The following is a 45,419-nucleotide window of genomic DNA, read 5'->3' on the forward strand; positions in this document are numbered from 1 at the left end:
GTCTTAGTAGACGGATTGGAGCCGCTTCCGCCATTCTCATCCGGTAGACCCGGCTGATCCACCGGCATAACAGTTTGATCACGGGAATGGGGATTGTTGTTGGGATGTACAACGGTTATATATGCATCTGTAGGCTGCTTTGCAATCTCCACCGTCGAATCTTTTACAAGCTTCGGAACATCGACGGAACCTTCAATTTTATAGCCCGTAAGTTCCGTAAATTCTTCGTGCGATCCGGTAAAGTTCGGGAATTTGCTCTTATCACCCGTCGTGATTGCGCCGGCGGGCCAGCTCTTTGGGTTCGCCGACGAATCAAGAAACATCAGTAGGTAAACGTAATAGTTAGCAGCCGAACTGCTGTCCCCCCGATCAACTGCACTTTCCATCTTCCGCGCGAGATTAATTACAGCATCATGATAGGACTCGTCAAACTTGAGCTTCGTAGCGTTCTTTTTTTCATACTTTTCGAACGTTTGAAGTGGGGGCTTAGCATGTGGCTCAATGCACCACGCCCAGCCGACGTCATTTTTTTCATTTGGGCCTGTCCCGGTACCTCTCCCAACTGGTGCTCCGGCCCAAACTAGCAGACCCCAGTTATAATCCGCGGCGATATGACCTTCTTTCTCGCCTGTATCGTCCCGGCTTTTTTCTTCCTTTTTATCCTCGTTACCCAGTGTTGTGTTGGGCACAAAGTCGGTAGGCTCCGCCGCGCTGGCCTTATTCAATGGCACAGTAAGCAGGGCCGCGATCACCGCAATTGTTGCGAGAATTGCAGTTAAGAGCGTCCACCCCTTTCGAGGCATGCTTCTTGATATACTCATTTTTCCTCTTAGATTGGCAAAATATATCTTCCTGATCAGCAGTAAATCTCACTGTTGACAGCCAGTTTCCATGCTGAACGCACCGCACCTGATCACGGCCCTGAAGCCAAACTATCGATCAGTCTTTTAGTACAGCTTGTACATTATCACCATTTAAGTAGCTGTGCATAGGTCATTTTTCAGCATCGACACAGCTACAGGGCATGTTGTTGACATTTTCATAGACAACCTTCAAGAGGTTGTCATGCCGCCGTCGGTCAGTTGCAAAACCTTTTGAAACGGTTTCCATTTGTACATCGGGCGTCCCCAAAAGGCCGATATCCCGCCTGTCTTGATTCCGCAGGATTTGGCTCTTGTTAGAACGGCACGACTGCCTAATGCAGCTGTATATCCGGAGCGTGTCCGTTAATGCCGGAGGGAGGGCATCACGGGTCGTGGGCGGTAATGCCATTCCAGTCCCTCCTCGCTCTTGGTTTATAACTCCAACACTGCGGGCGTCACTTAGCCCAAATTTGTGGTGTTCAGTAAGGATCCTCCCCCCTGGATCTTCGCGCCGTAGGTGTTGCAGTTGTCGTGGATAAATGGAGGGCCTGCCAGGGTCCCCACCGATGCTTCTGTCATGTTCAGCAACTTGCTCGAGACTATCCATGCTCTTCCTACCCTAGAGCTGCACTCAGTCTGAGCCACCAGAAGCGTTAACGATGGAAGCATCACCCCGTTTCTAATGCCACAACGATCCTCGTCAGGGGTAACGGTTTAGGTTTCTTCCCTATTGTTTCGCATGTGCAACATCCCAGATTTTCCCAAGCTAATGACGTGCGCTGCGTTGTGTTCCTAGGTATCGGTATTTGCTTTCAGTTCTGAAAGGTTTTGGTTTGTAGCTTTAGAACTCTGAATAAGCTTCAGCAGGGTGCAGCAGCTTAGGGACTGCGAAGCTTGGAATCTTCGGCCATTTCATCTATTCAAACGTCGCGAATTTTTCGCTAACGACGCTGTACATCGGGGCATCAACGGACCATTGGCCACAGCAGTGGCATTTCAGGTACCGGGTGTCCGTCGGTAAAAGCGGCGGTGCGGTGCTCAGCAAGCTTTCCATTGTAAGCAGTACTGACGTACTGCTTCCCGCGATCCGAATGTTGAAAAGAACCTGCGGTTTTCTTGGTCTACATAATGGCTTGGTTGAGTTGCTGTGGTGGCCAAGGTAAAGAGCATATCGGATCCCTGATAGTGCCCAGCCGGCAATCTTGCGAGGATAACAGGCGGTGTATGCGATTCCTTTCCTCATCTGTAATATGTATTGTCCACTTCCCACAAGTCTCCTGCTCCCGATACTGTGAATTCATCATTGGCAAGGCCGAGTCATATCTCCGTTTCCTCTTTATTTACTGTGTGGTGCCAGGTGGACCGCCCTCTGCCTGCGACGACCAGACACCGGTCATACACAGCGGCATAACAGAATCTGTATGAGCCGATACCAATACTTTTCACTGGCTAAGGGGATGCCGTATTGGCCGCACACCATAAACACCGGAATCTGCGTGGTTGACCAGGCGACTATGTTCCAGAGGGTTTCCTCCTACCAAGAGCGCGGAAACTATGCCCGCAGGAAAGTATTTAAGTAATTTTTCCTTTGCGGCAGGCTTTCTGTGGCTAGTGCCAGGGTGCGGTCTAGGAGTTTTCCCGGTTTCGGTGCGGCTCCGTGGCATGTGGGCTGCCTTGAAGACGCGTCTACCTCGCCACGATCCCCCACCAGGCGGATACGGTTTCCTTGCATCCTGATCACGCTTGTTGGACATAGTCGCAATGGCCCCAAGATCTTAGGGAAAACTAGGGGCGCCTCACCCTCTACAATGACACCCATGGATGAACAGGGGCGGCAGGACTTGGAACGCTACGGCTCATGGGAGCGGATGACCGGTGGGCAGTGGTTCCTGCCGAGCATGCCGGAGGCTAAGGACGAACATCAGCGCACTTTTCGCTTGGTTAAACAGCTCAATGAGTTGCAGAATACGGACCAAGAGCGCGCCAAGGGCATCCTGCGCGAGGTACTGCCGGAAGAATCTGCGGTGCCGGGCCTGCACGTTCCGTTGAATTTGGAATATGGCTGCAATCTGGTGTGCGGCGAGCGCGTCTTCATTAATTTTGGCGCTACGATCCTGGCCCAGGCCACGGTGACGCTGGGTGATGGCGTGATGATAGGCCCCAATTGCTCGCTGATTACGGTGGGGCATCCGGTAAACGATCATGAGATGCGCGCCGGTGGGTGGGAGATAGCCAAGCCCATCACCATCGGTGACAACACCTGGTTCGGTGCCAATGTCACCGTGCTGCCGGGCATCACGATTGGAAAGAACTGCGTTATAGGTGCAGGCACGCTTATTACCACCGATATTCCGGATAATTCGCTGGTCCTGGGATCCCCCGGCCGCGTGGTGCGCAAGCTGGAAAATAACGAGGACGCCTGGGAGCGCCAGGATCTCAACGGTCCTGTCGAAGGTTTTGGAGCCGCCAAGTAAATGTTTGATCTCGCTCGCATCGGCGCGGGACTGCCCGTAGCCGAGACCATCGATTCGCTGCCTAGGACCGGAAACGTTGTCATCCAGGCCCCGCCCGGCACGGGTAAGACCACGCTCGTGCCGCCGGCGTTGGCCAATCATGCGGCAGGACGCGGAAAAGTTATTGTCACCGCCCCGCGGCGTGTGGCCGTGCGTGCGGCCGCACACCGCTTGAGCACGCTCAGCGGCACCCCGGACAAGGTCGGCTTTGCCATCCGGGGCGAGTCCCGCAAGGGCAGCGAGGTCGAGTTCGTCACGCCGGGCGTGCTGCTGCGCCGCTTGCTGAAGGATCCGGAGCTCGAGGGCGTTGCCGCCGTTGCCATTGATGAGGTCCACGAGCGCCAGCTCGATACGGATCTGATGCTGGGCATGTGCCTGGAACTAGCCGAGCTACGCGAGGACTTTCGCGTCATCGCCATGTCCGCGACCGTGGATGCGCAGCGCTTTTCCCAGCTCATGGATGCGCCCGTCCACGTGACCGAGGCGGTCACCCATCCGCTCGATATCCACTACGCCCCCATGCTGGGCAGGGCGGCGGGAACGAGGGAGTTTTACGGGGACGTCGCCAAGCAGGCAGCTCGCCAGCAGGAATCCACGCTGGTCTTTGTGCCCGGCGTGCGCGAAGTCAACCTCGTGTGCGATGCCTTAGCAGGCCATAATGTATTTCCCCTGCATGGCAAGCAAACCACCGCGGAGCAAGACGCCGCGCTGTATACCGAGGAACAGCGCATCGTCGTGGCTACCTCTATCGCGGAGTCCTCGCTTACCGTGCCGGGTGTGCGCGTGGTGGTCGATGCCGGGCTCTCCCGCGTTCCCCGGCGCGACGCCCAACGCGGCATGTCCGGGCTAGTGACGGTGTCAACCTCAAAATCGAGTGCCGATCAGCGCGCTGGTCGTGCCGGCCGTGAGGCGCCCGGCACCGTAATCCGCTGCTACTCGCAGGATGATTACCAGCACTTTTCCCCGCATACCACCCCGGAGATTCTGTCCGCGGATCTGACCCAGGCCGCGTTGTTTTTGGACTGTTGGGGCGCGGGCCCGGACTTCCCGTTGCTCGATCCGCCGCCGGCCCAGGCTCTTGCGGCCGCACAGGCGACGCTTCAGCGCATTGGTGCCACGCAGGAGCTCGCCCTCCTGCCCACCGATCCGCGCCTCGGCGCTTCTTTGCTCCGCCACGGCAGCCAGGCCGCGCCCACCATTGCCTCGCTTGTCGACGCCCCCTTAACCCCCAACCTCACCCGTCACCGCCCACCTCAAAAAGAGGTCAAGCGGCTCGCCCGCCTCGTCGACGATCTCGGCCCCGCCGATCCCGGCGAGGTCGTCGCCACCGCCTTTCCCGAGCAGGTGGCCAAGCGCGTGGGCGAGGATTACTTGCTGGCCAGCGGCACCCGCGCGCGCCTGCTCGATAACTCGGGCCTGGCCGGTGCCCCGTGGCTCGCCATCGCAGAGGTCTCCCTGTCCAACGCGGGCAATGCCATCATCCGCTCGGCCGCGCGCGTCGAGGAAACCGCAGCGCTGGAGACCATCGGCGTCACAGAGGAGACCCGCGCCTTCCTGCGCGATGGCCGTGTGCGCGGCGTCAAGGTCAAGGCCGCGGGCGCCATCACGCTCTCTGAAACCCCGGTCAAGGTCACCGGCCCCGCGGCCGAGGAGACCCTTGCCGCCGGCATCCGCGAGGAAGGTTTGGGGCTTTTCACCTTCAGCGAGAAAGCCCAAAGCTTAAAAGACCGCTTGCGCCACCTGCACGCCCACTATGGCGAGCCGTGGCCCGATGTCGATTCCGCGGATCCTACCGAGTGGCTCGGCCCCGAACTCCACCGCATCGCGGAGGGAACCCCCACCGCCAAGCTCGACATGTACCCCGCGCTGCAACGCCTCCTGCCATGGCCGGAAGCCACCCATCTGGACGATCTCGCCCCCGAGCGCCTCCCGGTGCCCTCCGGCCGCGATGCCGCCATCGACTGGTCCGGCGATCGCCCCGTGGTCCACATCAAGCTGCAGGAATGCTTCGGACTAGCCGAATCCCCCGAATACTGCGGCCACCGCGTGCAATTCCACCTACTCTCCCCCGCCGGCCGCCCGCTCGCGGTAACCGATGATCTCGCCAGCTTCTGGTCCGGCCCCTATGCCGGCGTGCGCGCCGATATGCGCGGCCGCTACCCCAAGCACCCCTGGCCCGAAGACCCGTGGAATGCCGTGGCTACCGCGCGCACCAAGAACCGGATGTAGTTATCCCCACTGCTGCCAGCCCAGGTAGCAGCTCATGACCACGACCAAGGTAAGTAGCGCGTAGCGGATGAATTTGGCACCGCCACCGAGTACGGTACGTGCACCGAGGAGTGCGCCGGCGATATTGGCTACGCCGAGCACGATGCCGAGCGTCCACCACACGTGCCCGCCAATAATGAACACGACGAGCGCACCGAAGTTGGTAGCTGTATTGACTACCTTGGCCATAGCTGCAGAAGTCAGGAAGTTCTGCGCAAAAATAGAGGTAAAGGCCATGATCAAAAACATTCCGGTACCCGGACCGAAGATGCCATCATAAAAGGAAATGATGCCGGAGAGCACCAAGACCACGACGGTCCGCCAACCACCACGGGTACCGGCCGAGTCGCTACTGCCAAAGTCTGGCTTAAAGGCAACGAAGATGCCCACGGCCACCATGAGCACGATAATGATGGGGCGCATGATGTCTTTATCGAGACTCGAGGCCACGCTGGCCCCCAACCCGGAGCAGACCAGCGCGATGAGGAGGAACCGCGCCATTTCTGCCTTGTCCAGCTTCACCTTGCGGGCGAGGGTTACGGCAGCGGATCCGGTGCCGGTCACCGCGGCGAGCTTGCTAGTGCCCAAAGCTGCGGCCGGAGCAAGGCCCGGCAGGACCGCCAGCAGCATCGGGATCAGGATCAATCCGCCACCGCCGATGACCGCATCGACCCACCCCGCGGCCGCGGTACCAAAGAAGAGAATTACCCACTGCACCAGATCAATTTCCATGCCCCCGATCATAAATCTTGAATGATGTAAGGTGATAACCCGCCTATCGCCCTCTCCGTAGTAGAGCAGAAAGAGGCACTATACTTTTGGCGCAGCAGAACTAGGAGGCTCGCATGGCCGCACAGCAGGAAGGCACCGGGCTTAGTGCCCATACCGTGGCACGGTGGGCCATTGTCGTTCCGGCATCGGTCGTACTGGGCTGGCTCTTTAACATGTGGCACGTACCTGCGGCCTGGATTTTGGCAGCGATCCTCTCCTCCGGTGCCATGGCGCTTTTTACTGGGGAAGATCTGCGCGTGAACCGGAGTTTTTATAGCCTATCGCGCGGCTTTATCGGCATGATGGCTGCCATTCCGCTGACCGTGGTGCCGGTGGGTCAATTGCTGGGCTTCCTGCCTGCCGCCCTGACGATCTCCTTTGTCACACTGATGGTGGGAGTTATCGGCGGCCAACTCTTACACCGCGCGCAGCCACAGGATGTCTCCTCCGAAACCGGGATTTTATCCATGCTGCCGGGCGGTGCGTCGCTGATGCCTGCGCTTGCCGACGAACTCGGTGCCGACTTCCGCTACGTCGCCCTCACCCAATACCTGCGACTCTTAGTAGTCTCGGTATCGCTACCGGCCGTGGTCGCTCTGTTGGATACGCCCGCCGGCGAGGGAGCGGATCTTTCGGTCGATGGCGAAACCACCTGGTGGATAATTGCCCTAGTGATCGCCATTGCCTTCATCGGCGAAAAGGTAGGCTCGTTCCTCCACCTCCCCGCCGCCGCGGTGCTCGGACCCTTGCTGCTGACGGTGCTGGTCTCTTTCGTGCTGCCGGAGGGCCACACGCTCGAGCCGCTCTATGCCTTTAAGGTGATGGCGTTTTTGTCCATCGGGTGGGTCTGTGGCGGCGGGCTTTCGCTGCCCGCACTCAAGGCCTTTGCCAAGCAATTGCCCGCGACAGTGCTTTTCATCGTGGCCATCATCGGCATCTGCGCGGCCACCGCCTGGCCGCTAACCAAGTGGCTGCATATCACCTACTTCGAGGCCTACCTGGCCACCAGCCCCGGCGCGCTGGAGACCGTTCTCGCGCTCTCAGCCGAGGGCGGAGCCGGGCCCGCGGTCATCGCAGTCCAGCTCACCCGACTCATCGCGGTCCTGGTCGTAGCGGGCTACCTGCCGCAGCTGTTGCGGCTGGCGAAGCGCCTGCTGCGCCGCTAGTTGTCCAAGACGGCCTCGCGCAGGACGGACATCGGCACGGAGCCCAGGGCGAGGGCCTCGGAGTGGAACTCGCGCGCGCTCATGCCCTGCTTCTCAGCCTCGGCGCGGGTTTCCTGCCACAGGCGCTGACCCAGTGCATAGGACGGCGCCTGGCCCGGCCAACCCAGGTAGCGGTTGACCTCAAAGTTGAGGTTGGCATCATCCATGGCGGTGTTTTCGCGCATGAAGGTCTTTACGTGCGCCTTGTCCCAAACGCCGGAGGTAGAGCAATCCGGCAGCTGCTTGCCCAGGTGCAATCCGATGTCCACGACCACGCGGGCGGCGCGCAGGCGCTGCGCATCCAACATGCCCATGCGGAAGCCCGGATCATCCATGTAGCCCAGCTCGGCCATGAGCTGCTCGGCGTAGAGCGCCCAGCCCTCGCCGTGGCCGGAGTTCCACGTCACGGCGCGGCGCCACAGGTTGAGATCTTCTTGCACCAGCGCGGATCCGAGCTGCAGGTGGTGTCCCGGCACACCCTCGTGGTGGACGGTGGTCAGCTCCTGCCAAGTATGGAAGGTGTCCTGGCCCTCCGGCACGGACCACCACATGCGGCCCGGGCGGGAGAAGTCATCGCTCGGCGGGGTATAGAAGATGCCGCCGGTGCCGGCCGGATCGATGCAGCACTCGATCTCTTCTACTTCCTCCGGAATATCGAATTCCTTGCCATTGAGCTCAGCGATGACGCCATCGGCGGTGGATTGCATCCACTCCACCAGCGCATCGGTGCCGCGCAGGGTATAGCGCTCCTCGTGGTTGAGCTTGCGCATCGCCGAGCGCACCGAACAATCGGAGCCGTAGAGCTCGTGGGCGATCTTTTCCTGCTCCGCGCGCAGGCTCCGCACCTGATCCAGGCCCCACTCATAGGCCTCATCGAGGTTAACGGCATCGCCCACAAAGAGCTTGGAAAAACGCTCGTAGCGCTCGCGGCCCACGGCGTCCTTATTAGGCGCCTGGGGCTGCAGGTCATTGGAGAGCCAATCGGAGAACTCACCAAAGGCCTCCTTGGCCTGCTGCACCTCGGCGGAGTCGGCGTCGAGGCCGAGGGACTCGAGCATCGAGTCGGCGTCGGCAAGCCGCTCGCACTGCACAATGACCTCGGAGATCTGGCGGTGCGGTGCCACCATGCCGTGGGAGGCCGCTTCCTCCAAGGAGCTGCGGTATCCGGCCAGGGAGGTCTTCACCTTGGACAGGCGGGAGCGAATGGCATCGCGGTCCTCGTCCGTGTCCTGCGGCATGAGCAGCAGGGTATCGCGGATGGTCTGGACCGGGGAGGCGATGTTATTCAGGCAGCGCACATCCTCGCTGTGGTGGTGCAGATCTAGTTCAAGGCAGAGGCGATCGCGCAGGACGGCCGCGGTGACATAGTCCACGTCATCAAAGTCATCCTCATCATCGGACTCATCGGTGGTGTCATCCAGGGCATCCAAGTCCGCCACCATTTCGCGGGTGCGGTCTGCGATGGCGGTGAAGTACTCGGGGGAGAAATCCTGCAATTCGCCCTCGTAGCCGTCAATGCCCCACGCGGTGGCATCGGTGGGGGCAAGCTCGGCTAGGTCGTGAACGAAGTTATCACACGAGGCGTCCAGTAGAGAGGGCTGGCGCTTAGCGGTCTGCTCAGAACTCATAACGAGGAAGTCTATCCCTAAGTATCGCCTATAGGCCACCCGGGCGGGCTGAAGTTGCGAACTTGTTAACTAATCGTTGTCCCACTTTGTTCCGGGGTAGCTCCAGCCGCTGAATTTATCTAGGATGTCCTGCGGTTTTTCCTCCATCACCAAGGCATCGACAAAACGCGGCAAGATGAAGCCGGACTCGGCCATGGCGGCGTACATGGCGTGGAACGGGCGCCAGAAGTCCTCCGTATTAACAAGGCCTACCGGGCCGCGGATGTGGCCCAGCTGCTGCAAGGTGAGCACCTCGGTGAGCTCTTCGAGGGTGCCGACGCCGCCGGGGAGGCAAATATAGGCATCAGCAAGCTGCTCCATCCGGGTCTTGCGCTCGGCCATGGAGCCGACCACCTCGAGGGCGGTCAGGCCGGGGTGGGAAATCTCCAGATCCACCAGTGACTGCGGCATCACACCGGTGACGGTGCCGCCAGCGGCCAGGCAGGCCTGCGCCACCTCGCGCATCAAGCCGATATTGCCGCCGCCATACACCAGGTTCAGGCCGCGTCGGGCCAGCTCCGCGCCCAATTCCTGTGCCGCCTGCGTATAGGCCGGCGAGTTTCCTGTTGCTGAACCACAATAAACCGCTACTGACTGCATGCTCTCCAGCATAGATATCTGCGCGCCCACCACCACCTTTAGACCATTCGGTACATGGTGAGTTTACAGGATTAGACAAAGCAGTCTGGAATATTTATACTTCTTTTTATGATCAAACCTGGCCCAGTGTTCACGCGCCCCCGCACACCGGCCGCAAAGTGCCTTCATTTGGTGCGCCTGAACCCGATCATCACCCGGAGCGAGCTGGTGGAAGCCACCGGACTTTCCCAGCCCACCATCACGCGCGCTACTACTTCCCTACTCAACGCGGGCCTCATCCAGGAACGCACCGACCTCACCCAGTCCCGCGGGCGCGGCCGGCCCACCGTGCCGCTCGAGGCGGCCGATAATGACTGGGCACTCGGCGGCATCTCCGTGGGCACCAAGCAGACCTATATCGGCCTCTATGACACCAAAGGCCGCACCTTGAGCGAGGAAGAACTAGCTACCCCGGTGGCCGCGCTCAGCGAGGATGACTTCCTCGAGCACATCATGGCCGGCATCAACCGCATGATGACCAACCTGAACCACCGCCTGGTCTCCCTCGGCGTGACCACCTCCGGCACGGTGGATGATAACGGCCTGGTCACCGCGGAAAACCTCAATTGGCACGGCGTGGACATTGCCGAGCGCCTGCGCTTCCAGTTCGGCGTACCCGTGGTGGTCTCCTCCGCCATCCCGGCCATCCTCGGCTCCGAGACCCAGGCGGCCGAGATTGGCACCAGTGAGCGCGTCCTGGTCCTCTTCGCGGACGATTCCATCGGCTCCGCCCTCTCCGTGGAAGACGAGGTCAGCCCCATTATTCCCGTGCCCCCGACGCACTCCGAGCTGCTAGGCTATGGCGCGTCCGAGCACCTGCTGGCCACCCAGCACATCCTGGAGGCGATACGCCACGAGGGCGTGGAGGCAGCCTCGCTTGCCGACGCCGCCCAGGCAGCCAACTCCCACCCCGCCGTCCGCGCCATTTTGGACGAGCGCGTCCGCCAGTTGGGCGCCATCACCGCGGAACTGGTCAAGGCCCACTCCCCGGCCACCGTGGTTATCGCCGGCGGCGCGTTTACCGACGACCCGAAAGCCCCCAAGCAATTCGCCGCCACCGTCCGCGCCTCCGCGGGCGATGAGTTGCAGCTGCGCATGATTCCGGGCCATAAGGAGATTGTCCGCGCGGTAGCCCGCACCGTGGCCACCGACCAGCTCCTGCGCCAACCGCTGGAGCTAGGCCGCTCACTCCAGCACGCTTAGGACCTCGCGTACCGAGTCGATGCCGCGGAAGAGGTGGGCGTTGAGCCCGCAGTAGTTCGCGCCCTCCACGTAGTCGATGCGGTCATCAAAAAAGTGCGTATCCTTCGGCTGCGCGGCGAGCGCATCCACGGCCACGCGATAGGCTTCTGGGTGCGGCTTGGCCACGCCAATATCGCAGCTAAACGTCACCGCCGCGCAGTCCTCCAGCCACGGCTGCTTTTTTCGCACTTGGCCCGCCAGCGTGGTGGGGATATTGGACAAGATGCCCACGCTATAGCCTTCCCCGATAAGCCCCTTGACCAGCGCCACCATGTCCGGGTCCGCCTCCAGTAGGCCGCTGTTTTCGCACGCTACCGCCTCCGCGACGGGTACCTTCCCCAACCCGGCGCGGGCTGCTACCTCATTCCAGTAGTGACTATCGCTAAAAATGCCGGCATCGTAGTCCGGCCGATAAAACCCGTAGGCCTCCCACATCGCCCCTGGATCTGGCGGCGCAAGGAGGCGCTCCAAGGCCGCGTGGCTTTCTGGGGTTGCCGGGCGCATGAGCACGCCGTACATATCAAAGAGGAGTTTGGGCATAACGGGGCCAGTTTATGCGCGTTTCGGCGCCTGGGTCAGCACGGCTACGATTCCCACACCCGCACCAGCGACAAAAAGAGGCAGCATCGCAGGCGCCTGCTCCATGGACAAGGCGAAGATGCCGCCGATGGCACCAATGAGCAGCATACCGCCGAGGCTATAGAGCGAGCGTGTGACTACCCCACGCTTGCCGGCGACGCCATAAACCAGCAGCGCGAGCCCGGCGAATGGGCCGAGCATCAGCGCCGCGGTGGTCAAAAATACCCCCAAGGCCACGTGCGTGGACATGATTGCCGCTCCTACGATGAGAAAGAGCGCCAGAACTAACAGGCTTATGGCGCACAAAGCCTTGCGTTGCGTTGACATAGAAACAATCCTCCCACCGCACCGCAGTGCCGTGGGAGGATTGCTCTAAATCTTGATGGGTTTGTTATTCACCCACGCGGGCTTAAGCGCCGCCTTCGGTGCGACCAGCCAGGCGCTCATCGATGCGCAGTAGGCCAGAACCATCATTGCCCACCAGCTTGATCTGGTCCAGAATCTCAGAAACGGTAGCCTCTTCTTCCACCTGCTCGCTCAGGAACCAGTCAACGAGCTGGCGGGATTCCAGATCCTGTGCGTCTAGCGCCGCGCGGGCGATGGTGCGGATCTCCTCGGAAACCTTCTGCTCGTGCTCGAGGGAAGCCTGGAAGGCATCCTGCGGGTTAGCCGCCTTCACGGAGCCGACCGGAATGTCATTGAGCTCTACGCGGTATCCGCGGGAGAGCAAGTGGTCTGCAATCTTCTCGGCGTGCTCGCGCTCTTCAGCGGCCTGGCCCATGAACCAATCGCGCATGCCTGGGAAGGAGAGATTATCCATCTCGAAGGCCAGCTGGGTGTAGACCATGGAAGCGCCATACTCGCTAATAACCTGGTCATTCAACAGGGTTTGCAGCTTCTCGTCCATCGTAAAAACCTTTCTGTGTGGGGGAAATCAATAAGTGCTAAGCACCACACTACCGGAGATTCTCCCGCGATCCAGCAAGGTCTACTTAAGTAAACTTGCACGTCATTATGCTTTTTTAGATTGGATAACCTAAGTTAGCCAAGACAAAGCTAGCCCCCAAGCGCGGGCAAAGTTCCCCTAAGAACTCGAGGTCATCGCGGATACTCTGCTTTTATCCCGACGCGAGTCCGCGGCCAGTTCGGCATCTACTACTTGAGCCTTCGCACCCTAGGCTAAAAATGTGATGTTAATCACCCAAGCGGCCGCTCAGGCGATTCAGGCGCTGCGCGCTCGCCCCTTCCAGGCCACGGAACTCTACTTCGATGCCACGCTCGGCGTATTTCTTCTGCACCGCATCCAGCGTCGCCACGGTGGAGGCGTCCCATACCTCGGCCTTGCTCATATCAATCACCACGCGCTGGGTATCCAGCGTGTAATCAAAGGCATAGACCAAATCATTGGAGGAGGCGAAGAAGAGCTGGCCGCGCACCGCATACTCGGCATCGCCTACGTGCTCCACCTCCACCAGGTGGGCCACGCGGCGGGCAAAGCCGATCGAGGCTGCCACCACGCCGAGCACCACGCCCACCGCCAAGTTATGCGTGGCCAGCGTTCCTACCACCGTCACCAGCATCACGAGCGTTTCTGATAGCGGCATGAGCTTCAGAGTGCGAGGGCTAACCGAATGCCAATCCACCGTCGTTGCGGCCACGATGATCATCACCGCCACCAAGGCGGCCATCGGAATGCGACCGACGGTCTCGCCAAGAAGAAGGCAGAGGATAAGGAGGAAGAAGCCCGCGAGGAACGTCGACAAGCGCGTGCGCGCCTGGGATGCCTTCACACCGATCATGGTCTGGCCAATCATGGCGCACACGCCCATACCGCCGATGGCCGCGGCAAGGATATTGCCCACGCCCTGACCAAAGGACTCGCGCGTTTTATCGGAGTGGGTATCCGTAATATCATCCACCAGCTTGGCCGTTAGCAGCGATTCCATCAGCCCCACCAAGGCCATGCCAAAGGCATAGGGCGCAATCAGCTGCAAGGTATCCAGGTTCCACGGAATATCCGGCACGAAAAGCCCCGGCAGCGAGGTAGGCAGCTCGCCCTGGTCCGCCACATCGGGCACCTTCCACCCGGCCGCCACCGCAATAATGCTGACCACCAGAATGGTAATCAGCGGGGCGGGAATCACCGTGGTCAGCCGCGGCAGCCCCAGCATGATGGCCAGGCCAATGGCCACCAGCAGATACACCATCCACGGCACATCAATAAGGTGCGGCAGCTGCGTAGTAAACATCATGATGCCCAGCGCATTGACGAATCCCGTCATCACCGAGCGCGGGATAAAGCGCATGAGCTTGGCGACGCCCACCGCGGCCAGCACCACCTGCATAATTCCCGCCAAGAGCACCGCAGCGACCACGTAGTCATGCCCATGTTCATGCGCGAGCGGTGAGACAACGAGCGCCACCGCGCCGGCCGCCGCGGAAATCATCGCCGGCCTGCCGCCAGTAAAGGCGATGGACATGGCCATGACCACGGAAGAAAACAATCCCACCCGCGGATCCAACCCTGCGAGGATGGAAAAGCTTAAGACCTCCGGGATCAAAGCAAGCGCCACCGCCAGGCCGCCAAAAACCTCCTTGCGCAGGCGCGCAGGCGAGGAAAATGCATAGCGGAAACTGGCGATGACGCTGGTAGGAGCAGGCTGTTCTTTAATCACGCCTGCACATCCTAGTAGACTTTAGGAGCCTTCCTTAAAGGAGCCGTCCGCAGTGATGACCGGCAGCACGGACCAGGCGAAGTTGATCCACTGATCGGTCTTCTTCCACGAAAAGTCCGGTTCAAAGATGGTCTTCGGCTTGGTATAAATGACGGCCGAGCGCACCTCGTCTGCGGTTTCCTTAAGCAGATTTACCACCAGATCCAGGGTCTTTCCGGAATCCGCGACGTCATCGACGACCAATACCTTCTTGCCCTTCAGCGAATCCGTGTCCAGTTGCGGGGACAAGATGATCGGCTCCTCCAGGGTCTGTCCGATATCGGTATAGAACTCCACATTGATAGCACCCATGGCCTTGACACCGATGGCATAACCAATAGCACCGGCTGGGATCAGGCCGCCGCGGGCGACGCCCACGATGAGGTCAGGGAACCAACCAGATTCCACAATCTGTTCCGACAGGTTACGGCTCGCCTCGCCGAAGACCTCCCAGGTGAGGTTTTCCCGGTCCGGGTGGATCCAATTTTCAGTCACGATTGTGTGGCTCCTTTTGCGTCATGGGATTTCTTTGTAGTTTAACGAGCATTGCCTGCCAAAGAAAAGGCACCTACCGGAATGGAACCTCGCCCAAAGTCCGGCGCAGCTTGCGGGTGCGCAGGCGCTCCGGATTCTCGGCTAGATGCTCCATGGCGCGCACCGCGCACATCACGTGGGCTTCCTTCGAATTGGAATAGAAAGCCTGCGCCTGCGCCGGCAACTTCGGCACCGCGTGCAGCGGCAGGTCAGAGACCGACAGCAGCGTGCCATAAGGAACGCGGTAGCGGTAGCCATTGGCCGCGAGCGTGCACGATTCCATATCCACGGCCACCGCGGTGGAGGTGCGCAGCCACTCCCACAGGTCCCGGTTGGTGCGCCACTCCCAGTTGCGGTCATCGGTGGAGAGCACCGTGCCGGTGCGCATGAGCGAGTTATCGTCGCCGTATACCGCCTTCACCGCGGACTCAAGCATGCGTTGTACCTCTGGAATCGCAGGGATGGGAGAGGTCGCCGCAACCTTCTGGTCCAAGATGTGGTCATTGCGCTGATAGGCATTGCCCAGAATCAGGTCACCGATGCGCATGCGGCCATCCATGCCAGCGCAGTGCCCAATCATGATCCATGCCTCTGGGCGTAGCACCGCCAAGCAATCCGTAATGGTCTTGGCATTCGAGGGGCCTACGCCGATATTGATCATCGTGATGCCATCGCCGCCGGCAGTAATCAGGTCAAAGCGCGGCATCTGGTACCGAGAGGTCAAGGTCAGACCGTCCACATCGAGGTCCACCGCATCGTTGGGATGGATGGTCTCCCCATTGGGTAAAACCAAGGCGGTGTAGCGCGAGTCTTCCTTGGTCAGCTCGCGCAGACCGAATTTCACGAACTCCGTGGTGTGCATCGCGTAGTTAGTAAACAGAATGTATTTCTGCACCGTATCGACCTCGATGCCGGTGTAATGCTCGATGCGCGCACAAGCAATGTCGAAACGCTGGGCGCCAAAGTGGAATAGCGGCTTTTCCGCTCCGTGGAAAGCGTCCCATTCGCCATCAATGATCGCATCGTTGACCTCATCCAACGTCGGCCGCGGAATGGGCCCGCGTTCCTGCGGGGCCGTGGCCGTGTCCTTGATGTACTCCGGCGGGATGCGCTGGTCCGATTGGCCAACGAAAATATCGCACGGATAGTTGCCCGCCAGGCGGGTCAACTGCTCGTGCAGGTAATCCCGAATTATGTGTGGCTTGGAAATTACCGCCGAGTACTTGCCTGCCTCGTTGACATAGCCAAATGGCTCGTTGCGGTCGATGGGTTGCCATTTGCGGATATCCACCGTGACCTTCGGATAAACCACGTAGCGATAGTCATCTAGATTTCCTGATTCCAGTGTCTTGCGGGCAAGCTCGCAGGAATTCTCATAGAGCTCAATCAGGCGGTTTACCGCCTCATCAACGGAGTGGACATGCTGCAGGTCGGTCATAGACGTGAGTGTAGCGGGGACTTAGCAGTGCGGCAGCGGTCTGCGCAGTTCTTTATTCTTTTCCGCGGTAGCTTCAGTGATACCAATACTGACATGATTTACTGCGAGAAAATCAAAGACCTAGGATCAGTCCTTTAAGCTGCTAAGAGTGTCAAAGCAAAGGCCTCAAAGGGAATGCGACGAAGAGCTCGACTATGTCAACTCGGGCATCGTCCCATCAATCCGAAGTATTCCTAATTCACATTGTCCCCAGTATGAGAGCGAGAAGAGGCACTAGCCCCAATACTGCAGACGATTCCTACTAGGACTGCACCTAATGCTCCTAACAGGATTCCCGTGGAGGAGGGCAACAGTAATCCACCCACTGCGGAGCCGACTGCCGAGCCAAGGTAGTTCGCAGATGCATTAGCAGCAACAGCAGTCGCCCCTTCATCAGGGTTTGCACTAAGCATCGAATGCTGCTGCGGTGCCATAGACGACCACCCCAAAAGCCCCCAAGCAAAAAGACACACCACTGCCACCACGTGGCTCGAAGGGAAGAGCAGCAGTAGAGCGAAATCAGTCACGAGTAATGCAATGATAATGACCGTTAGTTTGCGTGAACTATTAACCTTGTCGAGCACCCTCCCAATCCCAAAAGCACCCGCTGCCCCGCCGATACCCCAGACCCAAATACCAGCAATGGTGTCTACCTGCACACGATCAAGCACTACAGGAATATAGGTGTACAACCCCAGCGAACCCACTCCAACAAAGAAAGTAACTAAGATCGTCAGGAAATTATCCACTCGGCCGATGACTCGGAGTCGCTGCCCCAACGAGGAAGAGGGCACAGCTGGTACCACACTCGCTTTGCGCAACGCTAGACCCGCTAACGCCACTATTCCAATGGCCGAGACCAAACCGATGGTAGCCCTCCAGCCTAGCTGTTTAGCTACCCCCAATCCCACCGGTACGCCCACGACAGTTCCCACCGCTAAGCCAGCCAGCACCATTGACAGTGCGCGCCCGCGATACTTTGCTGGGACGGACATCCCCGCTACGGCTGAGGACAACGGCGAATAAATTCCCGCTGCCGCACCTGCGATTAAGCGCGACACGAGAAAAACGCTCACTGTAGGCGAGACTGCAGTCACGACATTCGCCAAAGAAAACACAGCAACAGCTCCAAGCAGACCACTCCGCGGATCTTTGCCTGCCCTACCCGAGAACAGCGGACCAGATATTGCGTACGCGCCGGTGAAGGCGGTAACACCCAAGCCGATCACACTGCCACTTGTACCCAAGTCGTTTGCAATCTGTGATAGCAGTCCAGCGATAACATATGCGTCCAATCCGAGCGCTACACTGCCCAAAACTAACGGCCACAGCTGTTTAAGCATTCGAAATCACCATATCGAGTAAACCAGGGAACCGTTCGTCTAGATCGCCTCTGCGCAAAGAGATAACACAAGTTCGTCCCTGGCTTCTTGTCCACGTCACACCGGCTTCACGCAGCTGCCGAGTGTGGTAGGTCAGGGTAGATCGAGGCAGGTCATCAGCGAGCGTCAAACTATCGTGCTCCTGACCGTCTGCCAGGCGCCTAACCATCTCTAACCGGATGGGATCACTTACCGCAGCCAGAACACGGACGAATTCAAGGTCCTCGGTGGCCGGATGCTCATACTTTCGTGGGCTCATCACAACTCCAATCGTGCAAGAATTCCTGAACGATTGACCACAGTAAGCTACCCGAGAGATTCGTGCAAGATTTCTTGCACGAATTCAGGTGCGCAGATAAAGCCCCACCCAGACAGCGATAAATGAACACCGGAGTCTTGAGGAGCTCTATTTTTAGATACCAAGCTTTCAACCCCAGACGTCTCTAATTCATAACCTTCAACGTTGGCACAATAAATCGAGCCAAGTTTATGAAAGTAGAGAGCCCTATTCCTTCTTCTAACGGTACGTACAACGTAGCTTGATTTAATAGACCCTTCTACCCAAAAATATGCTCGAAAGTTCTTTGGTCAGGAAAGCATGACAGACACCGTCACCTCTTCAGGGAAAAGCAACTAATCTGCAGCACCAGAAATGATTTAGAGAACGAACAATCGCTGGTGACCAGTTGAAATGTTTAGTTCTCACGCACTTGCAGTTGGTTAAATGCGCAGGGCACACCGAAGCCCTCGACGCATAAGCGTTATGGATACCAACTCGCACCCCTCCACTGCACAGAATTGCCACTGCAAGAGTAGTTCCCTGCAGAAAATGGCGTCAGCTACTCCTAGACCCCAGGGGAGGTAATGAAGCGGTATCCCAACCCGGGTTCAGTAAGCAGATATTGGGGATCAGAGGGATCGGTTTCCAGTTTGCGGCGCAATTGCGAGGTATAGATGCGCAGGTAGTGGCTTTGCCCTTCGAAACCCGGGCCCCAAATCTCTGCGAGGAGGTCTTCTTTGCGCACCAAACCGCCGTGGGCACGCAGCAGCGTCGTAAGCACGCCCCACTCAGTAGGGGTCAGGTGAAGGGGCTTTCCTGCCTTGGTGATGGAGTGTCGAGGGACGTCGATCAGCACATCGCCCGCCCGCACCATCGTGGCTTCCCGCTGAGCAGATGGATGCTGGGGACTGCCATGCCGCAAAGCCACGCGCACGCGGGCCAAGAGCTCTTCCATAGAAAAGGGTTTGGTCACATAATCATCAGCACCGCGATCTAGGGCCGAGGCACTAAATAGGGGATCGGACCGGGCCGTAAGAATCAGAACGGGAATTGCTGACCACCCTCGAATCCCATCGAGGACCTCCCGCCCATCCATATCCGGCAGACCCATATCCAAAATCACCACGTCGGGCTGATGCTGGGAGACCACCTGCAGACCCTCCGCCCCGGTGCTGGCTGAATACACCTCATACCCACGCGCTTTAAAATTAATGCTCAAGGTGGTGAGCAAACGCGGATCATCATCCACAATGACTATCGTGGCCTTTTTATCAGTCATGGCTTTTCTCCTCCCGCAGCGGGAAACTCAGGATAAAGGTCGCTCCTGGAGTGGCCTCTACGGTGATAGTACCGTCCATGGCCTCCACAAATCCGCGTACAACGGAGAGGCCTAAACCCACCCCGTTGTCATTGCTGGTATCGCCCAAGCGCTGAAAAGCTTGGAAAAGCTCCTCCTGCTTTTCTGGTGAAATTCCCGGCCCTTCATCGCTCACACTCAGCTCCACGCGCTCATCTGTAACCTGCGCATCAACGTTGACTGGTCCGCTCGGCGCATAACGCAAAGCGTTATCGAATAGGTTCGCCAGCACGCGTTCCAGCAAAACGCTATCCGCGCAACAGGTGCGGCCACGGAGTCCAGAACCAATATGAATGCGACCAAGTTGGTCCTTGCTATGTCCAAAGGCACAGGAAGCAATAGCCCGATTGGCTACCTCGTATAACTCCACAGTATCCCGGCGTGCAGTTACCGCTCCTGCACTCAAACGCGAGTGATCCAATAGGTTGGTCACGAGCAGCGTGAGTTGATCAATGCTAGCCGCGGTTTCCGCCAGCAGTATTTCTTGATCCTTTGGACTGAATTCGATTTCGGAATTCCGCAAAGAGGACACAGCCAGCTTGGCCGTTGCTAAGGGCGTGCGCAGATCGTGGCTCACGCTCGATAGCAGTGCACGACGCAATTCATCAGCGGCAGCAATGGCATCGGCACGTGCGGCTTCAGCCGAAAGCTTGTCGCGGCGCACTATGCCGGCTAAGTAACCTGCCACAACCGCCACCAAAGCACGGTCGCGGGCGGATAACGCTGGGCCCTCCATCACAATCTGGACCGTAGTGTCCTCGCTGGAGACCAACGTTTCTACCTCACGTTTATGAGTCTTAGCGGGGATATGCAGGTGTTTACTCTGCCGGGGCGAGGCCGCCGAAGCGTGCCAGGTAGACAGTACGTCCCCGGAGGCGTCAAGAAGCACGGCCTTATGGCAGCCGAAGGTCTCTCCTACCTTGCGAAGCACTGCGTCAATGGGAGATACGTCCGCACGGCGGTTGAGGGCTGCGCGGGAAAAGACCGTCAAGAGCTCAGCATCGCGCGTGGCAATGGCCGCATTATGGTGCTCTATTTTGGTGCGCCGCACTTGTAAACCCACGGCCAGGGCAATGGCTACCATGACCACGAGGATGACAGCGTTAGCTGGCTCAGCAATATCGAACGTGTACAGGGGCTCGGTAAAGAACCAATTGACCGCCAAGCCCGAGGCAAACGCAATAATTACCGCCGGCCACAGGCCAGCGAGCATGCTTACGAGAAGGATCAGCGCAAAGTAAAAAGCAGAACACGTGCCTGTTCCCAATGCCGAGCCGTCGATGCCTTGCAACAGTGCGGTCAAGGCGATGAAAGCGACAGCCGCGCCCACCCAAGACACCGCCCGGCGCGGGAGGGAATGCAATGGTCGCAGCAGTGGTGAAAGAGGCGAGGGTTTATCAGACGGAAGATTAACAATGTGACAATCGATCTTGCCTGAATCCCGCAACACGGCCTCAGCAACGGTGCCGCGCCAGTGCAGGCCTAAGCGACGCCGTGGTGAAACCCCCAGGACCAACTGGGTGGCGTTAACGCTGCGGGCAAAATTAAGCAGCGCTTCTGGCACCGAGTCACCGGTGACCTGATGCAAACGGGCACCCACGTCCTGAGCCAAGGATTGTAGTTTGGACAGTTGTTGAGCGGAACCTGCAACAGAAGATTCACCGGAAGAAAAGGAGTCCCCAAAAATTACGTGGACGACATGTAGCTCGGCTGAGGATTTGGATGCGATGCGGCGCCCGCGGCGAATGAGCAGTTCTGCGTGCGCGACGTTCTGAATGGCCACGACCACCCGCTCCCGCGCCTCCCAGGTATCGGTAATGTCCTGCTCAGAACGGTAAGATGCGAGAGCCTCATCAACCTGGTCCGCCAACCACAACAGGGCAAGCTCCCGCAGTGCAGTCAGATTGCCCACCCGAAAATAATTATTCAACGCTGGGGCAATGCGCGCTTCTTTATAGATTTGGCCATCACTCAAGCGGGTACGCAAGAGCTGCGGGGATACATCCACCAACTCGATCTCGTTCGCCGCACGCACCACCTCGTCTGGCACCGTCTCCTGCGGGGAAATACCGGTGATCTGCTTTATTACGTCATTGAGGCTTTCAAGGTGCTGGATGTTCAGGGTAGAAATCACATCGATTCCTGCGGCTAGGAGTTCCTCTACGTCTTCCCAGCGCTTAGCGTGTTCCTCACCGCGCGGATTGGAATGAGCAAATTCATCGACCAGAACGGTTTCCGGCTGGCGCGAAATGATGGCTGCAGTATCGAGTTCTCCGGTAGATAGCCCGGCGGCGTAGCGCCGCGGGATGGTCTCAAGGCCATCACACAGCGCCCGAGTGAATTCGCGCCCATGATCTTCCACGATGCCAATAACCACATCGCGGCCGGCCAGCACAAGGCCGTGCGCCTCGTTGAGCATTGCACAGGTCTTACCAGACCCAGGCGCCGCGCCGAGGTAGATCTTCAAAGCGCCACGCTTGGTGCGCGCCGGAACTTTCTTGTCGTTCATATGGCACTCATCTTATGAGCAGGACGGTGGAATGGGCAGTGCTCGGTTGAGAGTAGTGACGTTGACTGCGTCTTCGCCCAGGAACCCGAGGCTGGCATGCTCTGTATTGTCCTCGATGAGGCGTCGCACTTCTTCGGTGCTTATCCCCTGCTCTCGAGCGACACGTGGAGCCTGTAGTTCAGCGTACGCAGGGCTAATGCCAGAGTCGACACCAGAGCCGGAACCGGTTACCGCATCGGTAGGAACATCTTCTGGGGCGGCGCCTTCGCGCTTGGCGATGTCCCCGCGCCGCTCCTGCACGGCTTTTTCTAGCTCGGAGCTGCTAGCGCCGTAATTGCTCATGCCTTCGGAACGGGGAAAGAAGTACGGGCCTTCAGTCTGGCCATCTTGGAGCTGGGTCGAGCCAGCTAGGCACTCACCTTGGTAAATGAGGTTGCCCTCGGCCGAGTCCGGCTTGATGCGGGAGATTCCCCACACGGCAGCGGGATAGATCATTCCTAGTGCGACAACGCACAATAGTACGGCTACGAATCCAGCGGCGAGGTTACGAAAATAGACACGCATTTTTGGTCCTTCTTTTTCTATATACCTGGAAGCAGGTTGACTACCTGGTCAATCAGCCAGATGCCTAGGAATGGGGTGATAACGCCGCCCAGGCCCCAGATGCCCAGGTTACGGCGGAGCAGGGACGAAGCAGAGGCCGGCTTATAGGCCACGCCCTTGAGCGCCAATGGGATAAGAGCAACGATGATGAGCGCGTTGAATACGACTGCAGACACAATGGCGGATTGCGGCGAGTGCAGGTGCATCACGTTGAGGCGCTCAAGGTGCGGAAGCTGGGTAGAAAACAGGGCCGGCAAGATGGCGAAGTACTTCGCTAAGTCATTGGCCAAAGAGAAAGTGGTAAGCGCCCCACGGGTGATGAGCAACTGCTTGCCAATGCGCACGACATCGATAAGCTTGGTCGGATCAGAATCCAAGTCCACCATATTGGCGGCTTCCTTCGCTGCAGAGGTACCAGTATTCATGGCCACACCCACGTCCGCCTGCGCCAGCGCCGGCGCATCATTAGTACCGTCACCGGTCATAGCAACCATGCGGCCATGCGCCTGTTCCTCGCGGATCCTGGCCAGCTTATCTTCCGGGGTGGCCTCCGCGATGTAATCATCGACGCCTGCCTCTTTCGCAATGGCCGCTGCCGTCAATGGGTTATCGCCGGTCACCATGATGGTTTTGATGCCCATCTGGCGCAATTCGGCGAAGCGCTCCGCCATGCCCGGCTTGACGACGTCACTGAGCTGCACCACCGCAATAACCCTGCGGGTGCCATCGGATTCTTCCACAGCAACGGGCAGCGGGGTTCCACCACCTTCTGCAATCTGGGTCACGGACTCTTCAATTTCTTGTGGCCAGTCGCCACCCGCCTCGGTTACCCACTGGCGCACAGCATCACCGGCACCTTTGCGCAGCTTTCGGCCTCTGAGGTCAAGCCCGGACATGCGGGTAGAAGCGCTAAATGGAATGACCTCGGCGGTCTTTTCTTCCTCTCCTGCTGCGGTAGAAAGGTGGTAGTTTTCGGTCAACCACGACACAATGGAGCGGCCTTCCGGGGTCTCATCGGCAACCGAAGCAACGCGGGCTATCTCCGCAGCTTCCTGCTCATCGACACCGCGCGCAACGATAAGCCCGGTGGCCTGCCGGTTGCCATAGGTGATGGTGCCGGTTTTATCCATGAGTAGGGTCGCTACGTCGCCCGCCGCCTCTACCGCGCGTCCGGACGTAGCCAGAACATTGTGGTGTACTAGCCGGTTCATTCCCGCGATTCCCACCGCGGATAGCAGGGCAGCGATGGTGGTTGGGATGAGGCAGACCAACAGGGCCACCAGCGAGAGCGGGGAGAGCTCCGCGCCGGTAAACAACCCCATTGGGGCCAGTGCGGTAACCGCAATGAGGAAGAGGATAGTCAGGGTAGACAGGAGGATGCTCAGCGCTATCTCATTCGGGGTCTTGCGTCGCTCCGCCCCCTCCACCAAGGCAATCATCGTATCGACGAAGGTTGCTCCCGGCTCCGAGGTGATCTGTACCAAGATGGAATCAGACAGGACCACGGTTCCGCCGGTTACAGCACAGCGATCGCCACCGGCCTCGCGAACCACGGGAGCAGACTCGCCGGTAATGGCAGATTCATCGACGGTTGCCGCGCCTTCAATGACGTCGCCGTCACCCGGGATAGTTTCTCCGGCCTCCACGCGCACGATGGCGCCCTTGGTGAGCTCAGAAGCGGCAATGACCTCGATGCCGCCATCGGTGACTAGGTTCGCGGTGGCGTCATCGCGCACGGCGCGCAAGCTATCCGCTTGGGCTTTACCGCGGCCTTCGGCATATGCCTCAGCAAACGCGGCGAACGCAATGGTAAACCACAACCATACGGTTACCACCCAGCCATAAACGCTGGGGCTAAAGATGGACCACAGGGTAGTCAGCGCGGCGCCTACCCACACCACGAACATGACGGGGTTGCGGGCTTGGGCGAGTGGGGACATCTTGTGCGGCAACGACTTTAACGCTGCCGCAGCCAACCCACTGTTTTTGGTGGCAGGGCGCTGAGGAGTGCGTTGCTCAGTGGTCATAGTTGGTGTTGTCATGAGAGTGCCTCCGAAATGGGACCCAAGGTAAGAACGGGGAAGAAGGTAAGGGCGGCGACCAACACAATGACGCCGATGGTAAGCAGCGCGAAGGTCACGCCGGACGTCGGCAAGCTGCCGGCGGTAGTGGCCTGCCGGCGTTGACCGGCTAGGCTGCCCGCCAAGTACAGGGTGAAAACGATGGGTAGAAAGCGGCCCAACAGCATGGCGATACCGAGGGTGACTTGCCACCAGGGCTCGGTTACCGTCAGGCCCGCGAAGGCCGAGCCGTTATTATTCGACGCCGAGGTAAAGGCATAGAGCACCTCGGAGAGACCATGCGCGTTATCCGGGGTTCCCGGCGCGCCGAAGTTGGTCGCGGAAAGCTCCACCAGCTTGCGCTGAGCCACCGATGCCCCCACGCCTACCAGGACGAGGACCGGCATGGTGAGGATGTACAGGCTCACCGCGGAGATTTCCTTGCGGCCGACCTTATTGCCCATGAACTCCGGTGTGCGCCCAACGAGCAGGCCGCCGATAAAGACGGCGAGGATTGCCACCATCAGCAGACCGTAGAGGCCAGTGCCCACGCCGCCCGGTGCAATTTCGCCCAGGAGCATATTGAGGATCAACAAGCCGCCACCCAATGGTGAATAGCTATCGTGCATCGAATCGACCGCACCGGTAGAAGTGCCCGTGGTAGACACCGCAAAGAGTGCGGAAGCGTCAATACCTAGGCGCTGTTCGATGCCCTCCAAGTTGCCGCCCGCGGCTTGGGCTGCCGCACCGGTGGTAGTGTGCTGCGCCCATACCACCAAAGCAACCATTACGGTCCAAATGCCGCCGATGACGCCAAGCAGGGTCCATGCATGCTTTTGGGATTTCAGCATTACTCCGTAGGCACGGATAAAGCAGAAAGAGATAACCAGCAAAGAAAAGATTTCTACCAGGTTGGTAAAACCAGTGGGGTTCTCAAAAGGGTGCGCCGAGTTGGCACCGAAGATGCCACCACCATTGGTTCCCAGCAATTTAATTGCTTCCTGGCTAGCCACCGGAGCGCGCGGAATATCCACGCCCGCGGAGCTCACCAGGTTGGACCCGAAGGTTTGCATGGTTCCGCCCAAGATGAGGACGAAGGAAATCAATAGTGAAAGCGGCAAAAGAATGCGCACCAAACCGCGGGTGAGGTCAACCCAGAAATTTCCGATGAGGTGCTGTCCGCTCTCAGAGCCCAGCTTGTCACGGCTATATCCCAAGTGACCGATACCGCGAATGAGCGCAACCGCCACACACATGCCAACAGCCGCGGAGGCGAAGTTCTGGACGGTCAGGCCAAGCATCTGCGCACCATTGCTCAGGGTTTCTTCGCCCGAATAGGACTGCCAGTTGGTATTGGACACGAATGACGCCGCCGTATTGAACGCCATCCACGGTTCCACCGCTGCGGAGCGGGAATTGCCAAAGCTAGGCAAAACGGTTTGTAGGCGCTGCACCGCGTAAAGAACGAGTACGGATGCCAAGCTGAAACCAAGCAATGCACGGCTGTAATTCTTGCTGTTATGCCCGCGGTTGGGGTCAACGCGCAGGACCTTATACACCGCACGCTCTATCGCCCAGTCCTTGTCAGAGGTGTAGCTGCGTGCGATCCAGTTGCCCAAAGGAACATATGCCGCCGCGAGCAAGACGACGAGGGCGAGGAACTGCGGTAACACCGCCCCAATGCCGGCGATCATGCGAAACGCTCCGGATCAACTAAGGAAATGATGAGGTAGGTCACCAACGCCACAACAATGACGAGGCCAATGACCGCTGTAATGGTGTTCATGGTTATGCGTCACCGTCCAGAAGCTCGTTGAGGACGGAGGGACAGCCAACCGTCAGGATGGCTATCAGGATTGCCACGATGTCTAACATGTGGGAAACCCCCTTGTGCGAGTGAAACTTTCCTGTGCCTGACAGATATGCCTGCCAGGTGCCGGTACCAAGGCAGCACCTGCTACGCACAAACGTTAGGACCACACCCCGCTGCCCTAGGCAATCTTTGCGCTATCTTTACGCCTCTCGCTCGCAATTTTTATATCTTCTTTACACCCCTTTTGCGCCACCTTTTCTTCAGGCCAAGAACCGCCCTTTATCCACAACGAAGGCCCGCCGACAGCACATCGGCGGGCCTTCTCCCCATGACTAATCTCTCGGTACCCAAGGAGGGAGTGGAGCGCACCCTCCTGCAAGCACCGCCCGTGATTAGGCAAGCCTAAGTTTATAAACCTTTCGTAGGATGGTCAAGGGTTTGCCCATAAATTTCTTAACTCCTGACAAAAACACAGTTAACCTGCAATAACGAGTACAATCCGGAACCATGGCTGAGTTGAAATCCACTATTTCCGAGCAACTCCGCAAATTCTGGCGTGCCAATGAGAAGGAATTGACCGATTCCCCGCGTCGCGGCATCGCCTCCCCTGCCGAGGCCACGGCACTGCGCGAGGAGGTCGCGGCCGAGATTGCGGACCTCATCAAAGCCCAGAAGATCAAGACCAGCCCCGGCGATACCGCCCTCGACGCCGATGCCGCCGCTACCCTTCCCCTTGGTGCCCGCATTAAGCCGCGCGGCGTCTTTGAAGATGACTGGAGCGCGCGTCCCACCGCACAGCGCCCCTGGCCAGTCATCCTCATCCACGGCACCTGCGATACCAAAGGCGTATGGCAGCTCCTAGGCAATGAACTGCGCCAGGACGGCTGGGCCGTCTTCGCCCCCGATTATGGGCACCGCGCTACCCAGCCCCTCGCGGAATCCGCGAAGGAGCTTGGCGCCTATATTGATGTCGTGCGCGCAGTCACCGGCGCGGACAAGGTCATCCTCATCGGCCACTCGCAGGGCGGGCTCCTCGCCCGCTATTGGATGCGCATGATTGGCGGCGCCGAGCATGTCCTCCATCTGATGTGCATCAGCGCGCCAAACCACGGAACTACTTACGGAGGCATCGTCAGCCGCCTCATTCGCACGCCGCGCCAAGAGGCGGTTATGCGCTCCGTCATCGATGGTTGGTTTGGGCCGGCGGGTATGGACCAGATTGTCGGCAGCGAAGCCCTACGCGAGGCTAATCGCGATGGCGACCTGGAAGCAGGGGTGAGCTATACCTGCATTGCCACACGGTCTGATGCCGTCGTGGTCCCACCCGAAACCTGCTTCCTTGATCCCCGCGGCGTCGCAGAGGGCACCGTGCGAAATATTTATGTCCAAGACTTCGACCGCCGAGCAGTGGTCATGCACGAAGATATGCCCATGGATAAGCGCGTCCACGCCATCGTGCGCACCATCTTGGAATTAGTAGAGACTATCCCCCGCTAGTTATAGCCCCAGCTCATCCAGCACCGCGTCAAAGGCCGGTCCCACCTGGGTGCGCCACAGCGTATCCACTTTCTGATCACCCCGGCCGGGCCCGCCATTGATAACGGCCACGCGCTTGCCCTGCTTCTTTGCCTCCAACACAAAGCGGTACCCGCTCATAACCGCCAGCGAAGAGCCGGCCACCACGAGCGAACGCGCCTGGCCCAGCAGCGCAAAGGCAGCATCGCGGCGCTCGGCCGGCACGGGCTCGCCAAAGTAAACGACGTCCGGCTTCAACAAGGCAGAACCACAGCGCTCGCACCCTGCCATGCGGAAGGCTGCCACATCGGCCTCATCAAGCGTCACATCACCGTCCGGGTTCACCTGATCCGCCTCCACCACGAGGCGCTCCAGGTACCCCGGGTTCGCTGCAGCTAGGCGCGCATCAAAGTGCGGCCGCGCCTCCCGCTGCCCGCACATCAAGCACACCACGGTTTCCATATCGCCATGCAGCGCCACCAAGTTCGCGGTCCCCGCCTGTTTATGCAGGCCATCCACGTTTTGGGTGACCACACCATTGACCAGCCCGGCGCGCTCTAATTCCACGAGCGCATAGTGCGTGCGATTCGGCACCGCGGAATCCATGACCCGCCACCCCACAAAGCTGCGGGCCCAATACCTATGGCTCGCGGCCGGGTCGTAGCGAAATTCCTGATAGGTCATCGGCCGGTGCCTACTAAGGGAGCCGCGCGGGCCCCGATAATCCGGCACGCCCGACTCCGTAGACACACCTGCCCCGGTTAGCACCATCACTGGGCCCTCGCGCAGCTGCTTTACGACGTCCCCTAAAGCCTTCCCTTCCTCCGTATGCGGCGCCGATTCCTCTACCACTCGGGCGATCGAGCGCAGCGCGGACTGGTGAGCAAGGGAGACGGCTGGATCCATGCCCCCGATGCTAGCTTTCGGGCAAGTGCTCTACATATAGCCACTCCGAATCCAGCTCCCCGTGGCGCGAGCACGTGGTGTGCCAGCCATCGGGGCGCACCTGGGCCACCATGCGGCGGCCACAGATCTGGCAGTAGCGCGGCACGTCAAGGCCGGCTGCAGCCGCGGGGTGCAGCGTGAAGACCTCTTCGATCGGCTTGCCGGTATTCGGATGAAAAATCGGCTCATCTCCAGCCAGCACGGCGGCAGCCAATTCGGATGTTGGCTCGGATAAACCAGGCACTACAGGGCCTTAATCGGCAGGTCGATGCGGTGCAACATGTCCACATCCTTTTCAATCTGCTGGCCCAGGGTGGTCAGGTAGTTGCCGGCGATAATGGCGTTGATGCCGCCGAGGAGGCCGCGCTCAGTGCCGTCGTCGCCAAGCGAAAGCTCGCGGCCACCAGCAAAACGCAAGGTGGTAGACGGCATGGCCAGGCGGAACGCCGCCACGGCGCGCAGGCCCTCACCCAAGGGAACCAGCGGGCGATCCGCGAAGGGGGTGCCCGGGCGCGGATCAAGGAAGTTCATCGGTACCTCGCACGGATCAATCTCTGCCAGCTGCGCGGCGAACTCGGCGCGCTGCTCCAGGGACTCGCCCATGCCGATGATGCCGCCGCAGCAGACCTCCATGCCTACCTCGCGCACGTAGTCGAGGGTCTGCTTGCGCTCCTCCCAGGTGTGGGTGGTGACCACATTAGGGAAGAAGGAGCGGGAGGTCTCCAGGTTGTGGTTATAGCGCTGCGCGCCCATATCCTTCAGGCGCTGCGCCTGCTCGCGGGTCAGGGTGCCCAGCGAGCAAGAAATCTCGATATCGACGGCGTCATTAATTGCGGCAATCGCCTCGCCCACCTGGTCCAGCAAGCGATCGTCCGGGGACTTGACCGCAGCAACAATGCAGAACTCGGTGGCGCCGGACTTAGCGGTCTTCTGCGCCGCCTCCACCAGCTCCGGGATGTTCAGGCGCACGGCGCGCACCGGGGACTCAAAAAGACCGGACTGGGAACAGAAGTGGCAATCCTCTGGGCAGCCGCCGGTCTTAATGGAGATAATGCCTTCCACCGATACGTCCGGGCCACACCACTTCAGGCGGGTCTGGTGGGCAATATCGGCGATCTCCTCCAGCTGGGAATCCGGAACCTGCAATACCTGCAGTAGCTCTTCCTGGTTGAGGCCTTTGCCTTGCTCCAGGGCTTTCTCACGGGCGATGTCAACGATGCTCATGGTGGTAAACCCTACTTGAACGGCGTTCAACTTTTGGTTAAAACCACATATAAATCTGTACGGAACTACCCTCGGGGGCATGACGCTTTATGATGACACCCTCTCCCTCCTCCAAGAGCTTATCCGCAATGCCTGCGTTAATGACCTCACCCCGGATTCCGGCCATGAGGTGCGCAATGCGGATAGCCTGGAAAAATTCTTCGCGGGCGAAGACGTGCAGATTGAGCGCTTCGAGTCCCACCCGGGCCGCGTCTCCATCGTGGTGACCGTCCCCGGCGATCCGGACAAGGAACCGCTCACTCTCATGGGCCACACGGACGTCGTCCCCGTAGATGAGCCGAAGTGGACCAAGCCGCCTTTCGAGGCCCTCATCGAGGACGGCAAGCTCTACGGCCGCGGTTCCGTAGACATGCTCTTTATTACCGCCACCATGGCCGCCGTCACGCGCGAGGTCGCCCGCGCCGATAACACGGGTGGCACCCTCGCCTTCGTCGGCATGGCCGATGAAGAGGCCCGCGGCGGCCTCGGCGTGCGCTTTATGTCCGAGAACCACCCCGATGCCTTTTCCTGGAAGAACTGCCTGTCTGAAACCGGCGGCAGCCACCTGCCCGGCGCGGTGGGCTTCAACGTGGGAGAAAAGGGCGCCGGTCAGCGCCGCCTGCACGTGCATGGCGATGCCGGCCATGGCTCCACGCCTTATGGCAAGGACTTTGCCATCGTGAAGATCGGCGAGGTGGCCCGCCGCATCGCCACCGCTGAGCCGCCCACAGCCTCCAATGAGATCTGGGAGGGCTTCGTGCGCACCTTCAAGTTTGATCCCCAGACGGAGCAAGAGCTTATCGACGGCACGGGGGACTACTCCAAGTTCGGCAACCTCGACGCCTACGCCCACGCCTTTAGCCACACCACCATCGCCGAGACCGTCCTGCGCGCGGGCGGCGCCATCAACGTGCTGCCTTCGCACGCCTACCTGGAAATGGATGTGCGCCCCTTCCCCGGCCAGACCCAGGAGGATCTGGATGACTTCCTGCGCAGCGCGCTCGGGGACATGGCCGATGAGGTAGAAATCGAACACCTCATCACCGAAGATGCCACGCAATCCTCCACCGATACCGAGCTATGGCGGGCGATTGAGGCCACCTCCAAGGAATTCTTCCCCGACAAAGCCGTTGTCCCTGTTCACGCCACCGGCGGCTCGGACCTGCGCTTCGCCCGCCGCAAGGGTGGCAATGCCTATGGCTTTGCCATGCACGCCGAGGGCCGCGATATGGCCAGTGCCAATTCGCAGCTGCACAGCCACGACGAGCACCTCTACCTAGAAGACCTCGAACTCACCGTGCGCGCTTACCGCAGCCTGGTCAATCGCTTCCTAGGCCTGTCACAGGAGTAACATTTATGGCAAGATGTCTGGCATGAGCTTTGCACGTAAGTCCGCGCTGCTATCTGCAGCTACCGCCCTGACCGTAACCCTCGCTACCCCTGCCGCTGCCCATGCCGACGCCGTTGATGACCTCCTAGCCAAGATGCCTGCCGGCCAGATTTCCTGCTCCCAGGCACAGCAGTACTGGACCAACTCCGCTGACTACAACCAGAAGAAGTCCCAGGCCCTGGCCGTTGCCACCGTGCACCCACGCGGCAACGAAGTCCGCGGCGCCATCGGCCGCATGGATGAGGCCATTGCTCGCTGCGGCCTAAACGGCACCACTGGCCAGGGCAAGCCGGTCAACACTGGCGGCCAGCGCGGCAATGCCCCCGCGCCAAAGCCGGCTCCGGCTCCGGCACCGGCACCAGCCAAGAACGCCAAGGTCATCGAGCTGGGAACCATCCCGGGCCAGCCGACTGTCGACGTCCCCTTCTTGGGCCAGACCTTCCGCATCCCGGACGCGGCCAAGATTGCCCAGAACGCTGTATCCCAGTTCCAGCTGCCACAGATTCCGCAGATCCAGCAGCTACAGCAGCTGTCTTCCTTCTAAGACTCTCACTTGGCCGGACCGCTTAGCGGTCTAGCTGAAAATAGATCCCGGCATGCGCACTGCAGCCGGGATTAAATTTATGCCCGCAGTGGGGACACGCAGGCGCGGCGGAATAGGCGTGATAATTCATTTCGGTGCGGCAGGCGCCGCAGAGGACCGAGGGGGCGTCGACAAGCATGGGCCCAAACTCATGCTCAGTGAGCTCGGCGTGGCACAGCGCGCAGGCAAAATACTCGCGGCAGGTGGCGCACTTATTGGCCACCACATCCAGCGGCGAATGCCAATGCTTGCACCGGCCCTCCGTATCAATCGCGCCGTGAATCTTCATGGCCGTCAGCATACGCGCCATCCTGTTGCCACTGCTGTTTCTTTTCCTCTGATTTCTTGGCATTGCGCACGGCCTGAATGCCCACCACGATGGCAATGATGAGCGGTACCCACACCTTGCTGTAATCCATGAGGAATACGAGCCAGTCGGGCAGATCGATGTCGATGTTGAAGTCGAAATTCGGCACCGGCAGCTCTATCTGCGGAAACTCCGGTACGGGGAGCGCGATATCCGGCAGGTTAATCTCCGGCAGCTCCCAATCCGGAAGCAACCGGGACAAAATGCGGCTGATAATCGGGCCGAGCACGATCACGCCAATGGCCCAGCCGGACTTTCCCAGCCCGCCTAGAAGCGGATACAGCACCCGTTTGAAAGAACTTTCCTCCATGGCGTGGCGGCGCTTCTCCCCCACGGAGCCGGCCGGCGGATCGAGGGCGACAGCCTCCTCCCCATTGCGGTAGTACACATCCAGGAGCTCGCCAAAGGGTGATGCCTGAATGTCCAGATAAGGTTTGCTGCGCGGGGCGGAATTCTCCAGAAGGGTGAGGTCTTTTTCAATCTTCTTCTTGAGCGAATAGCGGCCCGCGCGGGGCCGATCGTGGCGGCTGCGTACCTGACCATTCACCACAATTTGCAGGCGCGGGCTGGGGTTCTTCCGCCAGAGTTGGACGCGCTCCGGCAGCGAAGCATCGCCCGGTACCGGGGTGAAATCCTTGGCCTTCTTCGGCCACTCGCCCATCTCCGCGAACTCGGCATCGTACCCGCGCTGCACCTCGATGGTGCCCACTTCTGGGTGCTCTAGGCGCCAGGTCTCCATTAGCTCTTCCCTGCCTTAGAGCCCACCACGGCACCCAGTCTGCTCGCAGCCCATGCCAGGAACACGAATACTGGGAGGTATATCCAGGTGCCCTCGTTGAAGTACAAGGACATGGCGGCAAAATAGGCTAACCCTGCCACGCTAAAGATGGTCCAGGAGGCGCGGAAAGTGGCGCCGTCGGCAAAAGCGATGACCACCGTCAGCACGGCCATGAGGATGAGCAGATCTACGCCGGAGACTAGGTGATAGACCGCGGGCGGAAGGCCAACAAAGACCACGGCCATGGCGATGGGTGCCCACCACTGCCACCACACGCGGGTGGGCTCGTCCTTTGCCTCTGCTTCTTCCGCTAGCTCCTCAAACACGCACCCAACCTATCACAGGGCTTAGGGAAACTTATGGGGAAGAAATCCTCCCTGCGACCGGCCTAATCCTCCCCGCGGAGGATACCGCGCTGAGCAGTGCGTACCTAGCGTTGAAGGCATGAAAAGCACACCACTCATCCTCGCGGCGGGCGTAGTATTTGGCGCCATCTACGGCACCAATGCGCTCCTGCCAGACATGTATGACAACCCCACTTCTGAAGTGCAGGCCGGAAAGGCCCGCGTCCCCGGATTATCCTGCACGGAAGAAGATGGCTCCACCAGCAGTGAACCACGCTGGGACTGTGACGGCACCCAAATCCGCGCTAAAGAAGTCGGCGTACAGGACAAAGACCAAGCCACCCGACGCTACCTCCGGGCAATGGGGGAAGGTACGGCCATACCGGAAGGAGACATCGACCGCGACGGGGATAAGCGCACGCTTAGCGATGGCGACCTCGTAGCCATCAGCATTGAGGGCGATGGCCTCACCACGTTCCTCTCCCTGCGCGGACCGCGCGCTGCAGAACTTGCCCAGGAGGTAGAAAAAGCATGAAGAATCTGTACTGGCTATCTATCGCTTTCGGCCTGGTAGTTTCCGGCTTTTTCTTTGTTGATCGCCGTTTTACCGAGGTGGGGCTCATCGGTGCGCTCATCTGCGTGGGCCTGACGCTCGGTCTGGGATTCTTGTGGTTTAGGCCGCGGCCGATGTGGCAGGGCATCCTATGGGGTGCGCTCGCCCAGCCGGTGGTGGTGAGCCTCAACGACCAGATGGTGGGGATTTCAAACAAGCTGGGGCTCGCCCACCTGGACGCGGCCTTATACTCGCCGCTTCCGGAAGAAACCATCAAGCTCCTCGGCGTCGTTATTATTATTGCAGCCTTTGGGAACGTGCGGCATCCCTACCAAGCTGCCGCGATCGGAATGGCGGTAGGCCTTGGTTTTGACGCCATGGAGAATATTCCATTCCTCCTGAGCGCGACCATCACTAACCTGGATGGCGATCTCTGGGGCGCCATTATTACCGGTACCGGGCGAATCCTCACTGGTGCCTTTAGCCATGCACTGTATACGGGGGTTGCGGCGTGGGGCGTCGGCAAGCTCTACGCGGGGGCACGCCACGGATACTGGCAGGTGGCCGGATTCTGGCTGGCCGGTATCGCCCTGCATACCCTGTTCAATGCCTCGCTGATCATTACGGGTGATTGGCCGGTGACCTTTTTCCTTACCGCTCTCATTACGTGGACACTGATTATCTGGGGCCTGCGTTTCATACGCAAGCAAGATAGGAAATATGCGGCACAAAAAAGCGAAACTACTCTACCCACCAAGGATCCAGAATATAGCTCTTGAGCTGTGTAAATACGAAGGAAGGGGCTCGTGTCCGAGGGGTGTTATAAGGTGTGAATCGTACACAAGTTCACACGATTATTTAGGTACGATGTGCCATGGAAGAACCCTACTTTTCCACGACCAACACCACCGACCCCACCACACGCTTAGCCTTTGAGATGCGAAAGGCGGAATACGAGTTCTGGGTGAACCAAGTCCCGAATCTCGATTCGGATTTCGAATTAGTTACCCAATCCCTCTACCGCACCACCGGTGTTAATGAAGGGCGGATCGGCCATATCCTCATGGCGCTGCACCGCTTGGAGGAGCTGCCCGAGCTCCAAGCGCTGCAGCACCGCCTCTACCACTTGGACCTCGACCGGATTATTGCCATCAATAAGTCCCTCAACCGCTTGGGCAATCCGACGCCGGAGGTAGTGGCGCGCATCGATGAGCAGCTCACCGCCTACCTCACCCCTACCCGGCCGAACCAGGCCATGCGCACGCAGGCACAGATCAAGCGCAAACTCAACGAGCTCATCAACCTCGCCGATGACACGCTGGCCGTCACCCAGGGCCCTACCCAGCCGCGCTACACCATGGAAAACTGGGGCGATAACACCTCGGCGGTGACTTTGAGTGCGGACCCGGCGGTTATCGCGAGCGTCGATAAGTGCATCCGGCAAACCGCGCTGGAGCTAGATTGCTCGCTTGCCGACGCCGCCGTTGCGCTCCTCACCGGCCGCACCCAAGCCCCCGAGATCATCCTCAACGCCTACAAGGCCACCGACGTGCCCAATTCCCCGGCGTTTATCGAATCCGTAGGTTGGCTCGACCCGGCGCGCTCCAATGCGCTGCCCTACACCAAAATCCGGGAGATGGACCCTAACCACGAGGTCAAGGGCTACGTCACTCCCGCCGCCATGGCCGCCTACTTGGAGGGCGTCGACGGGACCTGCCGCTACCCCGGCTGCAACCGCCCGGCATCTGCCTGCCAGAAGGATCACCGCATCAACCACGCGGACGGCGGGCCGACCACGCCGGCAAACCTCGCCTGCTTATGCCAGCACCACCACAACATAAAGACCGATGGCCGGGCCTTTTATGTCATGGATCCACATACGCGCGACATCATCTGGCTTTTTGAGGACGGCACCTGGACCACCACCGAGCCCTCCGGCCCGCTGGCGCCCAAGAACAAGAATTGGGTGCAGACATTTGCTCAAACCATGACTGCCCACCGCGCCCGAGCATATGAGGAGGCGCAAGAACTCATGCGCCAGCAGAAAACCACCCCTAGGGAGGAGGAATAAAACCAGCAGCTTCCCTACAGTGGCTGGTATGACGCAAAATTTATTCACACTTGACGAGCTCGTAATTACTCAGACCAAGTCCTTCCTCAACGATCAGTTCATGATCACCGATCTAGACGGCACCCCTGTGGGCACTATCCTGCAATCCACCAGTCTCAAAGACATGGTGTTTAAATCCTCCCGCAGCTTGGAGGTTGCCATCACGGATGCTGAAGGCAACCCGCTACAGACGGTCATGACGATTTCGGACCCGCCGAATTTTCTGCGGGATACCTATGAGGTGCACTTGCCGGGAATCGAAAAGCCCATGGCCGTCATTACCAAGCGTTTCTCCATGCTCAAGACAAAGTTGGACTTGACCATGGAGGGCTTTGCCGACGTCGAAATTCACGGCGACTTCTGGGATTGGAATCTTTCCATCACTTCAGAAGATCGCCTGCTTGCTGACGTCTCTAGCGAATGGACTGGCATGGGTAATTTCTTCATGGGCAAAAACACGTATCGCCTGCGCATCACGCCGGGCCTCAATGAGCAACATCACGCCGCCATCATCGGCGCCGTGATGAGCATGGATATGCTGCGCACTAAGCAGAAGAACAGCGACTAGAAGGTGTTGTTGCAAAGTTGGGCGGAGAGCAGCGAAGACTCAGTTTCGCATTCCCTGACGGCCGCTACGTGTGGGCATTGTTAGGCCGTCTCAAAGACCCGGTTGACGATCACCGCGTCCGGGGTCGGTTGCCCGTAGGCAAACATCACGCCTTGCCCTTTCCGCAATGAGTGCATCGCCTCCATCCCTTTCAACGTCCGATATGCAGATGTCCGGTTCTTAAACGCGCCTTTCGGCCCGAGGATCCGCTTCAGCCGACCATGGTCGCCTTCCAGGATGTTGTTGAGGTATTTCACCTGCCGGTGTTCCACTGTTGGCGGGCAGATTCCCTCTGACTTCAACTCGGCGATTGCCCTGGCTAGTGAGGGTGCTTTATCGGTGTTGATCACTCTGGGATACCCGGCTGACGCATTGGATCTGACGGCCTTGGCCAGGAAACGCTTCGCTGCGGCCACGTTCCGCTTCGGAGAGAGGTAAAAGTCCAGGGTCTGACCACCGGCGGTGATCGCCCGATAGAGGTAGCACCACCTGCCGCCGACCCGGATATAGGTCTCATCCACCCGCCAGGAACTGGCCTGCCAGTCAGGTACCTGCCGGTACCACCGTGTTTGCTCGTCCAGCTCAGGGGCGTATTTCTGGACCCAGCGGTAGATCGTGGTGTGATCGACCGGTACGCCGCGTTCGGTCATCATTTCTTCCAGATCGCGGTAGCTGAGCCCGTAGCGGCAGTACCACCTACCGCTCACAGAATGATGTCACGGGGGAAATGACGACCGGAGAAGACACCCATGGCTGTGACTATTTCACGTCGCCCTTCCTACTGCCCCAACTTTGCAACAGCACCTTTCAGGGTCATATGGGGGCAGTGGAGAGAAGTGGTGGATCAGTGGACGGCGGTGGATGCCGGAGTAGGCGTGGCGTGTTCCTCCTTCGACTCGGCCGGAGCCAGGTGAGCCGGATCCAGATCAATGCGGCGCAGCAGCTGGGCGTTCAGGGCCACCACGATGGTCGAGGCAGACATCAAGATCGCGCCCACGGCCGGAGACAGCACGAACCCGATCGAGGCGAGCACTCCGGCGGCCAGCGGCACAGCGAGGATGTTGTAGCCAGAGGCCCAGATCAGGTTCTGGATCATCTTGCGGTAGCTGGCCTGGGACAGCTCAATCATCGACAGCACTGCCCGCGGGTCATCACTGGCTAGGACCACCCCGGCAGATTCCATGGCCACATCCGTGCCGGCACCGATGGCGATACCGACGTCCGCGCGGGTCAGAGCGGGGGCGTCATTGACACCGTCACCGACCATGGCCACGCTCAAACCCCGGTCCTGCAGCTGCGTGACCTTGGTGTCTTTGTCCTGGGGCAGGACCTCGGCGAAGACCTCATCGATCCCCAGGTCCTGACCAACCGCCTGGGCCACCTGCTGCGCGTCGCCGGTGATCATCGCGACCTTCACCCCGCGGTCCTGCAGGGCTTTCACAGCGGCGCGGGATTCGGGGCGGATCTTGTCCTCGACGGCCACCGCACCGATGATCTGACCGTCGCGGACAATATGGAGCACACCGGCCCCACGCCCGGTCCAGGCGCTGATGGTGTCAGTGAGCTCGGCCGGGGTGGTGAGGTTGAACTCGCGCAGCATGTTCGGCCCGCCCACGAGGATCTCAGCGCCATCGACAGTGGCTCGGACCCCCCGCCCGGAGGCGGCGTTGAAACCAGTTGCAGGGATTTGCCGACGGGCGGCCTCGGGATGGGCGGCCGCGGCCGCCACGATGGCGCGGGCCACGGGGTGCTCGCTGTCGGCCTCCGCGGCGGCGGCCAGGGCCAGCAGCTCTCCCTCGGTGACGCCGACAGCTGCCGCGACACCGGTGACCGCGTGCGCACCCTCGGTCAGGGTGCCGGTTTTGTCGAAGAGCACCACGTCGATGGTGCGCATCCGCTCGAGCGCCATACGGTCCTTGATGAGCACCCCGGATTTCGCGGCCCGCTCGCTGGAGATCGCAATGACCAGCGGAATCGCCAGGCCCAGGGCATGCGGGCAGGCGATGACCAGCACCGTGACCGTGCGCACGACGGCATCGTCCGGGCTGCCGATAATGGTCCACACCACCGCGGTGATCAGAGCGGAGATCAGCGCGAACCAGAACAACAACGCCGCCGCCCGATCCGCCAGGGCCTGGGCCCGGGAGGAGGACTCCTGGGCGTCGGCAACCATGCGTTGGATCCCGGCCAAGGCTGTGTCACCGCCGGTAGCCTCCACCCGGATGCGGACGGTGTTGTCGGTGGCCACGGTACCAGCGACCACCTTGTCACCGGTGTCGCGGAAGACGGGACGGGATTCGCCGGTGATCATCGCCTCATCGAATTCGGCGGCTCCATCGAGGATGGTTCCGTCGGCCGGCACCCGGGCACCGGCCCTCACCAGCACGACGTCGTCGACGACCAGGTCGGAGATGGCCACGGTGCGGGTGGTCCCGTCGATGACTTTCTCGGCCTCATCCGGCAGCAGGGCAGCCAGCGCGTCAAGCGCGGAGGACGCGGCCCCGAGAGCGGACATCTCCAGCCAGTGGCCCAGCAGCATGATGGTCACCAGCAGGGCCAGCTCCCACCAGAAGTCCAGCTCAAAACCGCCCAGCCCCAGAGTGGTGACCCAGGAGGCGACAAACGCCACGGTGATGGCCATGGCGATCAGGAGCATCATCCCGGGTTGGCGGGATTTCAGTTCTCTCCATCCGCCCTTGAGGAAAGGCGTTCCGCCGTAGACGAAGATGATCGTGCCCAGCACCGGGGGGATCCAGGTGGATCCGGGGAATGCCGGGAGGTGGTAGCCGAGCAGGTTGGCGACCATGGGGCTGAAAATAACGACGGGAATGGACAGAATCAGCGACCACCAGAAGCGGTCCCGAAACATTGCGGTGCTGTGTCCGGCGTGTTCGCCGTGACCATGAACGTGGTGGTCTTCGTCCAGGGCGGAGTGTGGGTGATCGTGGGGCATCGCTTGGCCGTGGGTGTCGGCATCCGCGTGGTGTTCCTGGCCGGCATGATCCGGGTGGTGGGTGTGGTCTGTTTCCGGAGCGGGGTGATCACCATGGTGATCACCCGAATGGTGGGGAGTGCTCATGACGTTCCTTTCGCTCAACCCGGTCGGGGTCGAGATGATGGGTAAAACTGATCAGGATAAGACGGTGTAGCCGGCCTCCTCGATGGCCCGGCGAACCATCTCCGGAGGTACGACACCGGTGACCGTGACGGTGGAAACTTCACCAGCAGCGAGATCAATCTGGACGTCGTCGACCTGGGGGAGGGCCTGAAGGGCCTGGGTCACGCTTTTCGCGCAGTGCCCGCAGGTCAGGCCGGTGACCTGGTAGCTAGGGGAGGACCCTCCTGCTGACGAGTCGCTGGTGGCAGGGGTGGAGGCGGTGTCGGCACGTGAGGCAGGTCCGCAACAGCTGCAGCCGTGGGAGGCCATCGGCAAGAGGCGGGGCGGGGAGGTGATCATGGGAAAGCTCCTTCGGTTCGGTGGGGTGCGGCGATGCCGCTCTCTAGCGTATACCCCCAGGGGGTATATTTTCAGCATACCCCCTGGGGGTATATTTTCAAGGGGTAGAGGGCACGGCCCTCACGCGGGGCAGGGTGTGGTCACCGAGCAGCCTCCTCACTTTCGGGAGGGGACAGCGGGAGGCGGAGGGCAAACACCGCTCCGCGACCAGGTCCGGGGGAGGTGGCGGTGAGAGTGCCGCCGTGGGCCTCGATCAATGCCTTGGAGATGGTCAGACCGATACCGGCCCCGCCGTTGTCCCGGCTGCGGGCGGCATCCCCCCGGTAGAAGCGTTCGAAGATGTGTCCGAGCTGGTCAGGTGGGATGCCCTCGCCATCATCGGCGACGTGGATGAGCGCGGTGGACGCCCCCTGTCGGTGGACGCTGATTCGGACCTGCCCGCCGGCCGGGGTGTGCCGTAGCGCGTTCGACAGGAGATTGCTCATCACCTGGCCGAAGCGTTGCCGGTCCACGAGCACCCGGGCGGTGTCTGCAATGCTCTCGACCTGTAAATCGACGCCTTTGTCAGCATAAGCTTCCCCCGCGGCAACAGCGGCGGTATGGAGCAGATCCCCGAGCCCTTCCTCCGCCAGGTCCAAATCGATCCGGTGTTCCTGGGCCCGGGAGACATCGTCGATGTCTTCCATCAACCGGGTCAGGCGGGTGAGTTGGTCAGCCATGATCGTGTGGGTGGCATTATTCCAGTCCACGACCCCGTCCTGGAGACCATCGAGGTAGACCGTGAGCACCGATAAGGGGGTGCCCATTTCGTGGGCCAGATCAGAGAGCATCTGGCGGCGGACCTGTTCGGTGTGTTCCAGCCGGTCGGCCATGGTGTTGAAGGCATGCGCCAGGGTGGTGAACTCGGGGCCTGCTTTTCCGGCGGGCACGCGGATACGGGAGTTGCCGGCCGTCAGGCTGGTAGCGGCGTGGGTGAGATCCTGCAGGGGGGTGCGCAGACGACGCGATAACCACAGGCTGGCCAGCAGGGCGCTGATCAAGGCGGTGGGCAGGGCGACGGCCAGGGTGATCAGGTTGGCGCCCCGGTAGGCCTGCTCGGCATGGAACAGCTCCAGCGAGGGGTCCTCCCGGCCGGTCATCAACATATGATCATGGAACAGGGTCGGACCCACCATCGTGGCCACGGCCGCGGCCACCAGCAGGCTAATCACCACGACCAACACCTGGGCGGCCAGGAAGCGGAAGGTCAGGCCGGGTCCGTGATTCATGGCTGCCCCACCCGGTAGCCCACGCCACGCACGGTGTCGATAAACCCCCGGCCCCGGGTGTCGGTGCCGAGCTTGCGACGCAAGTTGCCGATGTGGACATCGACGATGCGTTCATCACCGACCCAGGTGGTGTCCCAGACCTCGGTGACCAGGTCGTGGCGGGTCAGCACCTGGCCGGGGCGCAGGGCCAGGGCAACCAGCAGCTCGAACTCCGTGCGGGTGAGCTCCACGGTCGTCTCCCCCACCCGCACCTCATGGGCGACGGGGTCAAGGATGAGGTCCCCAACGATCAAGGGGGTGGTCACCTGCGGTGGGGTGATGCTGGTGCGCGGGCGGCGCAACACCGCATGCACCCGGGTCACCAGTTCCCGGATGCTAAAAGGTTTGGTGATGTAGTCATCCGCCCCCAGGGTCAAACCGCTGATCTTGTCGTCCTCGCTGCCACGCGCAGTGAGCATGAGGATGTAGCAGTCCGAGAAGGTGCGGATCCGTCGGCACACCTCCAGGCCGTCGAGTTCGGGCAGCCCCAGATCCAGCACCACAACATCGGGGGAAAAGCGACGGGCCTCGTCCATGGCCTGGGTACCGGTGTGCGCCTGGCGGGTATCGAAGCCGGCCCGGATGAGGTAGGAAGCCACCATCTGAGCCAGGGGTTGTTCATCATCGACGACCAGCACCCGCCCCGGGGGCGTGGCGGTGGTCGGTGTGCGGTCAGCCATAGACCCCAGTATCGCTCCGGCCAGGGGGGAATACCACCCTCGCTCAGTACCCGGCGGGGAAATCTTCATCAAATCTTCAAACATCACCCTTCGACCGCCGTCACCACTGTGCCCCACCCCGGGCCGGCGGCATCGCCTCCCCTGGTCGGTTCAGCAGGCGCCACCAGGGATTTCACTGCCTGCACCGCATACCCAGGGCGGGTAGAAGGACATCGCCCACGGCTGTGGGGTGGTGTTCCGTTGGTGACCCAGCCCACCGAATTCACCCCCTTTTTCGCCCTGTTATAAGGCTGCGAGCAGGGTTTTTGAATTCCAGTCCGTCAGGCACCCGTGCTAGATAAAGGTATGGCATCGACCTTGAGGCGGTGTCTTCTTATGGCCTTACCACGATCCAAGGAGATTGACGTGAAACGAGCAGCGATCGCAGCCGCCACCCTTGCCCTTGCCCTCACGGGGTGTTCGGCCGCCGACCCGGAACCCACCACCGACAGGACGGTGTCCCAGGATACATTCCTGACTACCCATGGCCTGGCCGACATGGACGCGGTGGAGATCATTGATCACCTCGACCGGCAGAAGGTCACTGAGCGTCCCACGGACCTGATCGCCTCGGTGCGTGCCGATGAACTGCTGCTCTCGAGCGATGACCAGGAAGTTGCGCTCGATCTTCCCGACAATCAGACGTATGTCTCGATCGCACCCTATCTCACCTCCACCCACGACTGCTTCTACCACAGCCTCACGACCTGCCAGGGGGAACTCGACAATGAGGATATCCAGGTCACGATCACCGATGAGGCGACCGGTGAGGTGCTGGTGGACGAGACGACAACCACCTTCGACAACGGGTTTATTGGCTTCTGGCTTCCCGATGATGCCACCGGCCTGATTGAGGTCAGCTACCAGGGGCGTACCGGCACCACGGAGTTTTCCACCGCCGACGACGGTGCCACCTGTGTCACAGACCTGCGCCTGACGTGATGGCTCAGCAGGGTCCTCACCTGCGCCTGTCTCCCGTGTCACTGAATCCTGCACCAAGGAAGGTTAAATCATGATGAACGCGTTTTCCCGACGACAGTTTCTGCTCGGCGGGCTCGTCCTCGCCGGCACCGGGGCCGTGGCCGCCTGCACCAGCGACCCTGGACCCGCTGCCTCGGCACCAGGTTCCTCTCTTCGCCCCACTCCCACCCCCACTGCGCTCGGTGAGCCGACGGTGCGCCGGACACTGAACGCCCGGCCCCTCTCTCTGGATATCGGCGGCATCGAAGCCAAGACGTGGGGATACGTCTCTGACACCGGGGATGCGGCCATTGAGGCCACTGCCGGCGACGTCCTACAGGTCGATATCACCAATGAACTGCCTGAGAGCACCTCCATCCACTGGCATGGCATCGCACTCCACAACGCAGCCGACGGTGTGCCCGGCATGACCCAGGACCCCATTGAACCTGGCAAGTCTTTCTCCTATGTTTTTGAAGTCCCCCACGGTGGCACCTACTTCTACCATTCCCACTCCGGCCTGCAGCTTGATCGCGGCCTCCACGCCCCACTGATCATCCGTGACCCGCAAGACGCTGAGGACCAGGACGTCGAGTGGACCATCGTGCTCGACGACTGGGTCGATGGCATTCAGGGCACTCCCGACGATGAGCTCGACAAGCTCACCGGAATGGGTTCGGGCGACCATAACGGGAAGAAGGGGATGGGAGGCCACGGCCATATGATGCACGGCACCCCGGACCGGGTACTGGGCGGGGATGCCGGCGATGTGATGTATCCGCACTACCTCATCAACGGACGTATCCCCCGTGCTCACCGGACCTTCGAGGCTCGCCCGGGCGACAAGGCCCGCCTGCGGTTTATCAACTCCGGCGGTGACACCATCTTCAAGGTGGCCCTCGGTGGCCACCGCATGACCGTCACCCACACCGACGGCTTCCCTGTCCAGCCCAGGAAGACCGAATCGATCTACCTGTCGATGGGCGAGCGTGTCGACGTCGAGGTCATCCTCGACGACGGCATCTTCCCGCTCACGGCTTTGGCGGTGGGTAAGGACGACCGCGCCTTCGCCGTCATCCGCACCGCCGGCGGCCAGGCCCCCCGCCCCGATGTCGACTTCCCCGAGTTGTCGTCCACCGGACTGCTTCTGTCCTCCCTGAAGCCAGCAGACCGTGTACTCCTGCCCGAGGGCACACCAGACCGAGAAGTCAGCATCGACCTGGGCGGGCAGATGATGCCGTATGAATGGAGCATTCTCACCGACGGCCAATCCTCCTCCGCGACCGTGCAGGAGGGCCAGCGCCTGCGGATGGTCATGCGCAACAGGACCATGATGCCCCATCCCATGCACATCCACGGCCACACGTGGGCGCTGCCCGGCAGCGACGGGCTACGCAAGGACACCGTCCTTCTCCGCCACGGTGAAACCATGATCGCCGACCTGATCGCTGACAACCCCGGTGAGTGGGCATTTCACTGCCATAACGCCTATCACATGGAAACCGGGATGTTCAGCTCGCTTCGCTACGAGTAACCCCCACAGCAGGGGTGGAGTGCCGAGGTGGGCGGGGGTGTCCCCCGAGTAGCGGACACGGCGTTGGTGTCAGGGGTGAGCAATGTGTGCCAGGAGTCGACGGGATTGAAGTATGCGTCGGCACGCACGGCAGCAAGTTCAATGATGCGGTCGTAGCGCTTGTTAAAGCCGGTGGTTTCGGTATCAATGACCACAAAGACCGGCTCGTACGGCATGCGTGGGGTGTAGCGGTTGAGGAGGTTTTCTAAGAAGCCTATGGCCTCAAGCCAAGAGGCCCATACCGACATGCCCGCCTAAACGCTATCGAACACTGCAACCAACGTGGATTTCTGTGGATAACCACCTAGCCGTGTGCGGGTTGTCCACAAGGTTAGTGTGGTTGCCTTAGTGCTATGAGCACTTCGCAGGACTATCCGAACTCGACCCCAACCCCCGCTACTACGACCACTGGGGAGAGTCAGCGGCGGGGGCCGAGATTGCGGGATATTTCCCAGCAGGAATTAAATACTGC

Annotated in this window: 41 protein-coding genes and 2 pseudogenes; 13 read left to right on the top strand and 30 right to left on the bottom strand. The window is 60.3% G+C overall.

Going from position 1 to position 45,419, the window contains the following annotated elements:
• Nucleotides 1-821: pseudogene (locus tag CORTU0001_RS11290) on the bottom strand (VaFE repeat-containing surface-anchored protein); the annotation flags it as partial.
• A 1,850-nt stretch (nt 822-2,671) separates the two neighbouring features.
• On the opposite strand from CORTU0001_RS11290, the gene CORTU0001_RS06160 reads away from it, so the two are divergent.
• Complete coding sequence (locus tag CORTU0001_RS06160; RefSeq protein ID WP_034668353.1) at nt 2,672-3,337, top strand: sugar O-acetyltransferase; 666 nt, start codon at nt 2,672-2,674, stop codon at nt 3,335-3,337.
• Nucleotides 3,338-5,605 (top strand): ATP-dependent RNA helicase, encoded by a 2,268-nt coding sequence (locus CORTU0001_RS06165; protein WP_005328240.1) that lies wholly within the window; start codon nt 3,338-3,340, stop codon nt 5,603-5,605.
• On the opposite strand, the gene CORTU0001_RS06170 is transcribed toward CORTU0001_RS06165, so the two are convergent.
• On the bottom strand, nt 5,606-6,376 hold the full coding sequence (locus CORTU0001_RS06170; protein ID WP_005328241.1) for a TSUP family transporter: 771 nt from the start codon (nt 6,374-6,376) through the stop codon (nt 5,606-5,608).
• A 113-nt stretch (nt 6,377-6,489) separates the two neighbouring features.
• Between CORTU0001_RS06170 and CORTU0001_RS06175 the strand changes: the two genes are divergently transcribed.
• On the top strand, nt 6,490-7,581 hold the full coding sequence (locus tag CORTU0001_RS06175) for an AbrB family transcriptional regulator (RefSeq protein ID WP_005328243.1): 1,092 nt from the start codon (nt 6,490-6,492) through the stop codon (nt 7,579-7,581).
• Here CORTU0001_RS06175 and CORTU0001_RS06180 read toward each other — a convergent pair.
• Together CORTU0001_RS06180 and CORTU0001_RS06185 are read right to left on the bottom strand one after the other, a co-directional pair.
• Nucleotides 7,578-9,248 (bottom strand): DUF885 domain-containing protein, encoded by a 1,671-nt coding sequence (locus tag CORTU0001_RS06180; RefSeq protein ID WP_005328244.1) that lies wholly within the window; start codon nt 9,246-9,248, stop codon nt 7,578-7,580. The two genes, CORTU0001_RS06175 and CORTU0001_RS06180, sit on opposite strands and share 4 nt — an antisense overlap.
• A 69-nt stretch (nt 9,249-9,317) precedes the next feature.
• Nucleotides 9,318-9,887, bottom strand: a complete 570-nt coding sequence (locus tag CORTU0001_RS06185; RefSeq protein ID WP_034668370.1) for an LOG family protein — start codon at nt 9,885-9,887, stop codon at nt 9,318-9,320.
• 108 nt (nt 9,888-9,995) lie between these two features.
• Between CORTU0001_RS06185 and CORTU0001_RS06190 the strand changes: the two genes are divergently transcribed.
• Nucleotides 9,996-11,129 carry an ROK family transcriptional regulator gene (locus CORTU0001_RS06190; protein WP_005328247.1) on the top strand — a complete coding sequence of 378 codons (1,134 nt, stop codon included), beginning with the start codon at nt 9,996-9,998 and terminating at the stop codon, nt 11,127-11,129.
• Here the strand turns inward: CORTU0001_RS06190 and CORTU0001_RS06195 are convergent.
• The 14 genes from CORTU0001_RS06195 to kdpF form a co-directional block, all read right to left on the bottom strand.
• On the bottom strand, nt 11,112-11,708 hold the full coding sequence (locus CORTU0001_RS06195) for an HAD family hydrolase (protein ID WP_005328248.1): 597 nt from the start codon (nt 11,706-11,708) through the stop codon (nt 11,112-11,114). The genes CORTU0001_RS06190 and CORTU0001_RS06195 overlap by 18 nt on opposite strands.
• 12 nt (nt 11,709-11,720) lie before the next feature.
• The gene (locus CORTU0001_RS06200) at nt 11,721-12,074 is read right to left on the bottom strand and encodes a hypothetical protein (RefSeq protein WP_034668355.1); all 354 of its coding nucleotides are present in this window, start codon (nt 12,072-12,074) and stop codon (nt 11,721-11,723) included.
• A gap of 82 nt (nt 12,075-12,156) precedes the next feature.
• Complete coding sequence (locus CORTU0001_RS06205) at nt 12,157-12,654, bottom strand: ferritin (RefSeq protein ID WP_005328251.1); 498 nt, start codon at nt 12,652-12,654, stop codon at nt 12,157-12,159.
• A gap of 286 nt (nt 12,655-12,940) precedes the next feature.
• Nucleotides 12,941-14,422: a SulP family inorganic anion transporter gene (locus CORTU0001_RS06210; protein WP_005328252.1), complete on the bottom strand. Its 1,482-nt coding sequence runs from the start codon at nt 14,420-14,422 to the stop codon at nt 12,941-12,943.
• Nucleotides 14,423-14,443: 21 nt separating this feature from the next.
• The gene (locus CORTU0001_RS06215; RefSeq protein ID WP_005326355.1) at nt 14,444-14,956 is read right to left on the bottom strand and encodes a phosphoribosyltransferase; all 513 of its coding nucleotides are present in this window, start codon (nt 14,954-14,956) and stop codon (nt 14,444-14,446) included.
• Between the two features lie 73 nt (nt 14,957-15,029).
• Nucleotides 15,030-16,433 (bottom strand): AMP nucleosidase, encoded by a 1,404-nt coding sequence (gene amn, locus CORTU0001_RS06220; protein WP_005328253.1) that lies wholly within the window; start codon nt 16,431-16,433, stop codon nt 15,030-15,032.
• 233 nt (nt 16,434-16,666) lie between these two features.
• Nucleotides 16,667-17,815, bottom strand: coding sequence for an MFS transporter (locus tag CORTU0001_RS06225; RefSeq protein ID WP_005328255.1), 1,149 nt, complete (start codon nt 17,813-17,815; stop codon nt 16,667-16,669).
• Nucleotides 17,808-18,113, bottom strand: coding sequence for an ArsR/SmtB family transcription factor (locus tag CORTU0001_RS12065; protein WP_005326349.1), 306 nt, complete (start codon nt 18,111-18,113; stop codon nt 17,808-17,810). Before CORTU0001_RS12065 ends, CORTU0001_RS06225 begins: the two co-directional genes overlap by 8 nt.
• A 586-nt stretch (nt 18,114-18,699) precedes the next feature.
• Complete coding sequence (locus CORTU0001_RS06235) at nt 18,700-19,413, bottom strand: response regulator (RefSeq protein WP_005328258.1); 714 nt, start codon at nt 19,411-19,413, stop codon at nt 18,700-18,702.
• Complete coding sequence (locus tag CORTU0001_RS06240; RefSeq protein ID WP_005328259.1) at nt 19,406-22,000, bottom strand: ATP-binding protein; 2,595 nt, start codon at nt 21,998-22,000, stop codon at nt 19,406-19,408. Before CORTU0001_RS06240 ends, CORTU0001_RS06235 begins: the two co-directional genes overlap by 8 nt.
• A gap of 12 nt (nt 22,001-22,012) precedes the next feature.
• Nucleotides 22,013-22,564 carry a potassium-transporting ATPase subunit C gene (locus CORTU0001_RS06245; protein WP_005328261.1) on the bottom strand — a complete coding sequence of 184 codons (552 nt, stop codon included), beginning with the start codon at nt 22,562-22,564 and terminating at the stop codon, nt 22,013-22,015.
• A 17-nt stretch (nt 22,565-22,581) separates the two neighbouring features.
• Nucleotides 22,582-24,645 carry a potassium-transporting ATPase subunit KdpB gene (kdpB, locus tag CORTU0001_RS06250; protein WP_005328263.1) on the bottom strand — a complete coding sequence of 688 codons (2,064 nt, stop codon included), beginning with the start codon at nt 24,643-24,645 and terminating at the stop codon, nt 22,582-22,584.
• Nucleotides 24,642-26,357 (bottom strand): potassium-transporting ATPase subunit KdpA, encoded by a 1,716-nt coding sequence (gene kdpA, locus CORTU0001_RS06255; protein WP_005328265.1) that lies wholly within the window; start codon nt 26,355-26,357, stop codon nt 24,642-24,644. The genes kdpB and kdpA overlap by 4 nt, the downstream gene beginning before the upstream one ends.
• A complete protein-coding gene (kdpF, locus tag CORTU0001_RS06260; protein WP_005328272.1) occupies nt 26,354-26,449 on the bottom strand; it encodes a K(+)-transporting ATPase subunit F in 96 nt (31 codons plus the stop codon). Before kdpF ends, kdpA begins: the two co-directional genes overlap by 4 nt.
• A gap of 534 nt (nt 26,450-26,983) precedes the next feature.
• Between kdpF and CORTU0001_RS06265 the strand changes: the two genes are divergently transcribed.
• Nucleotides 26,984-27,973, top strand: a complete 990-nt coding sequence (locus CORTU0001_RS06265; protein WP_005328275.1) for a lipase family alpha/beta hydrolase — start codon at nt 26,984-26,986, stop codon at nt 27,971-27,973.
• On the opposite strand, the gene CORTU0001_RS06270 is transcribed toward CORTU0001_RS06265, so the two are convergent.
• Genes CORTU0001_RS06270 through bioB form a run of 3 tightly spaced genes read right to left on the bottom strand, consistent with a single transcriptional unit; the run spans nt 27,974 to nt 30,160 of the window.
• Nucleotides 27,974-28,897, bottom strand: coding sequence for a Sir2 family NAD-dependent protein deacetylase (locus tag CORTU0001_RS06270; protein ID WP_005328278.1), 924 nt, complete (start codon nt 28,895-28,897; stop codon nt 27,974-27,976). It lies immediately after the preceding gene.
• 10 nt (nt 28,898-28,907) lie between these two features.
• The gene (bsaP, locus tag CORTU0001_RS06275) at nt 28,908-29,180 is read right to left on the bottom strand and encodes a biotin synthase auxiliary protein BsaP (RefSeq protein WP_005328279.1); all 273 of its coding nucleotides are present in this window, start codon (nt 29,178-29,180) and stop codon (nt 28,908-28,910) included.
• On the bottom strand, nt 29,180-30,160 hold the full coding sequence (gene bioB, locus CORTU0001_RS06280) for a biotin synthase BioB (RefSeq protein WP_005326317.1): 981 nt from the start codon (nt 30,158-30,160) through the stop codon (nt 29,180-29,182). The genes bsaP and bioB overlap by 1 nt, the downstream gene beginning before the upstream one ends.
• Nucleotides 30,161-30,239: 79 nt before the next feature.
• Between bioB and CORTU0001_RS06285 the strand changes: the two genes are divergently transcribed.
• Both CORTU0001_RS06285 and CORTU0001_RS06290 read left to right on the top strand, forming a co-directional pair.
• Complete coding sequence (locus CORTU0001_RS06285; protein ID WP_005328280.1) at nt 30,240-31,550, top strand: M20/M25/M40 family metallo-hydrolase; 1,311 nt, start codon at nt 30,240-30,242, stop codon at nt 31,548-31,550.
• 22 nt (nt 31,551-31,572) lie between these two features.
• Entirely contained in the window at nt 31,573-32,133 is a 561-nt protein-coding gene (locus tag CORTU0001_RS06290; protein ID WP_244262101.1) for a hypothetical protein, read from the top strand.
• Between the two features lie 22 nt (nt 32,134-32,155).
• Here CORTU0001_RS06290 and CORTU0001_RS06295 read toward each other — a convergent pair whose 3' ends face one another.
• The 3 genes from CORTU0001_RS06295 to CORTU0001_RS06305 are packed head-to-tail and all read right to left on the bottom strand — an operon-like array spanning nt 32,156 to nt 33,643.
• Entirely contained in the window at nt 32,156-32,461 is a 306-nt protein-coding gene (locus tag CORTU0001_RS06295) for a CHY zinc finger protein (RefSeq protein WP_034668374.1), read from the bottom strand.
• The gene (locus tag CORTU0001_RS06300; protein ID WP_005328283.1) at nt 32,439-33,278 is read right to left on the bottom strand and encodes a hypothetical protein; all 840 of its coding nucleotides are present in this window, start codon (nt 33,276-33,278) and stop codon (nt 32,439-32,441) included. Before CORTU0001_RS06300 ends, CORTU0001_RS06295 begins: the two co-directional genes overlap by 23 nt.
• Nucleotides 33,278-33,643, bottom strand: a complete 366-nt coding sequence (locus tag CORTU0001_RS06305) for a hypothetical protein (protein WP_005326304.1) — start codon at nt 33,641-33,643, stop codon at nt 33,278-33,280. Before CORTU0001_RS06305 ends, CORTU0001_RS06300 begins: the two co-directional genes overlap by 1 nt.
• Before the next feature lie 118 nt (nt 33,644-33,761).
• Here CORTU0001_RS06305 and CORTU0001_RS06310 point away from each other — a divergent pair, with 118 nt between their 5' ends.
• The 4 genes from CORTU0001_RS06310 to CORTU0001_RS06325 all read left to right on the top strand — a co-directional run bounded on the left by CORTU0001_RS06310 (nt 33,762) and on the right by CORTU0001_RS06325 (nt 36,892).
• Nucleotides 33,762-34,196 carry a hypothetical protein gene (locus CORTU0001_RS06310; RefSeq protein WP_034668359.1) on the top strand — a complete coding sequence of 145 codons (435 nt, stop codon included), beginning with the start codon at nt 33,762-33,764 and terminating at the stop codon, nt 34,194-34,196.
• On the top strand, nt 34,193-34,993 hold the full coding sequence (locus CORTU0001_RS06315; RefSeq protein WP_005328286.1) for a PrsW family intramembrane metalloprotease: 801 nt from the start codon (nt 34,193-34,195) through the stop codon (nt 34,991-34,993). The genes CORTU0001_RS06310 and CORTU0001_RS06315 overlap by 4 nt, the downstream gene beginning before the upstream one ends.
• Nucleotides 34,994-35,088: 95 nt before the next feature.
• On the top strand, nt 35,089-36,285 hold the full coding sequence (locus tag CORTU0001_RS06320; RefSeq protein ID WP_005328289.1) for an HNH endonuclease signature motif containing protein: 1,197 nt from the start codon (nt 35,089-35,091) through the stop codon (nt 36,283-36,285).
• A gap of 28 nt (nt 36,286-36,313) precedes the next feature.
• Nucleotides 36,314-36,892 (top strand): LURP-one-related/scramblase family protein, encoded by a 579-nt coding sequence (locus CORTU0001_RS06325; RefSeq protein ID WP_005328290.1) that lies wholly within the window; start codon nt 36,314-36,316, stop codon nt 36,890-36,892.
• Nucleotides 36,893-36,972: 80 nt separating this feature from the next.
• On the opposite strand, the pseudogene CORTU0001_RS06330 reads toward CORTU0001_RS06325, so the two are convergent.
• The 5 genes and pseudogenes from CORTU0001_RS06330 to CORTU0001_RS06350 all read right to left on the bottom strand — a co-directional run bounded on the left by CORTU0001_RS06330 (nt 36,973) and on the right by CORTU0001_RS06350 (nt 42,375).
• Nucleotides 36,973-37,682: pseudogene (locus CORTU0001_RS06330) on the bottom strand (IS6 family transposase).
• Between the two features lie 93 nt (nt 37,683-37,775).
• Nucleotides 37,776-40,010 carry a copper-translocating P-type ATPase gene (locus CORTU0001_RS06335; RefSeq protein WP_034668361.1) on the bottom strand — a complete coding sequence of 745 codons (2,235 nt, stop codon included), beginning with the start codon at nt 40,008-40,010 and terminating at the stop codon, nt 37,776-37,778.
• Between the two features lie 51 nt (nt 40,011-40,061).
• Nucleotides 40,062-40,388 carry a heavy-metal-associated domain-containing protein gene (locus CORTU0001_RS06340; protein WP_005328297.1) on the bottom strand — a complete coding sequence of 109 codons (327 nt, stop codon included), beginning with the start codon at nt 40,386-40,388 and terminating at the stop codon, nt 40,062-40,064.
• Between the two features lie 140 nt (nt 40,389-40,528).
• Nucleotides 40,529-41,656, bottom strand: coding sequence for a sensor histidine kinase (locus CORTU0001_RS06345; protein WP_005328299.1), 1,128 nt, complete (start codon nt 41,654-41,656; stop codon nt 40,529-40,531).
• Nucleotides 41,653-42,375 carry a response regulator transcription factor gene (locus CORTU0001_RS06350; protein ID WP_100067814.1) on the bottom strand — a complete coding sequence of 241 codons (723 nt, stop codon included), beginning with the start codon at nt 42,373-42,375 and terminating at the stop codon, nt 41,653-41,655. Before CORTU0001_RS06350 ends, CORTU0001_RS06345 begins: the two co-directional genes overlap by 4 nt.
• A gap of 405 nt (nt 42,376-42,780) precedes the next feature.
• Here CORTU0001_RS06350 and CORTU0001_RS06355 point away from each other — a divergent pair, with 405 nt between their 5' ends.
• Nucleotides 42,781-43,356, top strand: a complete 576-nt coding sequence (locus CORTU0001_RS06355; RefSeq protein WP_005328307.1) for a CueP family metal-binding protein — start codon at nt 42,781-42,783, stop codon at nt 43,354-43,356.
• Between the two features lie 70 nt (nt 43,357-43,426).
• Entirely contained in the window at nt 43,427-44,908 is a 1,482-nt protein-coding gene (locus CORTU0001_RS06360; RefSeq protein WP_005328324.1) for a multicopper oxidase family protein, read from the top strand.
• On the opposite strand, the gene CORTU0001_RS06365 is transcribed toward CORTU0001_RS06360, so the two are convergent.
• Nucleotides 44,899-45,195, bottom strand: coding sequence for a 3'-5' exonuclease (locus tag CORTU0001_RS06365; RefSeq protein WP_005328329.1), 297 nt, complete (start codon nt 45,193-45,195; stop codon nt 44,899-44,901). The two genes, CORTU0001_RS06360 and CORTU0001_RS06365, sit on opposite strands and share 10 nt — an antisense overlap.
• Nucleotides 45,196-45,419 lie beyond the last annotated feature (224 nt).

Origin of the sequence: Corynebacterium tuberculostearicum SK141 (assembly GCF_000175635.1) — a bacterium.
GTDB lineage: Bacteria > Actinomycetota > Actinomycetes > Mycobacteriales > Mycobacteriaceae > Corynebacterium > Corynebacterium tuberculostearicum_C.

Bases quoted from the DNA above. Each gene is read 5' to 3' on its own strand.
- kdpF (WP_005328272.1), bottom strand. From the start codon at position 26,449: ATGAACACCATTACAGCGGTCATTGGCCTCGTCATTGTTGTGGCGTTG.
- CORTU0001_RS06300 (WP_005328283.1), bottom strand. From the start codon at position 33,278: ATGGAGACCTGGCGCCTAGAGCACCCAGAAGTGGGCACCATCGAGGTG.
- CORTU0001_RS06240 (WP_005328259.1), bottom strand. From the start codon at position 22,000: ATGAACGACAAGAAAGTTCCGGCGCGCACCAAGCGTGGCGCTTTGAAG.
- CORTU0001_RS06310 (WP_034668359.1), top strand. From the start codon at position 33,762: ATGAAAAGCACACCACTCATCCTCGCGGCGGGCGTAGTATTTGGCGCC.
- CORTU0001_RS06335 (WP_034668361.1), bottom strand. From the start codon at position 40,010: ATGAGCACTCCCCACCATTCGGGTGATCACCATGGTGATCACCCCGCT.
- kdpB (WP_005328263.1), bottom strand. From the start codon at position 24,645: ATGACAACACCAACTATGACCACTGAGCAACGCACTCCTCAGCGCCCT.
- CORTU0001_RS06340 (WP_005328297.1), bottom strand. From the start codon at position 40,388: ATGATCACCTCCCCGCCCCGCCTCTTGCCGATGGCCTCCCACGGCTGC.
- CORTU0001_RS06265 (WP_005328275.1), top strand. From the start codon at position 26,984: ATGGCTGAGTTGAAATCCACTATTTCCGAGCAACTCCGCAAATTCTGG.
- CORTU0001_RS06290 (WP_244262101.1), top strand. From the start codon at position 31,573: ATGAGCTTTGCACGTAAGTCCGCGCTGCTATCTGCAGCTACCGCCCTG.
- bioB (WP_005326317.1), bottom strand. From the start codon at position 30,160: ATGAGCATCGTTGACATCGCCCGTGAGAAAGCCCTGGAGCAAGGCAAA.
- CORTU0001_RS06225 (WP_005328255.1), bottom strand. From the start codon at position 17,815: ATGCTTAAACAGCTGTGGCCGTTAGTTTTGGGCAGTGTAGCGCTCGGA.
- CORTU0001_RS06325 (WP_005328290.1), top strand. From the start codon at position 36,314: ATGACGCAAAATTTATTCACACTTGACGAGCTCGTAATTACTCAGACC.
- CORTU0001_RS06345 (WP_005328299.1), bottom strand. From the start codon at position 41,656: ATGAATCACGGACCCGGCCTGACCTTCCGCTTCCTGGCCGCCCAGGTG.
- CORTU0001_RS06180 (WP_005328244.1), bottom strand. From the start codon at position 9,248: ATGAGTTCTGAGCAGACCGCTAAGCGCCAGCCCTCTCTACTGGACGCC.
- CORTU0001_RS06200 (WP_034668355.1), bottom strand. From the start codon at position 12,074: ATGTCAACGCAACGCAAGGCTTTGTGCGCCATAAGCCTGTTAGTTCTG.
- CORTU0001_RS06185 (WP_034668370.1), bottom strand. From the start codon at position 9,887: ATGCAGTCAGTAGCGGTTTATTGTGGTTCAGCAACAGGAAACTCGCCG.
- CORTU0001_RS06175 (WP_005328243.1), top strand. From the start codon at position 6,490: ATGGCCGCACAGCAGGAAGGCACCGGGCTTAGTGCCCATACCGTGGCA.
- CORTU0001_RS06190 (WP_005328247.1), top strand. From the start codon at position 9,996: ATGATCAAACCTGGCCCAGTGTTCACGCGCCCCCGCACACCGGCCGCA.
- CORTU0001_RS06245 (WP_005328261.1), bottom strand. From the start codon at position 22,564: ATGCGTGTCTATTTTCGTAACCTCGCCGCTGGATTCGTAGCCGTACTA.
- CORTU0001_RS06315 (WP_005328286.1), top strand. From the start codon at position 34,193: ATGAAGAATCTGTACTGGCTATCTATCGCTTTCGGCCTGGTAGTTTCC.
- CORTU0001_RS06365 (WP_005328329.1), bottom strand. From the start codon at position 45,195: ATGTCGGTATGGGCCTCTTGGCTTGAGGCCATAGGCTTCTTAGAAAAC.
- CORTU0001_RS06165 (WP_005328240.1), top strand. From the start codon at position 3,338: ATGTTTGATCTCGCTCGCATCGGCGCGGGACTGCCCGTAGCCGAGACC.
- amn (WP_005328253.1), bottom strand. From the start codon at position 16,433: ATGACCGACCTGCAGCATGTCCACTCCGTTGATGAGGCGGTAAACCGC.
- CORTU0001_RS06160 (WP_034668353.1), top strand. From the start codon at position 2,672: ATGACACCCATGGATGAACAGGGGCGGCAGGACTTGGAACGCTACGGC.
- CORTU0001_RS06235 (WP_005328258.1), bottom strand. From the start codon at position 19,413: ATGACTGATAAAAAGGCCACGATAGTCATTGTGGATGATGATCCGCGT.
- CORTU0001_RS06270 (WP_005328278.1), bottom strand. From the start codon at position 28,897: ATGGATCCAGCCGTCTCCCTTGCTCACCAGTCCGCGCTGCGCTCGATC.
- CORTU0001_RS06195 (WP_005328248.1), bottom strand. From the start codon at position 11,708: ATGCCCAAACTCCTCTTTGATATGTACGGCGTGCTCATGCGCCCGGCA.
- CORTU0001_RS12065 (WP_005326349.1), bottom strand. From the start codon at position 18,113: ATGAGCCCACGAAAGTATGAGCATCCGGCCACCGAGGACCTTGAATTC.
- CORTU0001_RS06360 (WP_005328324.1), top strand. From the start codon at position 43,427: ATGATGAACGCGTTTTCCCGACGACAGTTTCTGCTCGGCGGGCTCGTC.
- CORTU0001_RS06350 (WP_100067814.1), bottom strand. From the start codon at position 42,375: ATGGCTGACCGCACACCGACCACCGCCACGCCCCCGGGGCGGGTGCTG.
- CORTU0001_RS06205 (WP_005328251.1), bottom strand. From the start codon at position 12,654: ATGGACGAGAAGCTGCAAACCCTGTTGAATGACCAGGTTATTAGCGAG.
- CORTU0001_RS06170 (WP_005328241.1), bottom strand. From the start codon at position 6,376: ATGGAAATTGATCTGGTGCAGTGGGTAATTCTCTTCTTTGGTACCGCG.
- CORTU0001_RS06285 (WP_005328280.1), top strand. From the start codon at position 30,240: ATGACGCTTTATGATGACACCCTCTCCCTCCTCCAAGAGCTTATCCGC.
- kdpA (WP_005328265.1), bottom strand. From the start codon at position 26,357: ATGATCGCCGGCATTGGGGCGGTGTTACCGCAGTTCCTCGCCCTCGTC.
- CORTU0001_RS06320 (WP_005328289.1), top strand. From the start codon at position 35,089: ATGGAAGAACCCTACTTTTCCACGACCAACACCACCGACCCCACCACA.
- CORTU0001_RS06295 (WP_034668374.1), bottom strand. From the start codon at position 32,461: ATGAAGATTCACGGCGCGATTGATACGGAGGGCCGGTGCAAGCATTGG.